This is a genomic window from candidate division WOR-3 bacterium (assembly GCA_039804165.1).
Lineage (GTDB): Bacteria > Hydrothermota > UBA3072 > UBA3072 > UBA3072 > JAFGHJ01.
Genome location: JBDRZZ010000003.1, coordinates 1 through 57671, shown reverse-complemented (window position 1 = coordinate 57671; position 57671 = coordinate 1). Strand labels below are relative to the sequence as shown.

The 57671-nt window shown below is 32.8% G+C and carries 60 protein-coding genes and 2 tRNA genes (1 of these 62 running past the window's edge); 32 read left to right on the top strand and 30 right to left on the bottom strand.

Annotation, left to right across the window (positions count from 1 at the left end; genetic code table 11):
• From ABIN61_02230 to ABIN61_02185, 10 genes are all read left to right on the top strand, one after another.
• Positions 1-737, top strand: partial view of a radical SAM protein gene (locus tag ABIN61_02230; protein ID MEO0293022.1) — the 3' portion only. The gene continues 205 nt to the left of window position 1, outside the view; the window shows 737 of its 942 coding nt (coding positions 206-942); its start codon lies beyond the left edge, outside the window; its stop codon occupies positions 735-737.
• Positions 738-801: 64 nt separating this feature from the next.
• Entirely contained in the window at positions 802-1368 is a 567-nt protein-coding gene (locus ABIN61_02225) for a Maf family protein (protein MEO0293021.1), read from the top strand.
• An 18-nt stretch (positions 1369-1386) separates the two neighbouring features.
• Positions 1387-2397, top strand: coding sequence for an S-methyl-5-thioribose-1-phosphate isomerase (mtnA, locus tag ABIN61_02220; GenBank protein ID MEO0293020.1), 1011 nt, complete (start codon positions 1387-1389; stop codon positions 2395-2397).
• Positions 2391-3434: a hypothetical protein gene (locus ABIN61_02215; GenBank protein MEO0293019.1), complete on the top strand. Its 1044-nt coding sequence runs from the start codon at positions 2391-2393 to the stop codon at positions 3432-3434. The genes mtnA and ABIN61_02215 overlap by 7 nt, the downstream gene beginning before the upstream one ends.
• Positions 3418-3759 carry a helix-hairpin-helix domain-containing protein gene (locus ABIN61_02210; protein MEO0293018.1) on the top strand — a complete coding sequence of 114 codons (342 nt, stop codon included), beginning with the start codon at positions 3418-3420 and terminating at the stop codon, positions 3757-3759. Before ABIN61_02215 ends, ABIN61_02210 begins: the two co-directional genes overlap by 17 nt.
• A gap of 2 nt (positions 3760-3761) precedes the next feature.
• On the top strand, positions 3762-4244 hold the full coding sequence (locus ABIN61_02205) for an adenosine-specific kinase (GenBank protein MEO0293017.1): 483 nt from the start codon (positions 3762-3764) through the stop codon (positions 4242-4244).
• A 13-nt stretch (positions 4245-4257) separates the two neighbouring features.
• On the top strand, positions 4258-4710 hold the full coding sequence (locus ABIN61_02200) for a hypothetical protein (GenBank protein ID MEO0293016.1): 453 nt from the start codon (positions 4258-4260) through the stop codon (positions 4708-4710).
• Positions 4711-4712: 2 nt separating this feature from the next.
• Positions 4713-5138 (top strand): arsenate reductase ArsC, encoded by a 426-nt coding sequence (locus ABIN61_02195; protein MEO0293015.1) that lies wholly within the window; start codon positions 4713-4715, stop codon positions 5136-5138.
• Positions 5093-5758 (top strand): bifunctional nicotinamidase/pyrazinamidase, encoded by a 666-nt coding sequence (gene pncA / locus ABIN61_02190; GenBank protein MEO0293014.1) that lies wholly within the window; start codon positions 5093-5095, stop codon positions 5756-5758. The genes ABIN61_02195 and pncA overlap by 46 nt, the downstream gene beginning before the upstream one ends.
• Positions 5745-6947 carry an FprA family A-type flavoprotein gene (locus ABIN61_02185; protein ID MEO0293013.1) on the top strand — a complete coding sequence of 401 codons (1203 nt, stop codon included), beginning with the start codon at positions 5745-5747 and terminating at the stop codon, positions 6945-6947. The genes pncA and ABIN61_02185 overlap by 14 nt, the downstream gene beginning before the upstream one ends.
• Here ABIN61_02185 and ABIN61_02180 read toward each other — a convergent pair.
• Positions 6944-8011 carry a M42 family metallopeptidase gene (locus ABIN61_02180; GenBank protein MEO0293012.1) on the bottom strand — a complete coding sequence of 356 codons (1068 nt, stop codon included), beginning with the start codon at positions 8009-8011 and terminating at the stop codon, positions 6944-6946. The two genes, ABIN61_02185 and ABIN61_02180, sit on opposite strands and share 4 nt — an antisense overlap.
• 203 nt (positions 8012-8214) lie before the next feature.
• Between ABIN61_02180 and rpsU the strand changes: the two genes are divergently transcribed.
• The 5 genes from rpsU to ABIN61_02155 are packed head-to-tail and all read left to right on the top strand — an operon-like array spanning position 8215 to position 12035.
• Entirely contained in the window at positions 8215-8415 is a 201-nt protein-coding gene (gene rpsU / locus ABIN61_02175) for a 30S ribosomal protein S21 (GenBank protein MEO0293011.1), read from the top strand.
• 57 nt (positions 8416-8472) lie between these two features.
• Positions 8473-8955 carry a CvpA family protein gene (locus ABIN61_02170; protein ID MEO0293010.1) on the top strand — a complete coding sequence of 161 codons (483 nt, stop codon included), beginning with the start codon at positions 8473-8475 and terminating at the stop codon, positions 8953-8955.
• Positions 8956-8962: 7 nt separating this feature from the next.
• A complete protein-coding gene (locus tag ABIN61_02165) occupies positions 8963-11077 on the top strand; it encodes a Smr/MutS family protein (protein ID MEO0293009.1) in 2115 nt (704 codons plus the stop codon).
• A complete protein-coding gene (locus ABIN61_02160) occupies positions 11074-11463 on the top strand; it encodes a DUF5683 domain-containing protein (GenBank protein ID MEO0293008.1) in 390 nt (129 codons plus the stop codon). Before ABIN61_02165 ends, ABIN61_02160 begins: the two co-directional genes overlap by 4 nt.
• Positions 11464-11468: 5 nt before the next feature.
• The gene (locus ABIN61_02155; GenBank protein MEO0293007.1) at positions 11469-12035 is read left to right on the top strand and encodes an RsmG family class I SAM-dependent methyltransferase; all 567 of its coding nucleotides are present in this window, start codon (positions 11469-11471) and stop codon (positions 12033-12035) included.
• A 35-nt stretch (positions 12036-12070) separates the two neighbouring features.
• Here ABIN61_02155 and ABIN61_02150 read toward each other — a convergent pair whose 3' ends face one another.
• Positions 12071-12964, bottom strand: coding sequence for an ROK family protein (locus ABIN61_02150; GenBank protein ID MEO0293006.1), 894 nt, complete (start codon positions 12962-12964; stop codon positions 12071-12073).
• 5 nt (positions 12965-12969) lie between these two features.
• Positions 12970-13827 (bottom strand): hypothetical protein, encoded by an 858-nt coding sequence (locus tag ABIN61_02145; protein ID MEO0293005.1) that lies wholly within the window; start codon positions 13825-13827, stop codon positions 12970-12972.
• Between the two features lie 179 nt (positions 13828-14006).
• Here ABIN61_02145 and ABIN61_02140 point away from each other — a divergent pair, with 179 nt between their 5' ends.
• Entirely contained in the window at positions 14007-17072 is a 3066-nt protein-coding gene (locus ABIN61_02140) for a UvrD-helicase domain-containing protein (GenBank protein ID MEO0293004.1), read from the top strand.
• On the top strand, positions 17065-19899 hold the full coding sequence (locus ABIN61_02135) for a PD-(D/E)XK nuclease family protein (protein MEO0293003.1): 2835 nt from the start codon (positions 17065-17067) through the stop codon (positions 19897-19899). The genes ABIN61_02140 and ABIN61_02135 overlap by 8 nt, the downstream gene beginning before the upstream one ends.
• A 4-nt stretch (positions 19900-19903) precedes the next feature.
• Here the strand turns inward: ABIN61_02135 and ABIN61_02130 are convergent, their stop codons facing one another.
• The 19 genes from ABIN61_02130 to nth all read right to left on the bottom strand — a co-directional run bounded on the left by ABIN61_02130 (position 19904) and on the right by nth (position 37861).
• Positions 19904-20758, bottom strand: coding sequence for a metallophosphoesterase (locus ABIN61_02130; GenBank protein ID MEO0293002.1), 855 nt, complete (start codon positions 20756-20758; stop codon positions 19904-19906).
• A 12-nt stretch (positions 20759-20770) separates the two neighbouring features.
• Positions 20771-23059: a carbamoyltransferase HypF gene (gene hypF, locus ABIN61_02125; GenBank protein ID MEO0293001.1), complete on the bottom strand. Its 2289-nt coding sequence runs from the start codon at positions 23057-23059 to the stop codon at positions 20771-20773.
• Positions 23060-23082: 23 nt separating this feature from the next.
• Positions 23083-23165: transfer RNA gene (locus ABIN61_02120), tRNA-Leu, on the bottom strand.
• Positions 23166-23294: 129 nt separating this feature from the next.
• Positions 23295-24155: an agmatinase gene (speB, locus tag ABIN61_02115; protein ID MEO0293000.1), complete on the bottom strand. Its 861-nt coding sequence runs from the start codon at positions 24153-24155 to the stop codon at positions 23295-23297.
• Positions 24148-24696 (bottom strand): arginine decarboxylase, pyruvoyl-dependent, encoded by a 549-nt coding sequence (locus ABIN61_02110; GenBank protein ID MEO0292999.1) that lies wholly within the window; start codon positions 24694-24696, stop codon positions 24148-24150. The genes speB and ABIN61_02110 overlap by 8 nt, the downstream gene beginning before the upstream one ends.
• Positions 24693-25736, bottom strand: coding sequence for a deoxyhypusine synthase (locus tag ABIN61_02105; GenBank protein ID MEO0292998.1), 1044 nt, complete (start codon positions 25734-25736; stop codon positions 24693-24695). The genes ABIN61_02110 and ABIN61_02105 overlap by 4 nt, the downstream gene beginning before the upstream one ends.
• A gap of 58 nt (positions 25737-25794) precedes the next feature.
• On the bottom strand, positions 25795-27519 hold the full coding sequence (locus ABIN61_02100) for a bifunctional sulfate adenylyltransferase/adenylylsulfate kinase (GenBank protein ID MEO0292997.1): 1725 nt from the start codon (positions 27517-27519) through the stop codon (positions 25795-25797).
• Positions 27503-27754: a hypothetical protein gene (locus ABIN61_02095; GenBank protein ID MEO0292996.1), complete on the bottom strand. Its 252-nt coding sequence runs from the start codon at positions 27752-27754 to the stop codon at positions 27503-27505. Before ABIN61_02095 ends, ABIN61_02100 begins: the two co-directional genes overlap by 17 nt.
• Positions 27751-30162, bottom strand: a complete 2412-nt coding sequence (gene gyrA, locus ABIN61_02090; protein ID MEO0292995.1) for a DNA gyrase subunit A — start codon at positions 30160-30162, stop codon at positions 27751-27753. The genes ABIN61_02095 and gyrA overlap by 4 nt, the downstream gene beginning before the upstream one ends.
• Complete coding sequence (locus tag ABIN61_02085) at positions 30155-31384, bottom strand: electron transfer flavoprotein subunit alpha (GenBank protein MEO0292994.1); 1230 nt, start codon at positions 31382-31384, stop codon at positions 30155-30157. The genes gyrA and ABIN61_02085 overlap by 8 nt, the downstream gene beginning before the upstream one ends.
• Before the next feature lies 1 nt (position 31385).
• The gene (locus ABIN61_02080; protein ID MEO0292993.1) at positions 31386-32174 is read right to left on the bottom strand and encodes an electron transfer flavoprotein subunit beta/FixA family protein; all 789 of its coding nucleotides are present in this window, start codon (positions 32172-32174) and stop codon (positions 31386-31388) included.
• Entirely contained in the window at positions 32175-33416 is a 1242-nt protein-coding gene (fabF, locus tag ABIN61_02075) for a beta-ketoacyl-ACP synthase II (GenBank protein MEO0292992.1), read from the bottom strand.
• Between the two features lie 7 nt (positions 33417-33423).
• On the bottom strand, positions 33424-33669 hold the full coding sequence (gene acpP / locus ABIN61_02070) for an acyl carrier protein (GenBank protein MEO0292991.1): 246 nt from the start codon (positions 33667-33669) through the stop codon (positions 33424-33426).
• A 22-nt stretch (positions 33670-33691) separates the two neighbouring features.
• Entirely contained in the window at positions 33692-34426 is a 735-nt protein-coding gene (fabG, locus tag ABIN61_02065) for a 3-oxoacyl-[acyl-carrier-protein] reductase (protein ID MEO0292990.1), read from the bottom strand.
• Positions 34416-35318, bottom strand: a complete 903-nt coding sequence (fabD, locus tag ABIN61_02060) for an ACP S-malonyltransferase (GenBank protein MEO0292989.1) — start codon at positions 35316-35318, stop codon at positions 34416-34418. Before fabD ends, fabG begins: the two co-directional genes overlap by 11 nt.
• Positions 35315-36292 (bottom strand): phosphate acyltransferase PlsX, encoded by a 978-nt coding sequence (plsX, locus tag ABIN61_02055; protein MEO0292988.1) that lies wholly within the window; start codon positions 36290-36292, stop codon positions 35315-35317. Before plsX ends, fabD begins: the two co-directional genes overlap by 4 nt.
• Positions 36292-36477, bottom strand: coding sequence for a 50S ribosomal protein L32 (gene rpmF / locus ABIN61_02050; GenBank protein ID MEO0292987.1), 186 nt, complete (start codon positions 36475-36477; stop codon positions 36292-36294). Before rpmF ends, plsX begins: the two co-directional genes overlap by 1 nt.
• Before the next feature lie 17 nt (positions 36478-36494).
• A complete protein-coding gene (locus ABIN61_02045) occupies positions 36495-36986 on the bottom strand; it encodes a DUF177 domain-containing protein (GenBank protein ID MEO0292986.1) in 492 nt (163 codons plus the stop codon).
• A 230-nt stretch (positions 36987-37216) separates the two neighbouring features.
• On the bottom strand, positions 37217-37861 hold the full coding sequence (gene nth / locus ABIN61_02040) for an endonuclease III (protein MEO0292985.1): 645 nt from the start codon (positions 37859-37861) through the stop codon (positions 37217-37219).
• 92 nt (positions 37862-37953) lie between these two features.
• Here nth and ABIN61_02035 point away from each other — a divergent pair, with 92 nt between their 5' ends.
• Genes ABIN61_02035 through ABIN61_02005 form a run of 7 tightly spaced genes read left to right on the top strand, consistent with a single transcriptional unit; the run spans position 37954 to position 43673 of the window.
• Positions 37954-38544, top strand: coding sequence for a penicillin-binding protein activator LpoB (locus ABIN61_02035; GenBank protein ID MEO0292984.1), 591 nt, complete (start codon positions 37954-37956; stop codon positions 38542-38544).
• 14 nt (positions 38545-38558) lie between these two features.
• Positions 38559-39935 carry a hypothetical protein gene (locus tag ABIN61_02030; protein ID MEO0292983.1) on the top strand — a complete coding sequence of 459 codons (1377 nt, stop codon included), beginning with the start codon at positions 38559-38561 and terminating at the stop codon, positions 39933-39935.
• Positions 39932-40942: an LPP20 family lipoprotein gene (locus ABIN61_02025; protein MEO0292982.1), complete on the top strand. Its 1011-nt coding sequence runs from the start codon at positions 39932-39934 to the stop codon at positions 40940-40942. Before ABIN61_02030 ends, ABIN61_02025 begins: the two co-directional genes overlap by 4 nt.
• Positions 40943-40999: 57 nt before the next feature.
• Positions 41000-41596, top strand: a complete 597-nt coding sequence (locus tag ABIN61_02020; protein ID MEO0292981.1) for a peptidylprolyl isomerase — start codon at positions 41000-41002, stop codon at positions 41594-41596.
• Position 41597: 1 nt separating this feature from the next.
• A complete protein-coding gene (locus tag ABIN61_02015) occupies positions 41598-42854 on the top strand; it encodes a thymidine phosphorylase (GenBank protein ID MEO0292980.1) in 1257 nt (418 codons plus the stop codon).
• Positions 42854-43261 carry a YdcF family protein gene (locus ABIN61_02010; protein MEO0292979.1) on the top strand — a complete coding sequence of 136 codons (408 nt, stop codon included), beginning with the start codon at positions 42854-42856 and terminating at the stop codon, positions 43259-43261. Before ABIN61_02015 ends, ABIN61_02010 begins: the two co-directional genes overlap by 1 nt.
• Complete coding sequence (locus ABIN61_02005; protein MEO0292978.1) at positions 43251-43673, top strand: archease; 423 nt, start codon at positions 43251-43253, stop codon at positions 43671-43673. Before ABIN61_02010 ends, ABIN61_02005 begins: the two co-directional genes overlap by 11 nt.
• Before the next feature lie 6 nt (positions 43674-43679).
• Here the strand turns inward: ABIN61_02005 and ABIN61_02000 are convergent, their stop codons facing one another.
• Positions 43680-44522, bottom strand: coding sequence for a thymidylate synthase (locus ABIN61_02000; GenBank protein ID MEO0292977.1), 843 nt, complete (start codon positions 44520-44522; stop codon positions 43680-43682).
• 16 nt (positions 44523-44538) lie between these two features.
• Positions 44539-44805, bottom strand: coding sequence for a DUF167 domain-containing protein (locus ABIN61_01995; protein MEO0292976.1), 267 nt, complete (start codon positions 44803-44805; stop codon positions 44539-44541).
• A 114-nt stretch (positions 44806-44919) separates the two neighbouring features.
• On the opposite strand from ABIN61_01995, the gene dnaA reads away from it, so the two are divergent.
• Positions 44920-46245: a chromosomal replication initiator protein DnaA gene (gene dnaA, locus ABIN61_01990; protein ID MEO0292975.1), complete on the top strand. Its 1326-nt coding sequence runs from the start codon at positions 44920-44922 to the stop codon at positions 46243-46245.
• Between the two features lie 164 nt (positions 46246-46409).
• The gene (gene dnaN / locus ABIN61_01985; GenBank protein ID MEO0292974.1) at positions 46410-47486 is read left to right on the top strand and encodes a DNA polymerase III subunit beta; all 1077 of its coding nucleotides are present in this window, start codon (positions 46410-46412) and stop codon (positions 47484-47486) included.
• A 5-nt stretch (positions 47487-47491) separates the two neighbouring features.
• On the opposite strand, the gene rpmB is transcribed toward dnaN, so the two are convergent.
• Positions 47492-47683, bottom strand: coding sequence for a 50S ribosomal protein L28 (gene rpmB / locus ABIN61_01980; GenBank protein ID MEO0292973.1), 192 nt, complete (start codon positions 47681-47683; stop codon positions 47492-47494).
• Positions 47684-47858: 175 nt separating this feature from the next.
• Here rpmB and ABIN61_01975 point away from each other — a divergent pair, with 175 nt between their 5' ends.
• Together ABIN61_01975 and ABIN61_01970 are read left to right on the top strand one after the other, a co-directional pair.
• Positions 47859-48131, top strand: coding sequence for an acylphosphatase (locus ABIN61_01975; GenBank protein MEO0292972.1), 273 nt, complete (start codon positions 47859-47861; stop codon positions 48129-48131).
• Positions 48132-48647, top strand: a complete 516-nt coding sequence (locus ABIN61_01970) for an adenine phosphoribosyltransferase (GenBank protein ID MEO0292971.1) — start codon at positions 48132-48134, stop codon at positions 48645-48647.
• A 25-nt stretch (positions 48648-48672) separates the two neighbouring features.
• Here the strand turns inward: ABIN61_01970 and ABIN61_01965 are convergent.
• From ABIN61_01965 to ABIN61_01955, 3 genes are all read right to left on the bottom strand, one after another.
• Positions 48673-48758 (bottom strand) — tRNA-Leu (locus ABIN61_01965).
• Between the two features lie 52 nt (positions 48759-48810).
• Positions 48811-49506 carry a hydroxymethylpyrimidine/phosphomethylpyrimidine kinase gene (locus tag ABIN61_01960; protein ID MEO0292970.1) on the bottom strand — a complete coding sequence of 232 codons (696 nt, stop codon included), beginning with the start codon at positions 49504-49506 and terminating at the stop codon, positions 48811-48813.
• On the bottom strand, positions 49503-50459 hold the full coding sequence (locus ABIN61_01955; GenBank protein MEO0292969.1) for a lysylphosphatidylglycerol synthase transmembrane domain-containing protein: 957 nt from the start codon (positions 50457-50459) through the stop codon (positions 49503-49505). Before ABIN61_01955 ends, ABIN61_01960 begins: the two co-directional genes overlap by 4 nt.
• Before the next feature lie 118 nt (positions 50460-50577).
• Between ABIN61_01955 and ABIN61_01950 the strand changes: the two genes are divergently transcribed.
• Positions 50578-51912: an ATP-binding protein gene (locus ABIN61_01950; protein ID MEO0292968.1), complete on the top strand. Its 1335-nt coding sequence runs from the start codon at positions 50578-50580 to the stop codon at positions 51910-51912.
• A gap of 13 nt (positions 51913-51925) precedes the next feature.
• On the opposite strand, the gene ABIN61_01945 is transcribed toward ABIN61_01950, so the two are convergent.
• Positions 51926-52444 (bottom strand): zinc ribbon domain-containing protein, encoded by a 519-nt coding sequence (locus ABIN61_01945; protein ID MEO0292967.1) that lies wholly within the window; start codon positions 52442-52444, stop codon positions 51926-51928.
• A 9-nt stretch (positions 52445-52453) separates the two neighbouring features.
• Positions 52454-53827 carry a sigma-54 dependent transcriptional regulator gene (locus ABIN61_01940; protein MEO0292966.1) on the bottom strand — a complete coding sequence of 458 codons (1374 nt, stop codon included), beginning with the start codon at positions 53825-53827 and terminating at the stop codon, positions 52454-52456.
• A 168-nt stretch (positions 53828-53995) separates the two neighbouring features.
• Between ABIN61_01940 and ABIN61_01935 the strand changes: the two genes are divergently transcribed.
• From ABIN61_01935 to ABIN61_01925, 3 genes are read left to right on the top strand one after another with little or no spacing between them, the layout of a single operon-like run.
• Positions 53996-55546, top strand: coding sequence for an ATP-binding protein (locus ABIN61_01935; protein ID MEO0292965.1), 1551 nt, complete (start codon positions 53996-53998; stop codon positions 55544-55546).
• Positions 55539-55940 carry a response regulator gene (locus ABIN61_01930; GenBank protein MEO0292964.1) on the top strand — a complete coding sequence of 134 codons (402 nt, stop codon included), beginning with the start codon at positions 55539-55541 and terminating at the stop codon, positions 55938-55940. Before ABIN61_01935 ends, ABIN61_01930 begins: the two co-directional genes overlap by 8 nt.
• A complete protein-coding gene (locus ABIN61_01925) occupies positions 55903-57393 on the top strand; it encodes a GAF domain-containing protein (protein ID MEO0292963.1) in 1491 nt (496 codons plus the stop codon). The genes ABIN61_01930 and ABIN61_01925 overlap by 38 nt, the downstream gene beginning before the upstream one ends.
• Positions 57394-57671 lie beyond the last annotated feature (278 nt).

Sequence of the window (57671 nt, the reverse complement as noted above, 5' to 3'; positions counted from 1 at the left end):
TTACTAAAGATGAAATTTTTTCCCAAATAGATTTTCTTGTGGAAAAAAGATTCCCAGATAGGAATATAGAGGCGAAAAAATTCAAGGTTCAGTTTGCAAGAGTTGGCGAACCTGCTCTTAATCCAGCTGTAATCGAAGTCCTAAAAGAACTTCCTTCTCGTTATAACGCTCCTGGACTCATACCTTGTATTTCAACAATTGCGCCTTCCAACTCTGGTGGCTTTTTCGAAAAACTTTTAGATCTAAGAAAAAGTGTTTACCGAGGAAAGGACTTTCAGCTTCAATTTTCAATTCACACCACTAATAAGAAATTGAGAGATAAATTGATACCTTTCCCCAAATGGGATTTTGAAAAGATAGCAGAATATGGAGAAATTTTTTATGAGGAGGGAAGAAGAAAAATCACTCTAAATTTCGCTCTAGCTTCTTGTGCTTCAATTGAACCTTCAATCCTTTTAAAGTATTTTGATCCAAGGAAATTTCTACTTAAAATTACACCAGTAAATCCAACTTATAAAGCGGTAAAGAACAAAATTTTCTCCTTTATGGACAAAGCAAAAGAGTTGATCCACAAACTTCAAAAAGGAGGTTACGAAGTGATAGAAAGCATTGGAGAACTTGAAGAAAATAAGATAGGAAGCAACTGTGGTCAATACATCCAGACACACCTTAGAGAAAAAGAAAAATTCCAAAATTGTTATACTTATCTTTTAACTCCAAACGAGGTCTCTTTTTAGGTTTTTTAGAATATTTAATTCTATCAGTCCTTGACAAAAAAGATTGATATTTTATCATAAAATTATGAAAATAATTTTAGCTTCATCCTCTCCAAGAAGGAGAGAAATTTTCACGCAGATTGGATTAAAAGGAGAGTTTGTTTCTCCTAAGGTAGAAGAAGTAATATTAAATTCTCCTTTAGAAACTGCTGTTTATAATGCAGTTAGAAAAGCCAAATGGGCTTATCAAAATAGAAAATCGAGAAAAGAAGAAGTCATCTTAGGATTTGATACTATTGTATTTATTGAAGGAAAAATCATGGGGAAACCCAAGGATAAAATAGAAGCGAGAAAAATGTTAAAAACTCTCTCCGGAACCTGGCACGAAGTCTATACTGGGGTTGCCGCTTTAAAAGGAGAAACAATTTTAGAGGATTACGAAGTGACAAGGGTAAAATTCCATAAACTGAACGACTTTCAGATTTCTTATTATCTTAGAAAAAATACAAACTTTGAAAAAGCAGGTTCTTATGGAATTGAAGAAGAAAATCTATCTTTCATAGATGTAATAGAAGGTAGTTTTTCAAACGTTGTAGGATTCCCAATAGAAGTTAGCTTAAATCTCTTAAGAGAAATTGAAGTTTTTATATAAAATAAGGGAGAAAAATTTATGAAATGGGCTAACACTATCAAGTGGTGCAAAGACCATGTAGAGTTAATCGACCAAAGAAAAATACCGCTAAAAGAAGAATATTTAAAGATTAGAACAGCCGAAGAAATGTATAAAGCGATTAAGGAAATGATAATAAGAGGAGCTCCTGCTATTGGAGTGGCTGCTGCGTATGGAATTGCTCTTGCCGCTTTAAAGACAAAAAATAAAGAAACACTTCAGAAAAAGATTGCTCTTATAGAGAGTGCAAGACCCACAGCCTATAACCTTTTTTACGCTGTAAAAAGGATGAAAGATCTCCTCGAAAAAAGCGAAAGAATAGAAGCTTCCTCTTTTGTTAAGGAGGCAATTGCAATTCACGAGGAAGATAAAAAACTAACAGAACTATTGGGAGAAAATGGAGCTCCGTTAATAGAAGACAAAGCCTTATATATGACAATTTGTAATGCTGGAGCTCTTGCTACAGGAGGAATTGGAACCGCTCTCGCTGTATTTTATAAGGCAAAAGAGCAAGGAAAGAAATTCACCGTTTTTGTTCCAGAAACAAGACCTTATCTTCAAGGAGCAAGACTCACTGCCTGGGAACTTCAAAAAAACGGAATTGAGGTTATTCTCATTGTAGATGGAGCAATTGGACATATATTAAAAACAGAAAATATTAAAGGGGTATTTGTGGGAGCCGATAGAATTGCAAAAAACGGAGATGTTGCAAATAAAATAGGCACCTATTCTCTGGCTATATCTGCGAAAGAAAACAATGTTCCTTTTTATGTTGTAGCTCCAAAAACCACCTTTGACATAGATCTTGTAACTGGAGAAAGAATTCCCATAGAAGAAAGGCCAGAAAAAGAAGTAACAGAAATTATGGGCTTAAGAGTGGCTCCTCATAACATAAAAGTTAGAAACCCAGCTTTTGATGTTACACCCGGAAAACTAATAAGTGGGATCGTTACAGATAAAGGAATCATTCCCCCTCCATTTAAAAAGAATATTAAAAGGATTTTATGCTGATTATATTTTTGCTTTTTGTAGAAGAAGATACCTTCTCCCCCATTCTTCCAAAACCCGAAATTAAACCAAAAATTGATTGGTTTAGAGAAATTGAACAAATATGGGTTAATATGGGCATAGATAGAGACTTGGATTATTATATTGGAAATTTTAAATATAGGGATTTAATCTTCGAGATTCAAAAAGAACGAGATTTTGCCCCCCATTATTCTATTGAAGCCTTTATTAAAACTCTCTCATTTACATTCAAAAGCAATTATATAGAATGGAATAAGATAAGAAGCTCAAAAACCAATGGATGGAAATGGTTTGGAGATGATAGAAGTTTTCTCCTTTTATGGTTAGAGAATATGAGCTTTCAAGACTCCACTTCTACAGATGGAGGTTTTAGATTTTACCAAGTAACAGGACCTTTTTACTTAGGAGGTTGGGTTTCTTACAGAGAGCGTATAGATTATGGTGTATCTTTACAATTCGGTTTTTTAAGAGGAGAGTTAGGAAAGGAAACAATGTGTATAAATTTTGTAACGGAATATGGAGAAATTAAAGGCGGTAAATTTAGAGAACGTTTCCCTATGGTATACTTCCCTTTAGAAGGATTTCTCACCCATGTTAAAAGTTTCTATGGAGTAGAAATAAATATGCTTGACCTTAAGATTATAGGAGGAAGAAAATATTCTTATGTAGATTCTTATATAGAAGAAGAGAAAACTTTAAAATGGAAAGAAGGAGAATCCTATTTTGCAAATATAGAATTCAATAGAGAAGACCTTGGAATTAAATGTTTCTACCAGAATAAAGGTTACTTTACGGGTTTCGGAGAGCTTTATGCTACCACTAATTTATGGCTTTTAGGCTCTCAATTCTCCTTAACAGGTTATCTAACCCCAAAAAAATACATTAGGGGAGGAATCTCTTTGTGGCTCAGGGCTAAATTTTCTCCTTTTATTTCTATTAAAAATTTATCATGGGCAAAAGAAGTTCCTTTCCAAGATCCTATATGCTATATTGGGATAAGATATGTTAACCACCTCTGAAAGAAGAGTCTTAATCTTCTTCATTTCTGTGCTTCTTCTCGGAAGCTTAGGAAAGTTCCTATACCCTGTTAGAGAAAAGGAGTGTGTGTATAATCCTTTCCCTATAAATATTAATACTGCAACAGAAGAAGAATTGACTTTACTCCCTTTTGTAGGAAAAGTATTAGCGAAAAGGATTGTAGAATACAGAGAGAAAAATGGAGGGTTTAAAACAAAAGAAGAAATTATGAAAGTTAAAGGATTTGGAGAAGTCAAGTTTCAAAAAATAAAAGATAAAATTTGTGTAGAGAAAGAAATCTCAAAATATCACTCAGATAGGAGGTAGAAATGGAAATAAAAATAGTAGATATTGAGACACCTGAGAATACAAACGTGATAATAGGGCAGGCTCATTTTATAAAAACTGTAGAAGATATTCATGAAGCTCTTGTATCAGCTTTCCCTATGATTAAATTTGGACTTGCTTTCTCAGAAGCTTCAGGGCCAAGACTAATTAGGCATACGGGAACAGATGAAGTTTTAGAAAACGCTGCAATAAGAAATGCTACAGCAATTGGAGCTGGACATTCTTTTGTCTTAATCTTAGGTAATGCTTTCCCTATAAATATAATGAAAGCTCTTAAATCTGTAGACGAAGTTCTTTCCATCTATGCAGCAACAGCTAACCCTCTTAAAGTTGTTGTTTGCGAGGAAGGAACACAAAGAGGAATTCTTGGAGTCCTTGACGGAGAAAAACCCCTTGGGATTGAGGGAAAAGAAGAGATAGAAGAAAGAAAAAAGTTATTAAGAAAGATTGGTTACAAACTCTAAAGAAGGAGAAAATATGAGAAAAGAAAAAGGTGTCGATATCCTTGGAATATTATATAATATTCTTCACGAGAGAAAACAGGTTGAAGATTATGGAGTTTATCTCACTGTCGGGAAAGTCTTCCGTTTTCGCAGCAAAGGAATGGTAGACTTTGGAGGAAGCGAATATAAGGAAAGTGAATTGGAGGAGATTAAACCTGTTAAAAGAAAAGAAGAAGATAAATATGGATGGTGGGATCTTCCAAAAGGAGAATATTTAATTGAATTTAATGAAGAAATAAAAGAAATCTTACCTGATGCGGAATTAGTTCTAATTCAACCTTCAGAGAGAATCATAATGAGTGGTGCCTTCCACTCAATGATGATAATTGAAAAGACAGGACCAATAAGAGTTACTCTTTACGTTGGAGAGAACGGAATAGAAATAAAGGAAAATGCAAGAATTAGCGAACTTATAGTCTTAGAGTAATAATGAAGAAAAAAATATTGTTTCTATGCACTCATAATTCAGCGCGTTCCCAAATAGCAGAAGGGCTTTTAAGGAATTTGTGTGGTGAAAAATACGAAGTTTTTAGTGCAGGAACCTCTCCTACAATAGTCAGTCCAGAAGCAATAGAAGTAATGAAGGAGATAGGAATTGATATCTCTACCCATTATTCTAAAGATATCAAGAATTTTATCGGGGAAGATTTTGAATATGTGATAACTTTATGTGGTGGAAATTCTAAGAATTGTCCCTTCTTCCCTACAAAGGGAATTTCCTTTCATAAAGAGTTCGAAGACCCTCTTTCTTTTCCCCCTGGTGAGGAAAGAATGAAAAAATTTAGAGAAGTGAGAGATAAAATAAAAGAATGGATAGAAGAATTTTTTTGCAAGGAAGAGAAAGAAAAGCTTTAATTATAATTGATATTCAGAATGACTTTTGCCCCGGCGGGGCCTTAGCGGTTCCAGAAGGAGATAAAATAATACCTAAAATAAATGAGTTAAGCAAAAGGTTTAAAAGAGTGATAGCCACTCAAGATTGGCATCCAAAAAATCACATTTCCTTCGCCTATAATCATCCAGGGAAAAAAGAATATGAAGTTATTAATTATAAAGGTATCTCTCAAGTTCTTTGGCCTATTCATTGTGTTTCTGGGACAAAAGGGGCAGAATTCCATCCGGACCTTATAACAACTAATTTTAATTTAATCATAAGAAAAGGGAATAATCCAAAAATTGATTCATATTCTGCCTTTAGAGAAAATGATAAAAAAACCATAACAGGTCTTGAAGGTTATTTAAGAGCTATCAATATAGAAGAAGTTTACCTATGTGGTCTTGCTCTTGATTACTGTGTCTTCTACTCTGCAATGGACGCAAAAGAGCTTGGTTTTACAACATACGTAATAATTGATGCTACAAAAGGAATTAATTCTCCCTTAGGAAATGTAAAAAAATGTCTAAATATAATGAAAGAAAAAGGAATAAAAATAATTGAATCAAAGAACTTAGGAGGTAAAAATGCTACCCATTGAAATAAAGCCAGGAATATATTGGATAGGTGTGGAAGACAGAACCACAGATCTTTTTGAAGGGCTCTGGCCAATAAAACGTGAAGGAGTATCTTATAACAGTTATTTAATAAAAGACGATAAGAAAGTTATAATAGATCTAACAAAATCATTAAAAGAAGAAGAATTTTTTAGTAACATTGAAAGAATTGTGGATCTGAGAGAAATTGATTATATAGTAATAAATCATCTTGAACCAGACCACACTGGAAGCATAAATTTACTGAGACGAATCTCTCCTAAGAGTGTAATTTTAGGTTCCGAAAAGACAAAAGAAATGCTAAAAGATTTTTACGGGATAATGGATAAAGTAGAATTAGTGAAAGAAGGAGATGAAATTCCTTTAGGGGGGAAAACTCTAAAATTTTTTTCTACCCCTATGATCCATTGGCCAGAAACAATTATGACTTATGAAATATCTACTAAGATTCTCTTCTCTTGTGATGCTTTTGGAAGTTATGGAACTCTTAACGGAAGCATTTTCGACGATGAATGTGAAGATTTAAGTTTTTATAAAGAAGAAGCTATTAGATATTATGCAAATATTGTAGCTAAATTCAGCAAGATGGTTCTTAAGGCAATAGAAAAACTAAAAGGAATCCCTATTGAAATTATTGCTCCTTCTCATGGAAGAATATGGAGGAAAAACCCAGAGGAAATAGTAAATTTATATAAAGAACTTGCAGAATTCTCAGAAAGTGGAGGAAAGCCTGGCATAACTCTCATTTACGGCTCTATGTATGGTAATACAGAGATTATGATGAACGGAGTTGCCCAAGGAATAATTGAAAGCGGGGTCCCCTGTAAAATATTTGATGTTTCCCACACTCATCCAAGCTATATCCTACCTTATTTATGGACTCAAAAAGGAGTAATGATAGGAACTCCAACATATGAGGGAGGACTTTTCCCCCCAATGATTAACATTCTTAAATTAGCATCTTTAAAGAATATCAAAAACAAGAAGGTTGGAATGTTCGGAAGTTACGGATGGAGTGGAGGAGCTCTAAAGGAACTAGAAAGAATAATTGAACCCCTAAACTGGCAAATAATAGATTTTTTAGAGTTTAGAGGGAAACCAAAAGAAAAAGAACTTAAAGAAGGGAAAGAACTTGGAAGGAAGTTTGGAGAACTAATTAAGAAAGAAAGTTAACTACCTGGAGTAAAGTCTATCTCATCATTTAATTTTTTTACAAATTCTCCTGCAAGCCTAATTGCATTTTCAATATCTCGGAAAGAAACAATTTCAATAGGAGTATGCATATAACGATTCGGGAAACTAATAAGACCTGTGGCAACACCACTTCTTGTAAGTTGAATCACGTTTGCATCAGTTCCAGTAGCTCTTGGAGCAGCCTCAATTTGATAGGCAATATTATTCTCCTTTGCGGTTTCAACCAACATTTTGAAAACAACAGGATTAATGTTCGCACCTCTTGAAATAACAGGTCCCTTATTAAGGCAAATTTCTCCGTATTTTTTCTTCTCTGTTGTTGGATGGTCTGTTGCAGTTGTAACATCAAAAGCAAGCCCCACATTAGGGCTAATACCGAAAGCACTCGTTTTCGCTCCTCTTAATCCAAGTTCTTCTTGGACTGAAGACACACAAAAAAGATTAACAGAAATATCGACCCCCTGGAGATATTTAAGAAGAGCTCCAGCAGCAAAAACTCCTGCTTTATTGTCCGTAGCTTTTGTAAGAACAAGATCGTTTAACAATTCCTCTACACCTAATTGGAAAGTTATAGGATCTCCTATAGATACAATGCTTTCCGCTTCTTTCTTATCTTTTGCTCCAATATCTATCCATAGATCCTTCCAATCAGGGGTTTTATCTTTTTCCTCTTTTTCCATCATATGGATTGCTTTTCTCCCAATAACTCCTCTAACCTTCCCTTTGTTTGTGTAAATATCCACCTTAAGCCCTGGTAAAAGGGAAGGATCCACCCCTCCTATAGGTCTGAAATAAATAAAACCATCATTATCAATAAAATTAACCATAAAACCAATTTCATCCGCATGACCACAGACCATCATTTTCAAATTTCCTTTACCCTTTCGAAAGGCAATTACATTCCCATGAACATCAGTTTTTACCTCATCACAATACCTCTTCACAAATTCCCTGTAAACCTTCTGGGCAGGTTCTTCAAACCCAGAAGGGCTTGGAGCTTCAAGAAGCTCATAAAAAAAATCCTTAAGTTCTTTATCCATCATCTATTTTTATAAAATATAAAAATATAAATAAAAGTCAATATAGGAATTATCTCCATTCTCTTTTAATCACATCAAAAAACACCTACATTCATTTTATAGCTTCCAAAATCTCTTTCCCCAAAACTCTTGACTTATTTAAATTATCTGTTATATTTTAATAAATTAAAAATTGCCAAAAGCATAAACAAAAGGAGGTGATTTTTTTGCCAGGATTAGGCGTGGTAGTGAGAGAAGGAGAATCTTTTGAAAGAGCGTTTAAACGCTTTAAACGCCTTTGCGAAAAAGAAAGAATAAGAAGCGAAATAAAAAAACATCAACGCTATGAAAAACCAAGCGAAAAAAGACAAAGAAAACGCAGAGAAAGAAATAAATTTAATAATAGAAAAAGGGAGTTACTCATTTAAAGAATAACTCCTATTTAAAATAATTTTTATAGTAAAAATCTAAATTAAGAGAATAAAATGAATTTATTTGATTTATTCTCTTTAATTATTATTTTTATTTTTTCTCTATGGGGAGCAACAAAGGGGTTTATTGTTGAAATCTCAGAAATAGGGGGACTAATAATTTCTTTTTTTCTTGCTTTTTATTTCCCTCTGAATTTAAGAATAGGAACAGGAAAATATATTATTAGTTTTCTTTTGTATTTTTTTACAATAATTTTCTCTTTTTCCTTATTATCAAAGATTATCCGTAAAACACCCCTTCTTATCTTTGATAAAATTTTAGGAATTTTCACTGGGGCTTTAAAAGGTGGACTAGTTGTAATAACAATATTTTTAATGCTAAGTTTTATTCCTTTTAAGGCAGAAAGTAAACTTTCCGACAGTCTCTTCTACAGACTTTCTCTTATAGTAAAAATCCCTTTAAAAAATTTCCTAAAGGAGAAAATCGATAATTTTAATTACAAAGTAGAACCCTATCCAAAAGAAAAGGGAATTTAATCATAAAATGAAAAACCTCTCGAGTGTGATAGGTTTCGAGAAACTCTTAGAAATAATCTCTAATTACGCGGAATCCAAAATAGGGAAAATAATAATCTTGAATTTAAATCCTTATATTTCTAAAGAAAAAAGAGAAACCACTTTTAAGTGGCTTAAAGAATGTAATGAAATTATCCATCTTCTCCCAAGCCTTCAATTATTAAAAAAAGAAGAAATTGAAATAAGAGAAAACATATTACCAGGAGAAGAGCTCCTTTATTATAAGAATTTGTTAGAACTTTCTGAGAAGACAAAAGAAATCCTTGAAGAAAATAAAGTTTTAGAAGAGTTAAGAAAACAGCTTATCCCCCTCCCATATCTTAAAAAAGAAATTTCTAATTTTATAGAAGAAGATGGAACCATTAAACCTTCTTCTACTCCATTATTAGAATCTCTTTATAATGAAAAAAAGGCTCTGGAAAATAAGATCGAAGAAAAAATAAATCAAATATTTAAAGAAAAAAAGGAAATCTTACAAGATAAAATTGTAACAAAAAGATTAAATAGAATGGTCATTCCTATTAAGTACGAAAGAAGAAATGAAATAGAAGGGATGATTATAGACTTCTCCAGAACACAAAATACAGCTTTTGTAGAACCAAAGGAAATAATTAATTTAAATAATAGGATTGCAGAGATAGAAAATGAAATAGAAATAGAAAATAAAAGAATTTTAAAAATGCTTACAGACAAAACAAAAGCGGAATTCCCTTCTATTTATAAAAATTTAAAAATATTAGGAGAAATAGACGCTCTTATAGCAAGGATTAAGTACGCTAAAGATTTTAAATGTATAATCCCGGAATTTACAGAAGAAAAAAAACTAAAACTTAAGGATACTTATCATCCTCTTTTATTGAGAGAAAAGAAAAAAGTAGAACCTCTTAATTTGGAATTTGGAGAGAAAGAAAAGATTCTTCTTATTAGCGGTCCTAATGCCGGAGGAAAAACCGTTCTTCTTAAAACTATTGGTATTAATGTCTTATCTTCATTAGCAGGAATACCTATCCCTGCAAAAGAAGGCACGAAATTTGGATCTTTTACAGAAGTTCTTGGGATTATAGAAGATGAACAATCTATAGAAGAGAATTTGTCTTCTTTCTCTTCTTATATTGTGAGACTAAGTAGAATCTTAGAGAAAGCAGATGAAAATACTTTAATCCTTTTAGACGAACTTGGGGGCAATACAGATCCTGTGGAAGGGAGCGCTATTTCTATTGCCATTCTTAATAAGTTAAAATCCAAAGGGAGCCTTGTTTTTGCTACCACCCACTTGAGTCCTTTAAAATTTTATGCAGAAAGAGAAAAAGGGATGCTAAACGGTGCGATGGAATACAAAAACGGGCCCACATATCGTCTGCGGATAGGAATTTCAGGCGGATCTAAAGCAATAGAGATAGCAAGAAATTTTGGTCTTCCTAATGAAATTATTGCAGAGGCAAAGAAGTTTATGAATACAGATATTCTTAAGATTGAAAACCTAATAGAAGATTTATCTATTAGAACCACTAATCTAAAAAACCAGGAAGAAGAAATTCTTAAATTAAAACAAGAGCTATTTAATTTAAAAAAAGAATACGAAACTAAAATTAAACTCGCTGAAGAAGAAAAGGAAAGAATTATAAGAGAAGCCAAAGAAAAAGCGGACGAAATTGTAAGTTCCGCAAGAGCTACTATAGAAAAGACAATAAAAGAAATAAAAGAAACAAGAGCTTCCAAGGAAGCAATAAAGAAATACAAAAAAAGTTTTGCATCTTTAATTTCAAAAGAAGAAAAAGAAGAGAAGAAAATAAAAACCTTATCTAAATTCTCTAAAATTAGCTATGATATCGATATGAATGTTCCCCTTGAAATTTCTGTACGCGGAATGACCCAAGAAGAAGCATGGAAAGCAACCGATAAATTCCTTGACAAAGCGATTCTTGCAGATTACCCTTCTGTTAGAATCCTCCATGGAAAAGGAAGCTGGATATTGCGAAATATGCTTCACAAAAAACTCAAGAAAGACAAAAGAGTAAAAAGTATAAGCACTCCTCCTCACTATGAAGGAGGAGAAGGTGTCACAATAGTTCATCTTAAATGATGGCTTATATAATATTTTTGATCTCAAAATCTACAAAAACAGCAATGTTACTCACCACTTTAATCCCTGGGGGAGGACAATTTTATACAGAAAGATATTTTAAAGGGCTAATAATAGGAGGAGCTCAAACCTATTTTTTATATAGAGAAATAAACACCCAAATAGAGTTAAACAAAATAGAGAAAGAAATAAACAAAACCATAGAATTAGAACAAAAAAGACAAAAACTCTTAGAAGAGAGAACACAACTCACTTGGTGGATTGCTCTTGTTTGGACAATCGGAATTTTAGATGCCTACATAGATGCTCAACTTTATAATTTTGAAAGCAGTTTTTCTTTAAATTGCTCTGGAACTCTTAAGGCTCAAATTTGTCTTAAATTTTAAACCTAATGTTTCACGTGAAACATTATATCGAAAAGAGTGTTAAGGAACTTGGAATTAAACCAGATAAAGAAAAAATTAACTTGCTTCTTTTCTATCTCGAAGAACTAATTAAATGGAACGAAAAAATAAACCTTGTTTCAAAAAAACTTAAAAAAGAAGAAATATTAAAAAAATTAATTCTACCCTCTCTAATTCCTTACAAGATGTTGAGAAAAGGAGAAAAAATTCTTGATTTTGGAGCAGGCGGAGGGATTGTAGGGATCCCATTAAAGATTTTTCTACCAGAGACTATCTTCCATTTTTTAGAAGCCAAACAAAAGAGAGTCGTCTTTCTTGAATACATTGCTTCCATATTGAAAATAGATATAAAAGTGATAAAAAAATTTGTAAAAGAAAAAGAAGAACTTGAAGAATCATACGATTGGGTTTTAGTTCGTGGAGTAAATCCGGAGAGAGTCCCAAAAAATATAGGAAGGAAGATAATTTATTACGGGAAATATAAAGGAAATAAGCTTATCTGCGAAAACGAGTTAAGGGTTAAAGAAAACATTGTATCTATCCTTTCTTCTTAATGTTTCACGTGAAACATTAAGAAGAAAGGAAGAGGTTATTCTTTTTCTTTCCTTTTTGCAAGGGCAATAGCTCCTAAAACCCCAGCTCGATCCCCAAGTTCTGAAAGAACAATATATTTTTCAATTTTTTTTGTGATTTCTGGAACTCTAATATAGTTATTGAGAAGATCCTTAACCTTTTTTTGAATTAATTTTAAGAGATTTCTTTTTTTCATAACCCCTCCTCCAAGAATAACTCGCTGAGGTGACAAAACACAAATATAATTAACTATAGCATAGGAAATATATGTGGCTTCTAATTCCCATGCCGGATGGGATTCTTCTAACTCTTCCCCAGGCTTTCCCCATCGATCTTTTATAGCAGGTCCTGAAGCTAATCCTTCAAGACAATCTTTATGAAAAGGACACATTCCTTTGTATGGATCTTTCTTATGATTGTGCGGAATATAGATGTGTCCCATCTCGGGATGCAACAAACCATGAAGAAGATTCCCTTGACTCATTCCTCCTCCTCCAATCCCTGTTCCGATCGTGAGATAGATAAAGTCAGAAAGCCCTTTTGCTGCCCCCCATTCATACTCTCCAAGAGCGGCAACATTAACATCTGTGTCTAACCCTACTGGAATCTTAAATACTTCTTTAATCTTACCATAAATATCTACATTCTGCCATTCAGCTTTTGGAGCAGTAGTTATATAACCATAAGTGGGAGAATTAGGATTCAAATCAAGAGGCCCAAAAGAACCAATACCTATTGCAGTTAACCGTTGTTTTTCATTTTGTTTTTTAAAATATTCTATTATTTTATTAATCGTCTCCTTCGGATCTTTTGTAGAAAACCGAATCTCGTCTCTTAAATCTTCTGGCCCTGTCCCTACCGCACAAACAAATTTAGTCCCCCCTCCTTCTATTCCACCATAAAGAACCATCTCTTCTATCTAATCTTCTGAAATTCAACCTCTCTTTGCATATTCAATATTTGCTTTGGGAAATTCGGCAAAGTCATTTCCATTATCACATCTTCATTCACTTGAGCATATTCAACCTCGTGATCTTCTAAAGAAACCCAAAAACTTCCCCAAGAGCAGGTTCTCCCCTTAACACTCAAACCCTCTAATTTTGTCTCTATTGGGTTCGAGAGAGCTTTAAACTCTATTAAGGCACAAACCTCTCCATTCTTCTTCGCGACACCACTCCAGCTCCCTTTTAGATTTTTAATCTTTAACAACGCAAAATTTTGAATATCAATTTTCTTATTCTCTAAGTCACTGGAGAAGAAAGGCTTATTGTATTCAGCATTATCAATGCTTACATAAGCAACTTCAATCCAAGGAGCATCCCAAATTAGGGTTTTAACATAAGTTTTTTCTTCTTCTGGAAAATCTTTATAGAAATCCTCGTTTAATATTTTGCCAGATAGGGGATATAAAAAGTCTTCTAAATAATCCAGGCTTTTGCCTTCGGGAAACTCGCTTGATGTTTCCTTTGAAGAAACCATTTTTACGTCTTCCCATCTACATAGAACCTCTCCCTTTTCCACGTAGCGAGTGAATTTTCCTGAAAGCTGGATTGTGCTTACTATATTCCCTTCCATATCCCTATTATATAAAGTTGAGGTTATTTTATATCTCTGAGGGACCTTCTCATCAAATTTAAGTTTTGGTTGCTTTATAAGTAAATCTTCTATACTCTTTTTTTCCTCGATTTTCTTTTGGCAGGAAAAACTTAGAGAGAGAAAAAGCGTTGCTAAGACAATTTGAATAATAAAAAATAATCCTCGCCTTTTACGCATTTTTACACCCCCTTTTTGGTTATGAATAAATTTTATGTTAAAAAAGTCTTTCTGTCAAGAACTTTTTCTATAAAAAAATAAGTTTCTAATGCATTGACAAAATTTTCTATAACCTTATAATTAAAAAGGTTCAAGAATAGAATTTTTATAAAAATAATTTTTTAATTTTTGTCTTAAAAATGGATAAAAGAACACAATTAATACGTATTCTCTCTTCGGCTGGTGGAGGCAAAACCTATCTCCTTTCCTTAAGGTATAAAAATTTGCTGAACGAACAAAAAGAAAATCTAAAAAGAACCCTCGCCATAACATTTACTAATAAGGCAGCCACAGAGATGAAAGAAAGAATTTTAAACCTCCTTAAAGAAGAAGCTTTATTAGGTAATAAGCACTCTTCTGTTTTAGTAGACTATATCCTTAATAACTACAGCGATTTTCATGTTAGAACTATTGACTCTTTTATTAATAGCTTAGTTAAAGCTTTCTCTGTTGAACTTGGGATAAACCCAGAAGGAGAACTTTTAATGGATTCTGATCATTATAAGGATCTTGCAGTGTCTTACCTTATTCATTCAATAGAGGAAAATGAAGCTTTAAGGGCTATATTGACTAATTTCATTATAAACAGAATCGAATTTGGGGGGAAAATTAATTGGGATTTTCATAAAATTATTAGGGAAGGAATGGATAAAATTGAAAACTACGAGAGAATTGAAGATATATCTTTTAAAGAGGAAAAGGGACATCTTTCCAAACTTGATGAAAGGATAATTATTTATTTTAAAAAAGTAATAAAACTTGCGGAAGAGATCCTTAAACATCCTCTCTCCTCTAAAACCATAAATCAAAAATTTTTAAAAATTCTGGAAAAAGTCACAAATAATAGAGAGATTGATTCCTTACTTGAAAGCTCTTATTTAAGGAAGGATTTTAAACTCAAAGAGGAGTCTTATGAACTTTATTCTCTTCTTTTAGAGATAAGAAGATCTGCCTTTAAGTTTTATGAATTAAGACTAATGAGAGATTATAGCTATCAGGCTGAAGTCTATAAAGCATACAAGGAATTCTTGGAAGATATTAAAGAAAGGCAAAGAGTGAGATTTATTGAGGACATAAATAAAGAGCTAAAAGTTCTTTTTAAGGATCTTAGTGTCCCTTTTATTTTCTATAGAATTGGAGAAAATTTTCTTCATTATCTCATTGATGAATTCCAAGACACAAGTAAAGATCAATGGCAAAATCTTCTCCCTTTAATAGAAAACGCTCTTTCAGAGGGAGGTTCTTTTTTCTATGTAGGGGATCCAAAACAAGCCATCTATCAGTGGAGAGGCGGAGATGTAAAGCTTTTTGATGAAGCCTTAGGGGCATTTAGACCGGTAGGTGAAAAAGAGAAAGATTCCCAATATATTGATAAAAACTATAGAAGTGCCCCTGTAATAGTTGAGTTCTTAGGAGAGGTTTTTTCAAGTCTTCCAGAGAAAATCAAAGAAGATATGGGAGAAAAAAGAAAGTTTTATTTAGAGGCCGTAAGGCAATCTTTCCCCAAAGAAAAGAAAGGAAAACTTCCCAAAGGATTTGTATTAATTAAAAGAGTTTATTCTAAAGAAAAAAATATAGAAAGTATTTTCTCTTCATTAAATCAAGAATTAGAAAAAACAATAGAAGATATTTTAAAAAGAGGATATAAAGAAGGTGATATTACAATTTTGGTAAGGAAAAACGCGGATGGAAAGAAAATTACAGAATGGTTGTGTGGGAAAGGTTATCCTGTCATCTCTAACGAAACTCTTTATCTTATTAGTAATCCAGTTATCAAAGGATTATTATCCGTTCTTAGCTTCCTTAATCACCCTCTTAATAATTCTTCTTTCCTCGGATTTCTTTTAAGTCCCTTTTTCTCTAAAAAAACAAACTTAGAAGAGAAAAATATAATCCAATTTGTAGAAGAAATTCCTATTGGAGTCCCTTACTATATTCAATTTAGAAAGGCTTTCCCAAAAATATGGTCAGAATATATTGATGTTCTTTTTAGAAGCGTTGGATTCTTACCAATCTATGACCTTGTAACTGATATAATCCGCATTTTTGAAATTCCTCTTTATTGCCCAAAGGAAATAATTTTCCTTGAAGCCTTTCTTGAGTTTATTCACCAACTTGAAGAGAAATCCATAACATCCATAGAAGGATTCTTTAAAGAATGGGATAGAGCAAATAACTCAGCCTTTCCTCCCTCTATTCTATTACCAGAAGCTACAGAAGCCATAAAAATAATGACAATTCATTCTGCAAAAGGGCTTGAGTTCCCAATTGTGATTCTACCCTTTACTTCAATTCCCCAAAATAAAGATAAGAATGAAGTTGTTATAGAATATAAAGGAATTAAACGAATTATTAGAATCAAAAACGAGATCTTTCCTGAATATAATAAAGAATTAAAAGAAAGAATCAAAAGAAAAATTAAAGAAAAAAAAGAAAATTGGGTCTTTGAGGAAATTAATAATCTTTATGTAGGACTCTCTAGAGCAAAAGATGAACTATATGTCTTTTTAAGTGAAACCCCAAGAGGTTATTCTTCCCTCTGGAAAGAAGCTTTGGAAGGGTATTTAACCGAAGATTTATACAAAAAGGGAGAAGCTGAAAGAAAAATTTCTTTGAAAGAAGAAAGAGAATCAATTTTTAAGGACTTAGAGTTAAAAATGGAGTTAAGAGCCAAAGAAAGTGTGGAGCACTTCGCTCATAGATTAATCTTAAAGAAGAAAGATATTCATTATCTATTAGACGAGGAAAAGAAAAAAGCAATAAAGAAAGGAGAACTTATTCATAAAATTCTTTTTTACATAGTGGACTTAAATGACTTAAAAGAAATTGACTTCATAATTAATCGGTCTCTAAATGAATTCAATATAAAAGAAGAAAATTTTTTTCTCAAAAAAGAATTAAAATCCATTATAAAAAATTTATTTGAGAAAGAGGAAATAAAAAAATGGTTTTTACCAGGACTTAAAGTATGGAGAGAAAAAGAAGTAATTTCCCAAGAAGGAGAATTATATAGACTCGATAGGGTTATAGTTAAAGAAAAGGAAGTTGATATTATTGACTTTAAGACCGGAGAAGAAGAGACTTATCCTGAATGGGAGAAACAATTAAATAAATACAAAAGAGCTCTATTTAATTTTTTCCCAGGAAAAGAATTAAAAACCTACATAATTAATATTAACTCTAAGGAGATTCTTGAATTTGGGTAAGTTTCTAATAATTCCATTCTATGAAAATTTCATTAAATGTTTGGGAGATTATCTATATGAAGAAAATAATAATGATCTCTCCTCTTTATGTGTAGTATTCCCAGGTATAAGACCTTCCCATTTTCTTCTCGATTATTTAAAAAGAAAAATAAAGAAAGCATTCCTTCCTCCTACTCGTTTTTCAATAGAAGAATGGATGCAATATCTTTTCAGCCTTAAAAGGGAAGAAAAGATCCCTGGGGAATTTGATCTTATCTATCTTTTATATAAAGCAATTATAGAAAGCAGCATAGAAGAAAGAAATCCTCTTATTAAAATGACAAGGTCTATAAGCAATTATATCTATTGGGGGAGAAGTTTACTTAATGCCTTAGAAGAAATGGAAATCCAGAAGGTTTCAGAAAAGGAAATAAAACCATTAGCGACTTATGAAGAGAGCTTTTTGGATTGGGCAAAGGAATTTTGGAAATACTTTAAAATTATTAAAAGTAATTTTTATAAGCTTTTAAGAAACAATAACTTAACTTTTAGAGGAGAAGTCTTTCGCTGGGTTTCGGAAAATATTGAGACTCTATCCGAATTAATTCCTTTTAAAAAAGTTATATTCGCAGGATTTTATGCTATAACAAAATCTGAAGAAGAAATGATGAAATTTCTATTTTTACAGAATAAGGCAGATATAATAATTCAATCGGAAGAAATAAAAGAAGAAATACCAATTTCTTCTCCTTCCTATTTTCACTCTAAGTGGATAAAAGCTTGGGGAATCAATCCAATAGAATTAAAAAACGAAAGGAAAAAAGAACCCGAGATATTTTTCCATAAATGTTTCGACACTCACACAGAAGTTATGGCAGCTTGTGAGATTTTTTCTAACTTCAAGGGAAAAGATAAAAATGTAGCAATAGTTCTTCCAAATTCTAATTCTCTTATTCCTCTTATCTCTGAATTAGTTCAACCTTCCTCTTCCATATTCAATATTACGATGGGATACCCTTTAAAAAGAACGGCTCTCTTTGCTCTTCTGAAAATTGTTTTCTCATTGCAAAAGACAAAAAAGAAAGAAAAAGGGGAAAATCTTTATTATATTAAGGACTATCTTAATTTAATTCAACATCCATGGATTAAAACAATCATAAGTAAAAATGGAGAGGAGGTTCTTAGTGTTCTAATCAACTATCTCAAGAATAAATTGACTATAGAAAATAGAGAAAAATTAAAAAATTTCTTTACTCTAGAAGAAATAAAAAATTTGATTGTCTTTGAAGAGGTTAAAAAATATTTAGATGACGAAAGCAAAATAAAAGAAACTATGGCTGATCTTGAAAAAATACATTTTCTTTCAATTGAAGCATTCTCTAACATTTATTCTGTGAAAGAAATTTCCATAAATTTACTCAATCTAATCTCTTTTCTTTACATTAGATCGAGTATAAAGAAACATCCTCTTAATGACCAGTATATAGGAACTCTATATGAGAAGCTCAACGAAATAAAAAATTCCATATTCTCCGAGATTAATTTCAAAAATAGTTATGATGCTACCACATTTTTTGAAAATTATCTCCTTCCTTTAAAGATTCCATTTAAAGGAGAGCCTCTTAAGGGAGTTCAGATTATGGGAATGCTTGAAACAAGAAACCTTAATTTTGATCAAATAATAATTCTTGATGTGAATGAGGGTATTTTACCAGAAGTAAACAAATATGATCCAATCCTTCCCCCTGGATTTAGAAAAATTGTGGGGCTACCCGATTATAGAGAAAGTGAATCCATTTATGCTCATAATTTTTTTAGATTAATTGCCTGGGGCAAAGAGGTTCACCTAATTTATAAAGAAGGAAAACTTAGAGATGTAGATAGAAATATTAAATCAAGATTTATAGAAAAACTCGTTTGGGAGAAAGAAAAAGAGAAAAAAACAATAAATCATTTTAACAGAATCTTTAAGTTACACCCTTTAGAAACCAAAAAAATTAGAAACATTGAGAAGAATGAGAAAATTTTAAAAAAGCTAAAGAATATAGAATACTCTCCTACAAATGTTGATGTTTATCTTAGATGTCCTCTTCAGTTTTATTATAGATTTATTCTTGAACTTGAGGAAGCTCTTGAAGTGGAAGAAGAGATAGAAAAAAATGTTATTGGAAAGTTCATTCATAGCTTTTTAAGAGAGTATTATACAAAATTTCTCGGGCAAAAGCTTTCTCTTAATGCAAAAGATTTCATAACTAATTTAGAGCAAAAGATAAAAGGAACTTTTAAGGAAGGAGGAGGACAAATCCTCTTGGGCGATATTATAAAAAGCACTTTAAAGAAATTCTTAGAATACGAAATAGAACGTTCTACTCTCTCTAATATATATATAAGAGAATTAGAAAAAAAGATAAAAGGGAATTTAAATCTAAAAGGAGAAACTTTTAGATTAGAAGGGAGAATTGACAGAGTTGAAGAAATAGAGGATAGATTATACATAATAGATTACAAAACAGGAGAATCAAAGAAAATAAAGCGACTTAAAGAGAATGAACTAATTGAAAATATGAAAGATATTAGAAAAAATATAGAAAGTTTTCAGTTACCAATTTATGTTTATCTTTATTCAAAATTTAGCAAAATTCCAATCGAAAAAATTCAAGCCAAAATATTAAACATAAGAAAACCAAGAGAAGAAATTCTCTTTTTCTCAGAAGATATGAATTTTTATCTCAAAGCCTTACAAATAACTCTTTGTGAAATTACAAACCCTAAGATTCCATTTTATCCAGTTCCTCAAGAACACTGTAACTTTTGCCCATATAAATTAATTTGTAGTGAAGGCTCTTAATTAATCAGACTTCTTCTTTCCTAATCTCTAACCCAAGACCCCCAAAAGTAATTACCACATAAATCAATTTCTTCCCTTGTCCGGGTTGAATGCAAGTAGTTCTTCCAAGTTTAGCTTTCCATATCCCAGAAATCTCTGGAGACTCATGAATATGACCATGTAAGCTAAGAATAGGTTGTTTTTTCTTTAAAAACTCATATATTGCAATAGAACCTACCTTTAGATTGTTATGACAAACATCTAATCCGAGGTTTGCTGGGGGCATATGAATCACATAAATTGTCTTAAGAGGATCATCTCCTTTAGGTAAGTTCTCCAACTCTTCTTCTAAAGAAGGAATCTCTTTAGCATATCTAAACCAATCTTCCGAACTCATTTCTCTAAAATCTTCTTCTGTAGAAAAAATGGCTCCACCATGTTGAGGGGGAAACTCAAACGACTTCGTATCCATTCTGCATCTATCTTTAAGCCTAAAGGGATAGTCAGATACAAGGTTCATCCCTATAAAATCGTATCCTTTAATTTTTATTTTCTTAGAATTAATATTCAAAGCAAAGTTAAATTCATCACATATCTTATCAAATAAATAATCTAAAGATTTTAAATCATAATTCCCTGGAAGAGCAAGATAATAGATATTCTTTCTGTTTAAGAATCCAATATAACTTCTTAAAAATCTATTAATAAACTCTTTTTGCTTCTCTTTTGATACACCGGGATAAAGATCCCCTCCATTAACTATTACATCCACATCTTCTCGAAGGGCAATTTCTCTTAAGTTGTTATATTTCCTTTCATCCCCATGTAAATCTGTCGCGTATAAAATTTTTAAATCAATATTAGTTTCATTCTCAAACATATATAAAAATTTTCAAGAAAAAAGTTTCATCCCAATTATTGCCTGCCCTGAAGAAATTCCGCCGTCATTTGGGGGTATTTCCCGGTGATTAAAAACTTCAAATCCTTCTCTCTTTAATTCTTTAGTTACTCTTCCTCTTAAGACCGTGTTTTGAAAAACTCCACCAGAAAGACATACTTTATTTATGCCAGTTTCTTCTCTAAGTAAAATAGAAACCTTCAAAATCATTTTTACTAAACTTTGATGGAATCTTGAAGAAATTAAATTTGGGGATATTTTTCTAATAATGTCTTCTACAATCCCCCTTATAATGGGCAATGGATCTATTATATAAAAATTCCCTTCTTTTTCTATATTGATTGCATATTCGTTTTCCTCTTCCTCATTAGCAATCATCTCAAGCTCAATTGCTGCCTGCCCTTGATAAGTGATAAAATCTCTTATCCCTATTATTGCCGAAACAGCGTCAAACAATCTTCCAATAGAAGAAGTCTCAGGGGTATTTAATTTTCTATCGATCATCTTTTTTATAAATCTGCACTTTTCTCTATCAAGCTTTTTTACAAATTCTATATTTAAATTGAAGAAATCATCACCAAAAGTTTTATATAAATAAGTAACTCCCATCCTCCAAGGTTCTTTTATTGCAAATTCTCCACCCGGAAGAGGGATATATTTCAAATGAGCTCTCCTTTCATAAGAAGTAAAATCTGCTATCAAAAATTCTCCCCCCCAAATTTTTCCATCTGTTCCATATCCTGTCCCATCCCAAGCAATTCCAATTACTTTTTCTTGGACTTTATTATCTAAAAGGCAAGAAGCAATATGAGCGTGGTGATGTTGAACCTCTATTATGGGTTTTTTGTTTTCTTCTGCCCATTTTCTACCAAATTTTGTAGCTTCATAATTAGGATGAAGATCCACAACTGCCACATCCGGTTGAAGATCAAAAAAATCAATAAAATGATTAATACCTCTTTCAAATGCTTTTATTGTTTCAACATTATCTGTCTCTCCTACATAATGACTTATAAAAATTTCATCTCCTCTTGAAATAGAAAAGGTATTATGCTTATGTGCTCCAAAACCAATAATTCTTTTTTTGCTTTCAAAAGGGCTTTTAATAGGAGCTGGAGCATAACCTCTTGAGCGTCGTATTATAAGAGGTTCCTTCTCAATCACCTTACAAATTGAATCATCTACCTGAATCCATATATCCCTATTATGGATAAGAAAATAATCTGCAATATCTCTAAGCCTTTTAATTGCTTCCTCGTTATCAAAAGCTATTGGTTCATCTTCCTTATTACCTGAGGTCATTACAAGAACTTCCATAAGAGGAGACTTTTGAAAAAGAATAAAATGCAAAGGAGTGTAGGGGAGCATAAAACCAAGAAAATTATTTAAGGGAGCTATTTCTTCTGGCAATAAAGAGTTTTCTTTCTTTTTAAGGAGAACAATAGGAGCCTCAGGACTCTCTAATAGCTCTTTTTCTATATTAGAAACAAAAGCAAATTTTTCTATAATGCAGATATCTTTTGCCATTAGAGCAAAAGGTTTATATGGTCTTCTTTTTCTCTCCCTCAAAATCTTAATCGCTTTTTTATCTTTAGCATTACATGCAAGATGAAATCCTCCAAGCCCTTTAATTGCCACAATTTTACCTTCTCTCAAAAGTTCTATTGTTTTAGAGATAGGGTCTTCTTTTATTTCTTCTCCATTAGACATAAGAAGCTTAAGAGAGGGTCCACAATCCCCACAGGCATTTGGTTGAGCGTGAAATCTTCTATCCTCAGGGTCATTGTATTCCTCTTCACATCTTTCACACATTTTGAATTTATTCATGGTTGTATTTTTTCTATCATAGGGAAGACTTTTTGTTATTGTAAAACGAGGTCCACAGTTTGTGCAATTTATAAAAGGATATAAATACCTTCTATCCTTGGGATCAAGAATTTCTCTTTCGCAATCATTACAAATAGCAATATCAGGGGAAACCAAAGTGATTTTTTCTTCCTCTTCTTTACTCTCTATTATTTCAAAGTCTAAGTATTTTTTTAATGGAAGTTCTTCAAAGCTAACGCTATCTATTCTTGAAAGAGGAGGAGGATTTCTTCTAAGATCTTTCAAGAAAGCATTAAGCTCTTCTGAGGAAGCTTCCAAATCTAACACAACTCCTTTAGTATTATTAAAAATAATCCCTTTTATATTATGCTTTTTTGCAAGCCTATATACAGCAGGGCGAAAGCCAACCCCTTGGACAATACCTCTAATTTCTATTTTTCTCCTAATCTTTTTCATTTTTGCGAGAAATCAATTTAAAATGCGGAAGAGGGGATTCGAACCCCTACGGTAAAAAACCACTGGACCCTGAATCCAGCGCGTCTACCAGTTCCGCCACTTCCGCAAAAAAATTATCTTTATTGAAAAATATATCCATCCAATTTTAAACTGTCAAGAGAAAGGAGCTCTTAAAGAATTTCTTAAAACCCTTTAATAAGAAATTAAGAATCAGCTTTTTAGAAGTAAGACTTCCTTAAACTTTACAGAACTTATAGCTCAGAAGTTTATATATTAACTTTGCTGCAACGAAATCAGAAGCTTTATTTTGATTAGGACAAAGTTCAACCACATCAAAACCCACAATATTTTTATTCCCACATACCTCTTTTAAAAACTTCATCACAGTATACCAGTCTAATCCTCCAGGTTCTGGTGTTCCTGTAGAAGGCAAGACAGAAGGATCAAAAACATCCAAGTCTATAGAAATATAAACATTTCTTGTAAGCTTTCCAATTACTTCTTTCATCCAGTTAGTAGTGTTGTGGATATCCTCTGCAAAAAAAATTTTATCTTTATTTACTTTATCTATTTCGGAGGAACTCATACTTCTTACCCCTACCAAAACAAACTTATCTGTTATCTCTTTTATTCTTGCTATTACACACGCATGACTATACTTATTACCAAGATACGATTCTCTTGCGTCAGAATGTGCATCCAAATAAAGAATCGTAAGATTTTCATAGACTTCATTGTGCGCTTTTATTGAAGGGAGAGCCACTGTATGCTCTCCCCCAAGAACTACTACAAATTTTTTATCCTTCAAAAGTTCTTTCACCTTATTATATACACTATTTATCATCTCCTGAGAGTCTAAAGTAATGATTTCCTCTGCGGTAAATATTCCCTGTTTATAAACTTCTGAATCAGTCTCTATATCATAAAGTTCCATATTCATAGAGGCTTCAATTATTGCTTTTGGGCCTTTATCAGACCCTTTCACCCAAGAACTCGTCTTATCAAAAGGGACTGGTAAGACAACAATTTTTGCTTTCTCGTAATCCAAGTATCTTTCTTTTAGACCGCCAAAGTTATATAGAACTGTTTTAATCATCTACAATGAAGACCGCAGCAGCAAGAACTGTGGTCCAAAGCCCATCTTTATTCCCTTCAGCAGATTGGCAGATATTCCAAGTTTTGAAAATATGCCCACTTGCCTTATAAACTTGTTTTCTTTCGTCCCAAGCCTGATCAGGATCAAAAGGAATACCAAGAGTTGAAGCAAGCATTGAAGCAGCAAGATCCTCTGCATATTCACCACTCTTCTTCGCTGTCTCTCCAAAAGCGTGATGTTCTGCTAGGTATCCATAATTATTTTTATCTTTTGGTATCGCAACTCCAATAGCGGAAGAAATTAGTCTGTTTGGCTCATTTGTAGCATTTCTTGCCATAACAACAAAAGTTATTTCTCCGGGTTTTAATTTTTTGAGTCCCTCTTCTCTTGACAATCTTCTACAGTTGGGTGGTAAAATACTGGAAACATTTACTAAATTACATTTTTCTATTCCTGCGTTTCTCAAAGCTAACTCAAAAGATGCAAGTTTATCTTTATGAACACCTACCCCTTTAGTATAAAACACCTCCTTTGGCGTCATTTTTTTACCTTCCCCTCCTTTTTGTCAAGTAAATTATTTAGTCTTTTCTCTTTTCTATTTTCCCAACTCCCTTTATGATAAGCATAACTTACCAATAAAGGGAAAGCAATTGTAGCTTCAGAAAAAACCATTTGTTCAAAATCGTCATCCACCTTTCCCCAAGAATGGGCCTCTTTTAGAGTTGAACCTGAAAGCCCTCCATCTCTCTCATCAGCCACTGTGATTTGAATCGCATATTTATGCATATTGACTTTTTCCCCAAGAATGTCACTAGCAACAGTAACATCTTGGGCAAAGTTCTTCGGCACACCTCCACCAATCATAAGTAGTCCTGTATCCTTAGAATGCACTTTTATCTTTGTGAGTTCTAAGAAATCTTTTGCAGAATCAATAGAAACCTTTGGTTTATTCCCTCTTTTCCATTGGTGATAGACAAGCCCAAAACCAGCACTTGAGTCAGAAAAAGCGGGGACAAAAATTGGTAGAGCTTTTTGATAAGCTATTCTAACAACAGAATCTTGCCCTATGTTCCTTTCCTCTAAATACTGTCCCATAAATTTAATAAACTCTCTTGAAGAATAAGGAAGAGGTTCTAAGGCATCAGCTATCTTAGCTATTGTCATATCACAAACTCTAAGTTCCTCTTCATCTATATATGTATCATATATTCTGTCAATCATTAATTTTAACAATTCCTCATCATCTACCCTAGGTGTGCCTTGATAGTGTCTAAAACCAAGCGCTTCAAAGAAATCCTGATCTACTATAATTGCACCACTTGACACTATAAGATCAACCATGTTATTCTCTATCATATCATAAACAACCTTGCGGAGTCCGGCGCTGAAAAGAGAACCAGCAAGGCACAATATTATTGTGCAATCCTCGTCCAAAAGCATTTTGTCGTAAATCTTAGCAGCTCTTGCCAGATTCCTTGCTTGAAAAGCCATCTTCTCAAATTGCTCAATAATAGGAATTGTATTAAATTCCTTTATATCTATGTGCTCTACCTTTTTGCTCAAGTAATCTTTCTTTTTCATCTTGAATTTTTAATATATAAAAATTTTTTAAAACGTCAAGAGCTTATTTTTTCTTACGTCATCTTTTAAGAAAACCTACCCTTTCAAGATAATCTACAATTTCCTTGGCATTTTCTTCAGGAGTTTTATTCACAGTTTCAAGAACAACATCAGGATTCTCTGGTCTTTCGTATGGATCATCTACTCCTGTAAAATTCTTTATTTCTCCTCTAAGAGCTTTTATATACAACCCTTTAGAATCCCTACTTTCGCATACTTCAAGAGGAGTGTCAACAAAAACCATTATAAAGTTATCTCTTCCTATCATATTCCTAACCTCATTTCTTACATCTCTATAAGGGCTAACAGCTGCACAAACAGCAACACCTCTATGTCGGACAATTTCCGAAGCTACAAAACCAATTCTTAATATATTTGTATTTCTATCTTCTCTTGAAAAACCAAGACCTTTAGAAAGGTGAGTCCTAACAATATCTCCATCAAGTAAAGTCGCTTCTCTTCCATATTCTGCAAGTAATTCAACAAGAATGCTTGCTATTGTAGATTTCCCTGAAGAAGGTAGACCAGTAAACCAAACACAAAATCCTCTTTTATGTTTTGGAGGATACCTCTCTTTTAAAATCTCCGCAATTTCTGGACGGACAGCCCATGGAGGAAGTTCTTCTCCTTTTAAAAGAGCATCTCTTATCTCTGTCCCTGAAATTGCTATAAAATTTTTTTTCTGAGGGATATTACTTAATTCTTGATAACTATCTTCCTCAGGAAGATAAACTATTTCATCAAAGGAAATTGCCTCTACTCCTATTTCAAAGCTGTATTTTTTAACAAATTCCTGGGCTTCATTAGGTTTATAGAAATAATCACCATTACTTCTTTTTCCGGGGCTTGCGTGATCTCTCCCGACAATGAAATAATTTGCTCCATAATTTCTTCTTATTATTGCATGCCATAAAGCCTCTCTTGGCCCTGCAAATCTCATTGCAAGTGGAATTAAAGCAAGAACTGTTTTATTCTTATCATAATATTTCTCAAAAACTTTTTTATAAGTTCTCACTCGAGTATAATAATCTACATCTCCAGGCTTTGTCAAACCAACCACAGGATGAAGCAACAAAGCTCCTTTAACTCTTTCCGCTGCCATCTTTGTTATTTCTTCATGCCCCCGATGCATTGGATTCCTTGTGTGAAACGCCACTACATTCTTATAACCCATCTTAGAAAGTCTCTCTCTTACTTCTCTGGGTGTAAGACGTAGTTCTCTAAAATCATAGTGTTTTGGTAAATTGATAATCTTTAATGGGCCAGAAACATAGTTTTTGCCCCAACCACGCATTTCTGCAATTGTAGGATGACTAACATCTGTGGTTCCATAAATCTCATTTGCCTCTTCGGTAGGTTTAGCCGGGTATATTTCCTCAACCTTCATAATTCCTATCAAGTCATTTTTGGTATCTCTAAGAGCTATTTCTTTCCCCAAGAGACCTTCTTCAAAATTTGAAACAGGAAGAGTAATGGGGATAGGGAAAATCATTCCATTTTTCAATCTCATTTCTCTAATTACCATACAATAATCCTCTTCACCCATAAATCTACAAAGAGGGGAAAAAGCTCCTATTGCAAGAAGTTCAAGGTCACAAAGAGAACGAGGAGAGAGTTGAATGGAGTATAAGGTTTTTGCTTTATTAAGAAGTTCCTCTCTTTCTTCTCCGAAAGTTGTCAAATCTACAAGTTTACCCCCATAAGGAGGAATTAAAAGCTCTTCTTTTTCAAGTTCTTTTTTCATTTAACTTTAATTCTTCAAGTTCAAAAGAATCTCCAGAAACAGTAAGTTTATAAAAAACCCCTTTCGTACTTTCAAAAATGAAAATTTTTCTTCTCTTTTTAGAAAAAACCTCTTCTTCTAATTTTATTTCTATCACTCTATAAATTTTTATTATGCCAGAATTAGTAAATATCTCTCGTGGACTTTCATCTTTTTGACCACCTGAATAAAAATCTATATGTAAAACTTTTATCACTCTGAAACTAATGCAACGTCTGTTACCCGATCTTCCCCTTTAATAGAGACAACCTTAACTCCCCTACTTCCGCGACGTTGCTTGCTAATCTCTTTAGATTGAACTCTTATAATTTTGCCTGTTTCAGTTACAATGATTAAATCTTCTTCTCCTTTTAAACCCACCATCCTTTGTAACTTCCTCCCTTTTGTTAATTTTATACCCATAACTCCTTTACCACCTCTATTAGTTTCTCTAAACTCTGAAATATCCACTCTCTTACCATATCCATCATCCGAAACAAAGAAAAGATATTTTGTCTCCTTAGTAGCTATAACACAAGAAACAACGCTTTCTCCCTCCTTAATACTCATCCCAGTTACCCCTTGAGCCACTCTTCCCATTTCTCTTATTAGGCTTTCATCAAACTTGATTACTTGCCCATCACTTGAAGCGAGTAAAATCTTGTTACCCTCTCTTACTCTTTCTGCGGTTAATAACTCATCCCCTTCTCTTAATCTTTGGGCTATTATTCCTCCTGAGTGAGCATTAGCAAACTCAGATAGCTTCACTTTCTTTATAACTCCATTTTTTGTAACAAGAACTACATTCTCTCCTTCTCCTGCATCCTTAAGACTTACAACAGCCATTGGTATCTCAGTAGGTTCAAGATTTAACATCCTCGCAAGAGAAACACCTCGTGAGAGCCGCGCTGCTTCAGGAATTTCATACGCTTTTAGAGGATAACATCTCCCTACATTAGTGAAAAGTAGCAACTCAGCATGGGTTGACTCAACCAAAATAGAAGTCACATAATCTGAATCTCCTACAGATGCCCCTATTATTCCAACCCCTCCCCTTCCTTGCTGCCTATAGGTGTATAAAGGCATCCTTTTTACAAAACCTTTATGTGTAAAAGTAATTACAACATCTTCTTCTTTTACAAAATCTCTTTCAGAATGCTCCTCTGCAGCTCCTATTATCTCAGTCCTCCTTGGATCTCCAAATTCTTCTTTTACTTTTTTGAGTTCTTCAATTATCTCTAAATCTAATCTTTTAGGAGAAGCCAAAATACTCTTTAGTTTTTCAATTAATTTTATTTTTTCTTCATATTCTTCTAATAGTTTATCTCTTTCAAGAGAAGTTAAGCGGGCAAGTCTCATATCTAAGATGGCTTCCGCCTGCTCTCCACTAAACTCAAACATTCTCATTAAATTTTCTTTTGCCTTTTCTCTATCCTTGGATTTCTTTATCGTTTCAATAATTTCATCTATTTTATCAAGAGCCTTTAAAAGACCCTCAAGAATGTGCGCTCTCTTTTCTGCCTTATCAAGATCAAATTCACATCTCCTTCTAACAACAGTTCTCCTATGCTCTATATAAAGTTGAATCATTTGTTTCAAGCTTAACTTCTTAGGAACACCGTTAACTATTGCAAGTAGAATTATCCCAAAAGTTTTTCTTAAATCAGAGTATTTTAAAAGCCTCCTTAAAACGGTCTTAGAATCAGCGTTTTTCTTTAAGAGTAAAACAACTCTAATCCCATTCTGGTCTGACTCATCTCGCAATCCTGCAATTCCATCAATTTTTCCCTTGTTAACAGCTTCAGCAATTTGCTCTAGTAAAGTTTCCTTATTTATTTGGTAAGGAATTTCTGTTATTATTATTTTTTCCCTTCCGTGAGATTCTAATTCAACATGAAACTTTGCCTGAACCAAAATCTTCCCTTCACCTGTTTTATAAGCTTTCTTTAGCCCTTCCTCCCCAACTATTACACCCCTTGTAGGGAAATCAGGCCCTTTGATCCATTTCATTAAATCTGCTACTTCAAGTTCAGGATTCTCAATAAGGGCAATAACTCCATCACAAACTTCTCCTAAATTATGAGGAGGAATATTTGTAGCCATCCCAACAGCTATTCCACTAGAACCATTCACTAATAAATTTGGGAAAGCCGAAGGGAGAACAGTAGGCTCTAAAAGAGAAGCATCAAAATTTGGAACAAAGTCCACAGTGTTTTTATCAATATCTTCAAGCATCAGTTCTGCTATTTTCGAGAGTCTAGCTTCTGTATAACGATAAGCTGCAGCATTATCTCCATCAATGGAACCAAAATTACCTTGCCCATCAATTAGAGGATAACGAAGAGAAAAATCCTGGGCCATTCGGACAAGAGCGTCATACACAGCCATATCTCCATGAGGATGATATTTCCCAAGAACTTCTCCAACCACTGTAGCTGATTTTTTAAAAGGAGAAGTAGAAGAGAGACCAAGGTTTCTCATTGCGTATAAAATTCTCCTATGGACAGGTTTTAACCCATCTCTCACATCAGGGAGGGCTCTCCCTACAATAACACTCATTGAATAGTCAAGATATGATTTTTCTAACTCTTCTATAATGGAACTCTCTTTAATTCTTTCAGCCACTTAAAGCCTCTTTAAGCTTTTCTTTGAAAACAGGGAGAACTTCAAAAAGGTCTCCTACAATCCCAATATCTGCGATTTTAAAAATAGGAGCCTCCGGGTCTTTGTTTATCGCCACAATAAAGTCTGAGCCCCGCATCCCTTCAAGATGTTGAATTGCTCCACTAATCCCCACAGCAATGTACATTTTAGGGCCAACTGTTTTCCCTGTTTGTCCAACCTGATGAGAGTATGGTATCCAACCCTCATCCACTGTTGGTCTCGAAGCCCCAACTGCTCCTCCTAAAAGATCTGCAAGTTCAAAGAGTAGCTTAAAATTCTCCTTGCATCCAAGACCTCTACCCCCAGAAATAATTATATCGGCATCTTCTACCGAAATATTAGAAGTAGTATCTTCAATCCATTCTTCAAACATGGTAGGACTTTTTAATTTTTCTTCAGAAATTTTTTCTTCAATAATTTCTCCTTTCCTTTCGGGATCAGGAGAAAGAGGTTTAAACACTTTAGGTCGAACCGTAGCCATTTGAGGTCTTTTTTCAGGAGTTAAAATCCTCGCCATAATAGAACCACCAAAGGCGGGACGAGTTTGAATTAAATTCCCTTCCGAATCAACATCAAGCCCAGTACAATCCGCTGTTAACCCTGTGTGAATAATGGAGGCAACTCTTGAAAGAAGAGATCTCCCTTGGGTTGTTGAAGGGGCAAGAAATATAGAAGGTTTATATTTCTCAATAACATCCACTAAAACATTTGTGTAAGACTCTGCCAAAAAATGAAACAGAGAGGGATGAGATACAACAATTACTACATCTGCACCTCCTCTTATTAGTTCTTGAGGTTTGTTAAATGGATTTTCCCCAACAAGAAGTGCATAAAGTTTTACTCCAAGCTTATCTGCAAGCTCTCTCCCTTTCCCTAATAATTCAAAAGCAGCACTTTCAAGTTGATCTCTTCTCTGCTCTGCAAAAATCATAACATCGCGATATTCTTCTTTTTCTTTAAATTCAGAAGCTTCACGTTCTATTTGGATCGCACTGGTAGGGCAAGGTTTTACGCATTCTCCACAGAGAGTACATTTCTCAAGCTCAATTATTCCAAGTTTTTTAACTTCTTTCCCGTTTTCTAATAAATGAGGGTCTTCTATAATCCTAACAGCACCATATTTACAAACCTTAAAACAAATTCCACAACCAGTGCATTTCTCTTTAGTAATTTTTATCCCCATCTTAAATTAGTCCCATTTCCTTTTGTTTCTTTATTATTTCAGAAACTGCTTCTTCTATCTGGTTAGAATAAAAAATCTTTCCACCTTTCGAAAGTAGAGGGGTAAAAATTTCAACCACCTTAGTAGGAGAACCTTTTGTCCCTATCTTTTCTTCTTCTGCTCCAATATCTTCAGGAGTCCATCTCTTAATTACAGCATTTTTTGCTTTTATTCTCCCTCTTAAAGTGGGTAATCTCGGCTCGTTTATTTCTTTTACTACAGTAATTAAAATAGGCAAAGAGGAAGAAACAATCTCATACCCCCCCTCAACTAGTCTCTCTGCTCTAATTCTCTCCTTTGAAATCTCGTTTATTTTTCTTACAAAAGTTATTTGTGGAATTTTCAGTTGAGCTGCAATCCCTGGCCCAACTTGAGCTGTATCTCCATCAATTGCTTGCTTCCCACAAATTATGAGATCAAAATTCCCTATTTTTTCACAAGCTTTCGCAAGAGTATAAGAAGTCGCCCAAGTATCAGCCCCTGCAAAAAGAGGGGAGGTTAACAAGATCCCCTCATCAACTCCCATTCCTATCACTTCTCTTAATGCTTCTTCAGCCTGAGGAGGTCCCATTGAAATTGCAATAACTTCCCCTCCCATTTTTTCTTTTATCCTTAACCCTTCCTCCACAGCATATAGATCAAAAGGATTTACCATAAGTTCCACGCCTTCGCGGACAACTGTTCCAGTTTTCTCGTCCATTTTTGCCTGTTCTGGATCTGGAACCTGCTTAATGCAAACGATTATTCTCATTTATGACTCCTCAACTTTCTTAAAAGCAAGCGTTACATTATGCCCTCCAAAACCAAAAGAATTAGAAAGGGCATATTTAATCTCTTTTTTAAAAGCTTTATTTGGAGTGTAATCAAGATCACACTCCTCATCAGGAAATTCATAATTAATTGTAGGGGTGATAATCCCTTCCTTTAAACTAAGAATGGTAGCAATTGCTTCTATGGCTGAAGCTGCTCCAAGTAAGTGCCCTACCATCGATTTAGTGGAAGAAATTTTTATTTCATAAGCCCTTTCTCCAAAAACTCTTTTTATAGCTTTCGTTTCTGTTTTATCATTTAACAAAGTTGAAGTCCCATGAGCATTTATATAATCAATCTCTTCTTTTCTAATTCCTCCATCCTCAAGAGCCCTCTCCATAGCCATTGCTTGAGGACCTCCAGTCTCATCAGGAGCAGTAATATGGAAAGCATCATCAGTAGCCCCATAGCCTACAATTTCTGCATATATAGAGGCACCCCTTTTCTTCGCATGTTCAAAATTCTCAAGAACTAAAGTTCCTGCTCCTTCAGACATAACAAAACCATCTCTATTCTTATCAAATGGTCTTGAGGCTCTTTCGGGGTCATCATTTCTTGTAGAAAGACTCCTTGCTGCAGAAAAACCCGCCAAAGCAAGAGGACCAATCGGGGCTTCACTTCCCCCTGTGATCACTACATCCATCTCTCCAGAGCGAACCTTTCTAAAAGCCTCTCCAATTGCATGCCCAGAAGATGCACAAGCAGAAACAACCCCATAATTCACACCTTTAAAACCAAATTTCATTGCAATCAACCCAGCTGCCATATTTATTATTAAAGCAGGGATAAAGAAAGGGCTTATTCTATCTGGACCTTTCTCTATTAACTTCTTATGCTCTTCCTCCCATATATTTTCTCCCCCAATACCAGAGCCATAAATAACTCCAACCCTATTTTTATCTAAATCCTCAAGAACCAAACCACTATTTTCAATCGCTTCAATCGCAGTATATAGAGCATATTGAGTAAAAAGATCAAACCTTCTAATTTCTTTTGGATCCAACTTTCCTTCGGGGTTGAAATCTTTCACTTCCCCTGCAATTTGACATTTAAAAGGAGAGGGATCAAACTTAGTGATCCTTGAAATACCACTTCTTCCCTCCTTAAGGGAGTCCCAAAATTTTTGTATTCCAATCCCCACAGGGGAGATAACCCCTAACCCTGTTACAGCAACACGATGCATTTATTCTTTACTCTTTTCCTTCGCCAATATGAGCTTTCAAATACTCAATTGCTTTCCCTACCGTCTCCAATTTTTCAGCATCTTCATCAGGAATACTTATATTAAAAGCTTCCTCAAAAGAAAGAACCAATTCTACAGTATCAAGGGAATCTGCACCTAAGTCATCTATAAAACGTGCATCAGGCGTTACTTCAGATTCATCAACTCCTAACTGTTCTACTATTATCTTTTTTACTTTTTCTTCTAAATTCATAAAATCCTCCTTTCTTTAAAATTTAAGTTAGAAGTCCTCCATCGACCTGAATTACTTGCCCTGTAATGTAAGAAGCTTCCTCGCTTACAAGGAAAGAAACCAAATTACTTACATCCCAAACCTCACCAAATCTCCCAAGAGGTATTCGGGAAAGATAATCTTTTTTTATCTCTTCGGGGAGTCTATTTGTCATTTCCGTTTTTATGAATCCTGGTGCTATTGCATTCACAGTTATATTTCTTGAGCCAACCTCTCGAGCAATTGATTTTGTAAAACCAATTATCCCAGCTTTCGAAGCAGCATAATTAGCCTGACCAGCATTACCCATAATACCTATAACCGAAGAAATTGAAATAATCCTACCCCATCTTAAATTCATCATTCCTCTTAGGACTGCTTTTGTACAGTTGAAAACACCCTTTAAATTAACCCTCAAAACATCATCCCAATCACTTTCTTTCATTCTAATAAGTAAGTTATCACGAGTTATGCCTGCATTATTAATAAGAATATTAATCACTCCAAAGGAAGTATTTATTTCAGAAACTGCAGAATTTACAGCTTCAAAATCAGAGATATCTATTTTCTTAAAAATTGCTTTACACTTATACTTTTCTATTTCTTCTATAGTGGAGGGATTTTCTTGAATATCAAATATCACGCAACTTATCCCTAAAGAAGCAAGCTTCAAAGCTATCGCTTGCCCAATTCCGAAACTTCCTCCTGTAATCAATGCTATTTTCTCTTTATTGTTCAATAAACCTCCTTATTTCTTCTGGAGAAGAAATACTCATTATTTCAACTTTGTCAAGAGTTTCTCTTATCATTTTAGCTAGGACACTCTTACATCCAATCTCTATAAATCGCTCAACCCCATCTTTTTGCATATTAAGAAGAGTGTTAACCCAGAGAACAGGTTTCTCTATTTGGTCTCCAAGAGTCTCTAATATTTCCTCTGGTTCTGTGACCTTATTAGCTGTTACGTTAGAATAAACTGGAACAGAGGGTCTTCTTATTTCTGTTCGAGAAAGGACTTTCTTAAAAGGGAGAGAAATTTCTTTCATTAAAGGTGAATGAAAAGCTCCTCTTACATTAAGAGGAATAACTTTTGCTCCTTTCTCTTTTAACCTTTTCTCGGCTTCTCTAACAGCTTCAATCTCTCCTGTAATAACTGTTTGAAAAGGGGTGTTAAAATTTGCTGTTCTTACGATCCCTGGGACTTCTTTAATAACATTCTCTATTTCCCTAGCTTCCAATCCAATCACTGCACTCATTGTCCCAGTCTTTGCGGATCTCATTAATTCTCCTCTAAAGCGAACAAGATGGAGGGCTGTAGGAAAATCAAAAGTCCCTGCAACAAGATGAGCTGTATACTCACCAAGACTATGTCCTGCGGTGCAGGAATATTCAAGCTTGTCTTTTATAAGGCAAAAGATAACATAAGAATTCAAAAGAATTGCAACCTGAGCATTTTTTGTATCATCTAACTCTTCTTTAGGACCTTCAAAAGAGATTTTTTTTAAAGAGAAACCCAATAACTTATCAGCTTCGTCATAAAGTTCTCTTGCATAAGGAAACTCTATATATAAATCTGATCCCATTCCAACTCTCTGGATTCCCTGGCCAGGAAAAACCAAAGCTGTTTTCATCGCCCTAAGCTTTCTTGAATTAAAGAATTGATCTTTAAGTCGTAAAACTTGTATCCCTTAATTATTGCATTTTTAATCGCTTTTTCGTTAGATCTTCCATGACATATGATGGTTATTCCATTAATTCCCAATAAAATTGCCCCTCCATATTCCTCGTAATTTACCTTTTTCATTAACTTCTTGAATGTAGGGCGAAGCATAATTCCACCTAAACAGGCAATCAAATTCTTGGCAGAGGCTTTTTTTATCTCAGAAACAATAAAATCAACAAGGGATTCTCCAAATTTTAATATTGCATTTCCAGTAAAACCATCGCAAACCACAACGTCTATTTCCCCCTCTAAAATATCATAACCTTCAACATTACCAATGAAATTTATATTAGCTTCGGAAAGTAATTCATTTGCTTCCTGAATTCTCCTCCCTCCTTTTGTTTCCTCTTTCCCCATTGATAGAAGTCCTATCTTAGGGCTCTTTAAATTATAGACCTTCTCAAGATATATAGAACCCATAATTCCAAAATCCCTAAGATTTTCTGGATCTACCATAGAATTTGCTCCAACATCCAGAACAAGAACCTTCCCTTTTTTAGTAGGGAAGAAAGTAGCCAAGGCAGGCCTATCTAAACCTTTAAGACGCCCAAGAGAGAGAATTGAAAAAGCAACCCCTGCACCTGTATTACCAGCAGAAAGAGTGATATCAGCCTTGCCTTCCTTCTGAAGCTCTACCGCTTTTGCCAAAGAAGAATCCTTCTTCTTTCTGTATGCTTCCATTGGAAGTTCCCCAGGCTCTACAACCTGAGAGGTATGAATTACTGAGAAAGAAGAAGGAATTGAAAACTTTTTTATTATTTCTTTATTCCCCACAAGCTGGACTTCTATTAAATCCCCTAACTCTTCATAAGCAAGAATCGCACCTTCTATAATTTTACGGGGTGCATAATCCCCCCCCATAGCATCAATTGCGATTCTCATTAAGCTTCTTCAGCACCCTTTAAGACTAAACGCCCTTTGTAATATCCACAATTAGGACAAACTCGGTGGGGTCTTGTAAGAGAATGACAGTGAGAGCATTCCACTAAATTCAATTCTTCTACTTTCCAGTGGGTTCTCCTCTTTCTTCCCCGAGTTCGTGAAGATCTTTTCTTAGGAACAGGCATAATAACCTCCAGGTTTTTTAAATCAAGAAATAGTCATGTTTTTCTTTATAATGAATACATCTCTCAAAATTGAGATCTACGCCACAGATAGGACATAATCCTAAACAATCCTCTTTACAAAGCGGTTTCATTGGAATTGAGAGGATAATCTCATCATGAACAAAAGGCCCTAAGTTTATGAAATTGTTAACTACAAGAAGTTCTCTCTCTACTTCATCAAGCTCATTTCTTAACTCTCGCTCTAAAATACTTTCCGTCTTTTCTTTAAATTCTAATAAAAAGTTCTGCTCCTCAAACCGAGAAAACTCTCTCAAACATCTTGAGCACGTAAGAGAAAGACCATATTTCATAAGCCCTTTAACCTCATAAGAATTTCCGATTTTCATTATTTCAAGGCTTATTCCCACATTACTAATAAGCTCCTCAATAAAAAACCTTTCTTTTTCAATATTCATACCTAACTTGATCCCACCCCTAGGGAGAGAACCAACGTTTATTTGAATATCCATAGTTTTAATATATTACAAGAAAACCTCTATTTGTCAACCTCTAAAACACACCCAAAACAAAAAACAAAAAGAAAATGTGGAAAACCTGTAGAAAATTCATAAAAACAAAATTAAGATATTGATTACAAATGACTTAAATTATCCCATTTATCCACAATAATTTATGGTTAAGATCTTTATTTTTAAATAGTTAGCTTCTTTTAAGTTCTTTATTTTTGTGGAAAAGGTGTTTATAGTGTTTGCTTCTCACATAGTTTATTTAGGGAGCAGCTATTGCATAGGGGTTTTCTTGGGAAGCATATATTTTGGCCAAGAGTTACGAGGAGATCGTTATAAATTATCCACCACTCCTTTGGTAATTTCTCTCGCAAGGCGAATTCTGTCTCCTTGGGTGTTTTAGTCTTAATATATCCAAATCTATTTGAAATGCGATGAACGTGAGTATCTACGCAAATTCCTGGTTTCCCAAAACCAAGAGTTATTACAAGATTTGCTGTTTTTCTTCCTACCCCTGGAAGTTTTAGTAATTCTTCTATAGAATCTGGAACTTTCCCTTTATACTTCTCCAAGAGGATCTTAACAATATATGGAATCCTTTTGGCTTTCGTGCGATAAAAAGCCACAGGATAAATTAATTTTTCTATTTCTGAAACTTTCAGTTTACTCATAGAATAAGGAGTCCCAGCTCTTTCAAACAATCTCCTTGAAGCCTCTCTTGTAATAGAATCTTTAGTTCTCGAGCTTAAGAAGGTTGAAATGAGCACCTTGAATGGATCTTTATTTTTCTCTGCTATTTCTGTCACAATAGGAGAATTCCATTTCTTATATTCTTTTTTTAGAATCCTTAGCATTTTTACTAAAGTTTTTGTATCCATAGGTTGATTATATGAATATAAAAGACAAAAGCAATAGGAATTACTTGACTTTCAAAAAATATTTTGTTATAATAAACAAAAAGGAGGAAGAAATGAGAAAAATTTCTTTATTTTTCTTGTTTTTAATAATTTTTTGTAGCCCAACAAGAACAGTAAAAAGAATTTCCCCAGAAGAAGTTACGGATCTTTCGGGAAGATGGAATGACACGGATTCAAGATTGGTGGCAGAAGAAATGATATCCGATATGTTATCTAGACCTTGGCTTATTGATTTTGAGCAAGAAAAAGAAAGAGAACCAGTTGTTATTGTAGGGACAATTAGAAATATGAGTACAGAGCATATAGACGTGGATCTATTTATAAAAGACATAGAAAGAGAGCTAATTAATTCCGGGAGAGTGAAATTTGTAGCCTCTAAAAGAGAAAGAGAGGAAATAAGAGAAGAAAGGATGGACCAACAGATGTATGCTTCAATGGAAACCGCAAAAAGACTTGCTGAAGAAGTTGGAGCAGACTTCTTTCTCATTGGCTCAGTAAAAAGTGTAGAAGATTTACTTGAAGGGAAAAAAGCTATTTTGTATTCTGTGGATCTTGAGTTAATTGATGTAGAGAAGAACATCAAGGTATGGATTGGGAATAAAAAAATAAAGAAGTTCATCGAACAGCGTGGTTACAAGTGGTGATTGATATTTTTTAAATGGTTTTTACCATTTGGTTTAGTATTCTTATTTTATTCTTTTCTTCCTGCGCTACTCTTAAAACCCAACTTAAGCATTACAAAGGGATTGAGGATGACTTTACCACCCGTTTTTATAATGAAGCGGTAAAAAAAATTGAAGAAGCTAAAGAAAAAGGAGAATATAAAGAAAAAGACAAAGTTTTATTCTATCTTGATATTGGCACAGCTCTCCATTTTGCAAAGAGATATTGGGAAAGCAACAAATATTTAGATAAAGCAGAAGTTGCAATAGAGGAGAATTTTACAAAATCTATATCAAAAATGGCGCTTTCGTTTTTACTTAATGATAATATTCTTGATTATCCTGGGGAAGATTATGAAGACATTTTTGTGAATGTGATGAAGTGTCTAAATTATCTTCACCTAAAAAAGTTAGATGAGGCATTAGTAGAGATAAGAAGGGTAAATCTAAAATTAAATAAAATAGAAGATAAGTATAGAGAATTGGGAGAAAAATTAGGAGAGAATGAGGAATTTGAGGAAGGCAAGATAAAAATAAGATTCTATAAAGGAGAAGTAGATCTTAGACATTCTATTATTGGAAGTTATCTGTCTATGCTTGGATATCTTTGGATGGGTAAGTGGGACGATGTTGAAATTGACAAAAGAAAAATTATTGAAGCTTCTAAAGGAAGATTAATCCCATTTTTAGAAAAGGTCACTAAAAATGAAGAAGAGAAAATCCCTGTTTATTTCCTTTGTTTTGTAGGGAAAGGCCCTATTAAAGAACAAGAAACCCTTTTGCTTGATCTCAATCCTTATCTTCACCTTGGTAAAATTGTTCTTCCCGGGAAAAGAAATTCAGAAATTACTTCTTTCCCTTATGAGGGAGAAAGCGAAATCCATATAAAATTTGCCGTTCCAAAAATAAAGAGGAGAGAGACAAGAATTAAAGCTGTAAGAATTTTTATAGATGGTGAATCTCAAGGAGAAATGGAATTAATCGAAGATTTTCTTGATATTGCGGAAAAAATCTTCGAGATAAAAAAGCCTATCATTTATCTTAGATCTGCAATAAGATCGCTCTTAAAGGCTTTAATAGATGCTAAAGCTAAAAAAGAAATCTCGGAAGAGAAAGAAGATAGAAAAGTTCTCTCAGGATTTTTGAAATTGATTGTGGATACGACAATAGACATCTCAGAAACCGCCGACTTAAGATGTTGGAGAACAATGCCGGGAGCTGCTTATGCATGGAAAATAGAACTTACCCCAGGAAAACATGAGGTAATCTTTGAATATATAGATGCACATAATAGAATTGTGGATTCAGAAAAATATACTGTTTTTATAAATAAAAATGAGTTAAATTTGATTGAAGGGGTGTGTTATAGATGAAAAATTTTTATTTTATATTTTTTTTGTTCTTCTTAGGATGCGTCTCTAAGCCAAAAATAAAAGAACTTCCAGAATGGATTGAAAATCCTCACATTTTATATCCAGAAAGTTTTTATCTTGCTGCTGTGGGAAGTGGGAGTTCTTTAGAAGAAGCAAAAGAAAGAGCAATAACTTCCCTCTCAAGTATTTTCTCTGTAGAGGTAAACCTAAATAGAAAGATTCTTGAGATATATACCGAGAAAAAGAAGGAAAAAGAAATAGATTGGGAACATTCAGTTAATCTAGTAAATAGGAGTGTTCTTAAAAGTGAAAACAAGTTAATAAATGTAAGAACACCCAAGACTTATTTTGATGAAGAAACAACAACTTTTTACGTTCTTTCTATAATAGATAAAGCTGAAACCGAGGTTCTTTACCGTAAAGAAATAGAAAAAAATGATGAGGCTATAATAAGAGTTTATAGAGAAGCAAAAAACACCAAAAATAAAATTACGAAACTTATCTATTTTAAAAGATGTGTAGAATTAATAAAAATTGGGGAAGCTCTTCGTTCCATACATAGAGTTCTTTCCCTTGAAAATACCCCTATTTTACCGATTTCAAAAGAAGAGCTTCAGATAGAACTAGAAATTTTAAAAAATGCTTTAGTGGCAAAAATAGAAACATCTGGGGGCAAAAAAGAGGAGCTTTATTCTTTTTTAAAAGAAATTTTGAATCAAACAGGTTTTAGTGTTGGAGAAGTAAATCCTGATATAATAATTAAAGGAAAACTTGAAATAAAAGATCTTGATTTCCCAAGAGAAGGAGAATTTATTTTATGGGAATTAACAATAGATGTGAGAGACTCTTCAACGGGTAATATAATGAACACCTTCATAGTTAGTGGGAGAGAAGGGCATATTATAAGAGAGGGAGCAATAAGAAGAGCACTAAATAGGGTAAAAGAGGAACTTAATACCAATTTTTACAAAACTTTTACTGGTTTCTTAATAAATACTTCTGAATAGAACTTGACAAAGATTATAAGTTATTTACTCATTAAAAAGAAAAGAAAGGAGGTCTTGATGAAAAATTTTCCTCTAATTGGAACTTTGCTTTTATTTAGCTCCTCACTTTACGGCATAAACCAGGCAGAAAAAGCAAAGAAATCTGAATTTATCGTTGTTATTCAGACAGACTTTGGAGAAATACAATTCGGTTTATTTAAAGAAGAAGCTCCTATAAATGTAGAGAATATAATCAAACTGGTAAAAAATAATTTTTATAATGGAACGACTTTCCACAGAGTAATTCCTAAGTTTGTAATTCAAGGAGGTGATCCCAATACAAAAGATAAAGACCCTTCTAACGATGGATATGGAGGCCCTGGATATTATGTTAAAGATGAAATATCCAAAAACCTAAAACACTTACCCGGAACCGTAGCTCTTGCAAAAGCCAGAGATGACCAGAATGGTTCCCAATTTTACATATGTTTAGACACCCTAAAATATCTAGACGGGAAATATACAATTATTGGTCAAGTTATAAAAGGAATGGATGTTGTAGAAAAAATCGCTAAGGTTAAGTGTGATAAAAGGGATCGCCCTATTGAGGATGTGATAATGCGAAAGGTTTATATGAAGGAAAAAGAGGAGGTAGAAAAAGAAGAAAAAAATTAAAATGAGAGAAATAATAAGAAAAAAAAGGGATGGGCTTAAGTTAAGCAAATCTGAAATAGAAAGATTTATAAAAGGGGTTACAGAAAAGACCCTTCCTTTATATCAGGTAAGTGCACTTTTAATGGCGATCTATTATAAAGGTATGGACTTAGAAGAAACAAAGAATCTTACATATTTCATGTTAAACTCTGGGAAAAAACTTGATTTATCCGACATCAAAGGACCAAAGATTGACAAACATTCTACTGGTGGAGTTGGAGACAAAATAAGCTTAATTTTAGCTCCTCTTGCTGCAGAACTTGGAATAATTGTTCCTATGATTACTGGAAGAGGTCTTGGACATACAGGTGGAACTTCTGATAAAATGGAATCAATCCCAGGATACAGAACTTCTCTTAGCCTTGAAGAATTTAAGGCAGTATTAAAAAAAATCGGTTGTTCCATTATCTCTCAGACCGAAGAGATTGCACCTGCAGACAAAGAATTATACGCTTTAAGAGATTCTACAGAAACAGTTGAATCAATCCCTCTTATCACCTCCAGCATCCTTTCAAAAAAATTAGCAGAAGATCTTGATGGACTTGTAATAGATCTTAAGGTAGGGGAAGGAGCTTTTATGAAAGATTTTTCCTCAGCAAAAAGATTAGGAGAAGTGATGAAAAAAGTTGGTGAAGAATTAGGTACAAAAATGAAGATCGTTTTCACTGATCAATCCTCTCCAATTGGGAGAAATATTGGGAATTCTATAGAAGTAATAGAGGCAGTGGAAATATTAAAGGGTAACCTGGAAGATTTCCCTGATACAGTAGAAATTACAATTTCTCTTACAGAAGAGATGTGTAAAATTGGAGGAATAAAAAAAGATGTCTTAGGGACCCTTAAAAGTGGGATTGTTTTTAAAAGGTTTAAGGAAATGGTTTCTCTTCATGGAGGGGATTTATCTTCTCTTATTACCTACGATAAACCAATTGTAGTTATAGCAAAAAAAGAAGGATTTATTGAAAAAGTTGATGCTTATAAAATTGGTATTGCGGCTTTACTTGCTGGCAGCGGAAGAGAAAAAAAAGAAGATAAGGTGGATCCTAAAGCGGGAATAAGACTTTTAAAAGTAGAAGGGGAAAGAGTAAAAAAGGGCGAACCTCTTGCTCTAATTTTTACCTCAAGATTTTCTTCCAAAATTGAAGAAGAGATTCAGGCAGCTTATTTAATTGGAAATAAAACGAAAGAAAGGAAAAGTAGAATATTAGATAAATGGTAATGAGTAAAAGAGCTATTATAGTCCTTGGTTCCAAGGAAAAAGAAATTACGGAAAAAAGAGTAAAATTTGTAGAATCAAAGGTAAAGAAATTTAATAATTTAAGGATTATATTTTCTGGGACAAAACAAGAAGTGGAATGGATGAAAAAGTATTCTAAATTAAATGCAATTTATGAAAATAAGTCCGAGACAACTCTAGATAATCTTCTAAATTCAAAAAATTTAATCGGAGACGCAGAGAAAGTTTGGATAGTAACGGATAAAAGTCATGAATTCCGGACAAAGTTCCTTGCAAGAAAGGTTTTTAAAAAAATTCCTTTTGAAGTTATTGGAGTTGAAGTCCCTTTCTACTTTAAAATAAAAAAATTATGGTATGAAATTTCAAGGCTTATAAAGCATGCTCTCTAACAAAAATTACGAAGTAATAGAACATACAGCAGATCTTGGAATAAAAGTTAAGGGAAACTCCTTACCTATCCTCTTTAAAAACGCTATCCTTGCAACCAGTGAACTACTTTCTGGAAAAATAAAAGTTAATCCTATTATAGAAAAAAATTTAACAATTAAGGAAAAAAATAGAAGAACAGCTCTTGTTTCTATTTTGCAAGAAATCATTTTTCTTTTTGAAAGCGAGCTTTTTTTATCAACAGAGTGTTCGGTAAATATAAAAAAACACACTTATAAAATTAAATTAAAGGGAGAAAACATTTCTCCTTCTCAAATAGAAAGCGGAACAGAGATAAAAGCTGTTACTTATCATCAACTTGAAATAAAAAAAATAAAAAATAGATACGAGGCAACAATTATTTTTGATATTTAATAAATTTTATTTACTTTCTATATTTTTTATTTTCTCCAATATTAACGGCCTAGCACTTTCCATCATTTCTCTAAAATCTTCATATCTCATTGTTCTTTCTTCAAAACTTCTCTTTGTAAGAGCTCCTAAGAAACGGGCCTCAAATTCTTTAAAATACGCTCCATAAAGGTGATAGCTATCAGCAATATGGCAATACCTACCCAAATTTATCTCTTTACCAGAAAGCTCCGAAATCCTATTTGCAATCCGTCTTTGCAGCTCCACAAGGGCAAAAATATTCATAAAAGCAGCTTTATAAGCATCATTTGAACGAAATCTTACATTCATATTTAGAAAAAATTTGCCTTCTTCTTCTGTAATTCTACACCATATACTTTGCAAGCAGGGAGGATCATAACACTCATTATCCTCCCAAACCTTCCACGTAATTGCTTGGGCTCTCCTTGTATAAGGCTTATTAGCCAACTTTTGGCAAATAATCTCAACTTGATCAAAAGGTTTTATAGAAGGAACTTCATAACCAAATAATCTCTTATGATATGTATATTCCCATCTCGTATCCTCAGGATCCTCGGGATTCCGAACAAGATGGTCTTTAATCCCTTCACAAACTTCCATCACATACTCTTGTAAAAACTCAACACCTGCAGGGAAATCTTTATGTAACATAGGCTCTTTTAGAGGTTCTAAGATTGTTATAACCATTGTCGCATCTTTACTTGGAGGATCCCCAGGCTTATCATATTCAGTTTTTATATCTTTCCCATTCTTATATAAAGAAATAAGAGAATTTTCCCAAGCTCTTGGTATACAATCACCTTCTACAGAAAGCACAGGTATCCCTTTCATAAGTTTTTTCTCCTCCTTATGAGTTATTCCTCATCAATTTCTCCAAAATTTTTATAAATTTATCCTTCTCTAGGTCAAATTCAATTGTTTTATTTTCCGAGAAGAATCCATTCACTATCTTAACCCTGATACCAGTAACATCCCTTATATATTTTTCTAACTCAATATTAGCTTTCCCCTTCCGAGGAGGACTTTTAATCCATATCTTAAAAGTTCCGTCTGCCATTTTTACAATTTTATTTTTGGAAGAAGATGGCCTTACTTTTATCTTCAACTGAGGCATAAAAAAATATCTTTTTATTTTCTTTTATGTCAAGAGGAAAAAATACTCCAAAAAAATTAATTTTCCCTCTTGACATAATCTAATTTTTTACAAATAATACTTAATATATTCACTATGGAACCAAGAAATCAAAAAGAATTTAATTGGAAAGAAATAAAAGAAAAACTCCAGAAAGAAGTGAACGAATCGGCTTTTAAAGCTTGGTTCGCTAATATGGAGTTAGAAGCTTTATACGATAAAGATGTTTATTTTAATATACCAAATACTTTTACCCAAAATTGGATAAAAGAGCACTTTATGGACGATTTAAATGCAATAATAAAAGAAGTCACAGGGAAGACCTATAATATTCATTTCCTTGTAAATAAAAATATGCCCCAAGAAAAACCTCAAGAGGAACTTCAACCTAGAATTCAAAAACCTCTTTTGCACGATAAATACACTTTCGAAAACTTCGTGGTGGGAGATAACAATAGGTTAGCATATGCAGCAGCAATAGCTGTTTCAAATGCTCCTGGTAGGGAATACAATCCTCTCTTTATATATGGAGGCGTCGGTTTAGGAAAAACTCATCTCCTTCAAGCAACTGGTAACAGAGTATACTCAAGGTATCCAAATCTTAAAATCCTTTATACTCAAGCAGAAGAATTTCTCAATGAGATGATAAAATCAATTCAGGAATATTCTACAGTTCAATTTAAACAAAAATATAGAGAAATAGATTTACTATTGATTGACGATGTGCATTTTCTTGCAGGAAAAGAAAGATTACAAGAAGAATTTTTCCATACATTTAATGCTTTATTTGAAGCAAAAAAACAGATTGTCATAACCTCTGATAGACCTCCAAGGGAAATTTCGGGTCTTGAGGAAAGAGTGATCTCTCGATTCCAATGGGGATTAATGGTAGATTTACAACCCCCAGATTTTGAAACTCGTTTAGCTATCCTACGATCTAAAATACAAAGTAATAATATTCAAATTGACGATAGTGTAATAAATTATATAGCATCAAATATAAAAACTAATATTAGAGAATTGGAAGGTTGTTTAATAAAGTTGTTAGCTTATGCTTCCATATATAAAACAGATATCACAATAGATCTTGCCAAAAAAGTTTTACGTGATTTTATCAAAGAAAAAGATAAAAAAGTAACGCTTGAAAAAATAATTAGTTCTGTAGCGGAATTTTATAATATAGATATAGAAGAATTAAAAGGGAATAAAAGATCTAAAAATGTTGCGTTTGCTCGTCAAATTGCAATTTATCTCTCAAGAAACCTAACTAATTTATCACTGAAAGAAATAGGAGATAATTTTGGAAAAAGAGATCATTCCACAATTCTACATTCTATTAACAAAATAGATTATTTAATTAAAAAAGATAATAAAATAAAAGACAACATTTCCACAATAAAAAATAAATTAATGGAAACTTAAAAAGAAAACAAGATTATTAACAAGTTATCTACATAAAGATATGGAAAAATATAAATTGGAAATTAAATAAAGAAAGGGAGAGATATATTTATTCACTTTATCCACAAGGTATATAACAATGACTAAAATAAAAAATAAGTTATAAGTAGTAAGAAGGAGGAAAAATGTTGTTCTCAATAAATGCTCAAGATTTTATTAGAGAGTTCAAAGCTATAATTCAAATTATTCCTACTCATACAACATTTCCAATTCTCTCTAATGTAAAAATAAAAGTAGAAAAAAATAAAATAAATATTTTTGCTACAGACCTTGATACTTCTGTTATATATAAAATGGATTCTTATACAGAAGAGAGTAGTGTTATTGTTGTTCCTGCAAGAACATTATTTTCAATTGTAGAAAAAATAGAAGGTGAAATAAAATTTTATAAAGAAGAAAACAGGATTAAAATAGAATACGAAAAAGGTTATTCTTATCTTCCTATTACACCAGAAGAAGATTACCCTTCTGAGCCAGAAATAGCGAGTCTAAACACTTATTCTGTTAATCCGGATGAAATTAATGAAGTTATTGATCAACTTATCTTTATTGTTCCGGAGGACCCAGCTAAAAGAAGATATAGTGGAATGTTATGGGATTATGAGAATAAGAATTTAAGATTTGTAGCTACAGACAGTTTTAGTCTTGGATATAAAGATATAAAAATAGATCTTGGAGAAGAGCCTTTTAAGATAGTTGTTCCTCCTAAAATTTTAAAACAACTTCCTTTATTTAGTTCTAAAGAAATGAAAATAGGAGTAGATGAAAGTAGAGTTTATTTTTTGGGGGATAGATTTACATTAGTTTCTAATCTAATAAAGATTGATTTTCCTGATTATAAATCTGTTATCTCTATAGAGAAAAAAAATATTTTAATTGTGGATAAAGAATCTTTTCTTTCTTCCCTTAGAAGAGTTTCTGTTTTTTCTAATGATAGATTTAAGAGTGTTCATTTAGATTTAGGAGATGATTTATATATAGAAAGTTTTTCTGAAATAGGAGAATGTAAAGAAGAAATAAAAGGAGAATATAAAGGTGATAAGATGAGAATAACACTTTCTTCTAATTATTTAATAAATTTTTTGAGAAAAATTAAATCTCAAAAGGCATTTTTAAACTTTAAAGATGAAGATAACCCTGTTGGTATTGAAGGAGAAGATAAAGAGATATTTTATTTATCTATGCCTATAACCACAGAATAAATATCTTAAACAACCTTTTTAACTTTATTAGCCTTAAGGCATTTTGTGCATACATAAACTCTTTTAATCTCTTTATCTATCTCTATTTTTATTTTTTGTAAATTTGGTTTAATTTTTCTTTTTGTTTTCCGTTTAGAATGACTTACTAAATTACCAAAACTTGTGGTTTTCCCACAGATAGCACATCTTTTCCCCATTCTCTTTCACTCCTTTTTAGGTTTATATTAAATAAAATATTATTTTTGTCAATATTTTTGATTTTAAATTATTTTAAACCATAGATCAAAATAAAGTTTGTCTGCCTTAAGGATGTTATCTGCCCAAGGAAACATTCCTCTTGACTTATAATAACTAATAAATATAAATAAAAATATGCAGAGATTACATATATGGGTAAGTGGAATTGTTCAAGGGGTTGGTTTTAGATATTTTACTATTAGGCAAGCAAGAGAGATAGGGATCTCAGGATGGGTTAGAAACTTACCAGATGGTAGGGTAGAGATCGTTGCAGAAGGAGAAAGTTGGAGGCTTAAGGAATTCTTAGAGAATATAAAAGTAGGCCCTTCACACGCTACAGTAACAAAAGTAGAAGTTAGAGAAGAGGAGTATAAAAAGGAATTTGAAGGATTTGAAGTGAGGTTTTAAATGGAAAAATTAAAAAATTATATTAGATCTATCCCAGATTTTCCTAAGAAAGGAATCCTTTTTAGAGATATTACAACACTTATTAAAAACAAAGAAGCTTTCAAAGAAGCAATTGATAAAATGGCATCTTTGATAAAGGATAAAGAAGTTTCTCTTATTCTTGGTATAGAATCCAGAGGTTTTATATTTGCAGCTCCTTTAGCTTATAAACTTGGAATTCCGCTTAATATTATAAGGAAACCAGGAAAATTACCTGCTTCTACTTTATGTGAATCTTATTCTCTTGAATATGGAGAGAATAAGATTGAGATTCATAAGGACGCAGTGAAAGAAGGGGATAGGGTTATTATATGTGATGATTTACTTGCAACAGGAGGAACTGCTTTAGCTGGAGCTCGGTTGGTGGAAAGGCTTGGAGGAAAAATAGCCACTTTCCTTTTCCTTATAGAATTAACAGATCTTAAAGGAAGAGAGAAGTTAAAAGATTATTCTGTTGAAACTGTAATAAAATTTTGAATCTATAAGAATTCTCTCTAAAAACTGCCGGAGGAGGGATTTGAACCCACAAGTCCTTTAAAGGACAACGGATTTTGAGTCCGTCGCGTCTGCCAATTCCGCCACTCCGGCCCTTCTCTGAAATATATTAAACGAATTTTATAAGTCAAGAGTTAGATTCTTTCTATAGGAGACTTTTTGCATAGTTCTCAATAGCCCTTTTAGCTTTTTTAGCTGCTTCAAAAGGTTTAATCCCCAAAATTAATTGGGATAGAAGAAAAGAAGAATAGAAACACCCTGAACCATGAAAAGAGAATCTCATTTTAGAGCCCTTTATCATTTTTATTCTTTTCCCATCGTAAAACAGGTCATCTCTTCCGTTAACTCCTGTAATTACTACATATTTTGCTCCAAGAGAGTGTATTTTTTTTGCAATTACCTCTGGGTCTTTTTCAGAAGTTAATAATTCTGCTTCTTTAAGATTTGGAGTTATGAAGGTAACTTTAGGAATAATTTTTTTCTTCATTTCTTTTATACCTCTTCCTGAAATTAAAGGATATCCTGAAGAGGAATTAATAATAGGATCAAGAACTATTAACCTGGGTTTTTTTTCTTTTAAGAAATCCGAAATTATGTTTACAACCTTTTCATTATAAAGCATTCCAATTTTAATCCCTTCAATTTCTCCCAAAATTTTTAAACAATCTTTTATATATTTTGTTGAAATAGGGAATACATTAAAAACTTTTCTTGAACTCTGGACTGTTAAAGCTGTTGGAATCGCTAAACAAGCTATCCCAAAAGAATTGAAAATTGAAAGGTCTCTCAAAATGCCAGCTTCTCCAGTGGGATCAAAACCTGCGATGCTTAAAGCTTTCATTTTACTCTTTTTATGGTGAGCCTTTTGCTCTCCCGAGGTAAAATAATAAATACAATTCCCCCAACACAACTTGTTAAAACAAAACTGGCGAAGAAAACAAGAGATATTGAAAAGGCTTCACTTTTACGAATAAAAGAGGAAAGAAAAAAAACATAAGCGCCTTCTCTTAGACCCAGGCCATTTAAAGTTATAGGGACAAGAGAGATTATAGTAATCAAAGGTAAATAAGCAATTAGAGCGGAAAAAGGTAGTTGAACTGATAACCCTTTTGCGATAAAGTAATTTATTAGAGTTATAATTATCTGAACTATGACCGAATAAATAGTCCCAATTAAAATCGTCTTTTTTTTATTTTTGTATATCTTAAGAGCTCTATAAAATTCTTTTATGGATTTTCCAAGATTAAATACTTTTATAGAAAGAATTTTCTTCTTTAACCACTCTACTTTCATAGAAACGAAAAGATAATATAAAAAAATAGTAAAAAAAATAAGACCAAGATAAAGAAGAGCGAGCTTCACAAATTTTATTTTCCCTGAAAATATACCAAAGACTCCTATTACTAATATCCCAATCATTCCGAGCATTCTTTCCATTATGGAAGCTCCGAAAGCTTTTTCAAAATTTTCTTTTCCTCCAGCATAAGCAGAACGAACTAAATCCATTCCAACAGCACTCGGTAAGAAATTATTGAAGAAAAAAGAAATAAGAAGATATAAATAACTTCTTCCTTCGGAAATGTATATTTCTTGGGCCCTAAGAAGAGAATTCCATCTTAAAGAAAAAGAAAGATAAAAAATAAAAAAAAGAAAAAAGGTTATTACAAGATAAAAGATCTTTAAGTTTTTTATATTTTGAACTACTTCGCCTATAGGAACCTTTGCCTTAAAGAGATAGTAGAATAACCCAAAAGCTATTAGAAGTTTAATAAATTCTATAACAAATTTTTTCATTTATTTAAAATATTTATCTCTGCTAAAATGTCAAGCAAGGGTTTCACTTCTTTAGAATTATTGCAATTTTCTATTTTTGGTCTTGATTTTTTTATTTTATTGTCCTATACTATAAAATATGAGGTCTAATAAGGTTGATTTGAGAATAGAAGAGATAAAGAAAATATTAGATAAGTTAGAAGTTCCCTTCGCTATGTTAAACAAAACTGGAGAAGTTATTTTTGCTAATGAGTATTTTAAGGAGAAAAGATACTCTCTAAAGGATATTCTATCTCCTTTTGACTTAGAGAATGTTAAGGAAGAAATAGAGAAGGAAGTGAAGATTGGAAAGAAGAGAGTTAAAGTTAGGATTAGAGTTCTCCAAATAGAAAATTCTCAAAAAGTTTTTTTATTAGAAGTTTATTCTTTGGATAAAGATTTTGGGGAAATTATCTCTTCCTGGTATAAAACCATAGATGCTGTAAAGGAGATGTTATATGTGGTGGATAATAACTATAATTTGGTGAAGTTAAATAGTGCTGTGGCTGAGTTAAGTAAGAGTCATCCTAAAGAATTAATAGGCGAAAAATGCTATAAAGCCGTTTTTAGGAAAGAAGAGATCTGTGAAGATTGTTTTCTCCCAGTTGTGATGGAGAGAGAAGGGAAGATTCAGTATATAAGGAATGAATGGGGGAAGACATTTCTTGTTACAGGAGTAAAGATAAGAGAAGGGGAATATCTTTTTGTAATGGAAGACGTGACGAAAGTAAAACAACTTGAAAGAAATATTGCGGAAATTAAAAAGTTTAATTCAATAGGTTCTTTAATATCTTATATAAGACATTCTGTAGGGAATGGAATTAATGCTATTAAATGTTCTTTGCAAGTCCTTGAACAGATGTATGAAGAACTTGATGATTTTAAGAGGAAAGAATATTTAAGTAAGTGTCTTGGGGAAGTAAATAAAATAGAATCGCTTCTTGCTACTTTAAAGGAATTTTCAAGATATGAAGGTATTGGTTCTTTTGTTTTGGATTTGACTGAGGTTGTTTTAGAATGCGAGAAGAATTTTAGGGAGTTTTGTAGGAATAATGGAGTGGAGTTTAAGAGTAAATGCGAGAAAAAAGAATTTTTAGTGAAAGGAGATGCCCCTTTAATTGTTGTGGCTCTTACAGAAATTATTGACAATGCAATAGAAGCTATGGAAAAATCTTCAAAAAAAATACTCTCTTTTAAATATTACCTTAAAGAAGATGAAGCTGTTTTGGAGATTTCAGATACAGGGATTGGTATTCCAGAGGAGAATCTTTCAAAAATTGGAGAGCCTTTTTTTACAACAAAAAAAGAAAGAGCAGGGCTTGGCCTTTATCAAGCTACCAAAATAATAAAAATGCAGGGAGGAGATATTGAATTTAGTAGCAAGGTTGGGAAGGGAACAGTTGTTAAAGTATTTTTTAGGGAATACTCTGGTTAAACCATAAAAAGGGTTAAAAGCTCTTAAGAAATAGCTCTCTCAGTCTTCCATATAATTGAGTGAAAAAAATAATTGCTTCTTTTGTTTTCATTTGAGGGCTCCAAATATACTTTCCAAACCCATTTTGAGCTAAAACATAAAATCCTAAAGAAAATTGCCCAATTGAGATGTATCCAATTGAGAGCTGTCCAATACCCAGAAGGATAGAAATTGCGAATTGGGCTATTGCTGTAGTGCTTAAAATAAACTGCCCCAATCCAAATAGAATTCCTATCCCAAATTGAGCAAAAGTAATTAACCCTATAGCGAATTGCCCAATTGCTATTATCCCTTTTGCAACTCTTATTTTGTTTTGTGTATCTCTTCCAAAAGCAATGTGAATTAGAGGATAACCAAAAAGCGTTTTATCTGTTTTCCATTCAAAACCTTGTCTTTTCCATTCTAATTTTGGAAGAGAAGCTCCACAATAAGGACAAATTCTGGATTCTTTACTTAGTTCTTTCTGGCATTCTCTACAGAAAATTATTCCCATTCATTATCTCTATTCCCTTGGGTAATAAACTTTTGGATTTATGTTATATTTATTTAGTTTTAGATATATATTTTGTCTTGTCATTCCTGCTATCTTTGCCGCTTCTGTTACAACGCCTTCTGTGTATTTTAGGAGATTCCTTAAATATTTTTTCTCAAAGACTTCTTTTGCTTCTTCATATTTTAAGATATTGGAAGGTTCTAATTCTTCGCTTTTACTTGTTTTCTCTGGTAAATGTTCAGGGAGGATAATTTCTCCTGGACAAAGAATAACTGCTCTTTCTATTGCATTTTCAAGCTCTCTAACATTTCCTGGCCAGGAATATCTCATTAGGACTTCCATCGCCTCATCAGAGACTCCTTTTATTTGTTTTCTGTTTTTCTCTGAATATTTTCTTAAGAATTCTTTTGTTAACAAAGGAATATCAATTTTCCTCTCTCGTAAAGGAGGCATAGAAATTTTTACAACATTCAAGCGATAATATAAGTCTTTTCTAAATTTTCCTTCTTCTACAGCTTCTTCTATAACTCTATTTGTTGCAGCAAGAATTCTTACATCAGCTTTTCTTTCTTCTGTAGAACCTACAGGATAAAAAGTTTTGTCTTCTAAGACTCTTAATAATTTTGACTGAAAGGCGGGTGAGGTTTCTACAATTTCATCTAAAAAGATTGTTCCTTTATGAGCAATTTCAAAAAGACCCTTCTTTTTCTTATCTGCTCCTGTGAAAGCTCCTCTTTCGTATCCGAATAACTCACTCTCAAGAAGAGACTCTGGAAGAGCACTACAATTTATTGCGACAAATCTATGCTCTTTTCTTGGAGAGTTAAAATGAATAGCCTTTGCTACTAATTCTTTACCTGTTCCTGATTCGCCTTGAATTAAAACTGTTGCTTCAGAAGAAGCTATTCTCTCTATTAACTCAAAAATTTCTTGCATTTCTTTGCTTTTTCCTATAAGCCCTGAGAAACTAAACTTTTCCTCTGCTGTCTTTTTTAAAGATTGATAACTTATTATCAATTCTTTTTGTTCTATTGCTCTTTTAATTATTTCTAAAATTGCTTTTGTAGAAGCAGGTTTTTCTATAAAGTAAAAAGCCCCCATCCTCATAGCCTTTACTGCAAGATCAATGGAGGCATGCCCTGTTATCATTATAACAGGGAAGCTGGAATCAATGTTCCTTATTATTTTTAATATTTCTATTCCATCCATATCGGGGAGAACAAGGTCCACTAAGACTACGTCAAAATCTATTTCTTTAAACCGATCTATACCCTCTTTCCCTGTTGTTGCAGTGGAAACAACAAGATCTTCTTTTTTTAATCCTTGTGCCAAAACCCCTAAGAATTTTTCGTCGTCATCTATTACAAGGACTTTATAAGACATAATACCTCCTTCCTAAAATATTTATAATTATATAAAAATATCTAAAGTTTGTCAAGTATATTCTACATATGTTTATTAGAATTGCTTTAAATAATTATGAGAATGGTATATATATATTTGAAGGATAAATAGTTAAAATTTGGAACAGAATTTTTATATTATTTTAACATGAAGATTAAGTTTAGGAAGGCTAATGATTTAGATGTATTTTTGGTTTTTCGTTGGCTTATTTTCCTTTCTATAATTCTTATGGCGATTTATGCTACGGAAGAGGTTGAAAGAATAGGTCTTATCTATAAAATAGCTTTTTCTTATTTTATGTTCAATCTTTTTTTAAGAATATGGAGACTCGATATTTTAATTAATCAAATGGTTCTTTTCCTTTTGTTCTTTTTTGATATTATTATTGTTTCTATTGTTTTTTATTATACAGGAAGTATTAGTTCAGATTATTTTATTTTTTATTTCCTTACCATAATGATGGCTTCAATTTCCTCAGGAATTGTTTATTCAATACCAATTACTATTGTAAGCGTAGGAGTTTATGTATGGCTTCTTAAAGAAAGATCTCAGATTGATTTTCAGGATCCTTTGTTTTTATTAAAGATAGTGTTTCTCCTTTTAACAGCTTTTATAAGTAGTTTATGGAATAAGATTATGAAAGAAAGAATTGAAGAGGTAAAAACAAGCGAAGAGAAAGAAAAAGAGGAGATAGAGGTTTTCTATAAAGAGATTATCAGTTCCATTAATTCCGGCATTATTATTTTTGAGGATGATAATAACAAAATGTTAGTAAGATTGATTAATCCTAAGGCAAAGGAGCTTATAAGAAAAGATAAGAAAGTCTTCTCCATTATTGAAGAATGTGTGAAAGAAGCGCAGATTTCTTTAGAAAATAAACATTTAGTAAAAGTAGAAAATGGTAAATATTGGGGGATTAATCTTACGATTCTTAGAGATTCCTCTGGAAAAGGTAAAGGAGCTATAGTTGTATTTAATGATATAACAGATAGGAAGAGGTTAGAGAAAGAGATGGAAAGATCTGAAAGGATAAATCGCCTTGGGAGACTAACTCTTCAAATAGCCCATGATTTAAGAAATCCTCTTGGGAGTATTAGTGGGTTAGCCCAGTTGCTTTCAATTTCTTCTAAGGAGGAAAAAGACAGAGAATATGCAAAAGAAATTCTTAAAGCTTCTAATATAATAAATGGATTAATAGGGGACATGCTTGAGTTTTCAAGGGATCAAGTGTTAGAGAAAAGAACATTCGATTTTTTGTCCTTTATAGAGGAAATTATAGAAGATTTGAAAAGGTCAGAAAATGTGAAGGGGAAAAAGGCAAAAATTTCTCTTATTTTTGAAAAAGGAGATTATAAAATTGAAGCAGATAGAGAAAAACTTAGAAGGGTTTTTGTGAATCTCATTAATAATGCTTGCGATGCAATAAGTGAAGGTGGTGAGATAAATGTTGAAATGAGAGAAAATAGCAAAAGTATTATTACAAAAGTGATAGACAATGGAGTAGGTATTCCAGAGGAAAAGAAAGATGAAATTTTTGAACCTTTTATAACAACAAAGCCAAATGGAACAGGGCTTGGCCTTTCAATTGTTCAAAGAATTGTTTCAGCGCATAAAGGAAAGATTTTTGTAGACAGTAAAGTAGGTGAGGGCTCTATCTTTACTGTTGAGCTACCAAAGAAAGGAGGTGAAAATGCCTAAGGTTTTGGTGGCTGATGATGCTCCTTCCATTTTATATTTATTCAAGGAATTTTTTAAGCTGAAGGGATTTGAAGTTGACACTGCAGAAAATGGGCTTGAAGTTTTAAAGAAAATTAACAAAAACAAATATCATCTTCTTATTCTTGATATTAAAATGGGAGGAAAACATGGATTGGAGATTCTTCAAAGAATTGTAGAACTTGGATATAAATTTCCTGTGATTATGTGTTCAGCTTATGAACATTTAAAAGAGGATGTTGAACTTATTGCTAAGGGGAAAATAGATTTTGATTTTATAACAAAACCTCCAGATCTTGAACTTTTATGGAGTAAGGTGGTTAGACTTTTAGAGAAAAATGCAATTAAACAAGAAGTTAGACCTCCTGAAGAATAATGAATCTCTTGATGAGCTTTTGAAGAAGATTCTTGATCTCTCTCAGGAAGTTCTTCATAGTAAAGCTGCTACTTTATTTCTTGTGGATCGAACAAATAATGAGCTTGTTTTTAAGATTGTCAATGGCCCTACTTCGAAGGATTTGGAAGGGAAAAGAATTAAAATTGGAGAAGGTATTGCAGGGAAAGTGGCTAAAGAAGGGAGAACTTTAATTGTAAATAGAGCAAAAGATTCAGGGTATGCAAATAAGTTTGATAAACAAACTGGCTTTACTACAGAATCTCTTCTTGCAACACCTCTTATTGTTGACGGAGAAATTATTGGAGTAATAGAAATGGTGAATAGTAAGAGGGGTTTTTATACTGAAGAAAGCAAAAAAATAATTGAAAAATTTGCAGAACAAGTTTCTTCAGAACTTAAATTAGCTCTTCTTGGAGAACGACTTTTAAAAACGCAAGATTTTTTGGGTTCTATTATAAACTCTTTCCCAGGAGGCTTAATAATTTTAGATGAGGAAGGATTCATAAGGAAGGTAAATCCACAAGCAAAAAGAATCTTTAAAATTAAGGATGTAAAAGGGAAGAAACTTGAAGAGATTTTACCTTATCCTCGGATCATTAATAATATTAAAAAGATTAAGGGAAAAGGGAGTTTTGAGGCTCTTATTAGAAGGGATAATAAGGATTTTCATTATGATTTTGAGATCTCGACCGCAAAAGAAATAACTCCCTCTGGGGTAGAGAAAAAATATTTAGTTATAAATATTATTGATATTACAGAGAAGATAGAGCTTAATAGACTAAGGTATTTGCAGGAAGTTAATGCAAATTTCATTTCCGGATTATCTCACTCATTAAGGACACCCCTTACACCAATTTTAGGTCTATCAAGTATTTTGAAAGACCAACCTCTTGGAGAAAATCATAGGAAAATGCTTGAAGTAATCTATCAGTCAGCTGTAGAAATGAAAGAAATTGTGGAAAAGCTTTTAGATATTGCAGAGATAGGGACAAGGAAAGTCATGAAACCCTTTAAAGAAATAGATATTATTTCACTTTTAGAAAGAATAATCTTAAAGATTGATTCTCCTTATTTTGATTTTATTCCAGAGAAAGAAAAGATATTAATTTATGGTGATTATAATTGGTTAGAGAAATGTTTAGCTCAATTACTTATTTTGGAGATGAAAAATAGAAAAGAGAAAAGATTAAGACTTGAGGTAAGAGAAGAAAAGAATTATGTATATTTAAATTTTAAAGGGGCCAAGGCATTAATAAAAGATTTTTCTCTCCTAAAAAATATTCCTATTATACATTTTAATGATTCTCTTAAAGTGGAATCAGAAATAAATTGTTTAGAGGTTCCTCTTATAAAGTTGATTTTGAATTATCATAATGTGAAGATTATAATGAATGAAAAGGCATCTTTATTTTCTTTAAGATTTAAAAAGTAGGATAAACAAATCTCTTTCGCTTAAATAGAAAAGACCTTCCAAGGCAGGTGGTGGACACTTTGAGATATTTTAACATTCACAAGGTCTAATTCCAGATCAAGAGTCACATCCATTTTCTTCTCCAGGAGTTTATCAAGATCCGCCACAAACCAGTGGACAAGTTGAGGAGATTTGTTTCTCTCAATAAGTATCTCTAAAGTGTTTTATCCTTCTTGTTTGAGTTCTTTCTCATCGTATTAAAGAAAAATAGATAATTATTGACTTTATGAAAGAAATGC

What these genes read in the sequence shown, in the direction of transcription:
- ABIN61_02010 (MEO0292979.1), top strand. Translation starts at nt 42,854, where the DNA reads ATGAGTAAAAGAGCTATTATAGTCCTTGGTTCCAAGGAAAAAGAAATT.
- plsX (MEO0292988.1), bottom strand. Translation starts at nt 36,292, where the DNA reads ATGAGAATCGCAATTGATGCTATGGGGGGGGATTATGCACCCCGTAAA.
- ABIN61_01925 (MEO0292963.1), top strand. Translation starts at nt 55,903, where the DNA reads ATGCAATTAAACAAGAAGTTAGACCTCCTGAAGAATAATGAATCTCTT.
- mtnA (MEO0293020.1), top strand. Translation starts at nt 1,387, where the DNA reads ATGAAATGGGCTAACACTATCAAGTGGTGCAAAGACCATGTAGAGTTA.
- fabF (MEO0292992.1), bottom strand. Translation starts at nt 33,416, where the DNA reads ATGCATCGTGTTGCTGTAACAGGGTTAGGGGTTATCTCCCCTGTGGGG.
- dnaA (MEO0292975.1), top strand. Translation starts at nt 44,920, where the DNA reads ATGGAACCAAGAAATCAAAAAGAATTTAATTGGAAAGAAATAAAAGAA.
- ABIN61_01970 (MEO0292971.1), top strand. Translation starts at nt 48,132, where the DNA reads ATGGAAAAATTAAAAAATTATATTAGATCTATCCCAGATTTTCCTAAG.
- ABIN61_02015 (MEO0292980.1), top strand. Translation starts at nt 41,598, where the DNA reads ATGAGAGAAATAATAAGAAAAAAAAGGGATGGGCTTAAGTTAAGCAAA.
- ABIN61_01975 (MEO0292972.1), top strand. Translation starts at nt 47,859, where the DNA reads ATGCAGAGATTACATATATGGGTAAGTGGAATTGTTCAAGGGGTTGGT.
- ABIN61_02150 (MEO0293006.1), bottom strand. Translation starts at nt 12,964, where the DNA reads ATGGTTCTTTATGGTGGAATAGAAGGAGGGGGGACTAAATTTGTTTGT.
- ABIN61_02185 (MEO0293013.1), top strand. Translation starts at nt 5,745, where the DNA reads ATGCTACCCATTGAAATAAAGCCAGGAATATATTGGATAGGTGTGGAA.
- ABIN61_02165 (MEO0293009.1), top strand. Translation starts at nt 8,963, where the DNA reads ATGAAAAACCTCTCGAGTGTGATAGGTTTCGAGAAACTCTTAGAAATA.
- ABIN61_02080 (MEO0292993.1), bottom strand. Translation starts at nt 32,174, where the DNA reads ATGAGAATAATCGTTTGCATTAAGCAGGTTCCAGATCCAGAACAGGCA.
- ABIN61_02180 (MEO0293012.1), bottom strand. Translation starts at nt 8,011, where the DNA reads ATGATGGATAAAGAACTTAAGGATTTTTTTTATGAGCTTCTTGAAGCT.
- ABIN61_01930 (MEO0292964.1), top strand. Translation starts at nt 55,539, where the DNA reads ATGCCTAAGGTTTTGGTGGCTGATGATGCTCCTTCCATTTTATATTTA.
- ABIN61_01940 (MEO0292966.1), bottom strand. Translation starts at nt 53,827, where the DNA reads ATGTCTTATAAAGTCCTTGTAATAGATGACGACGAAAAATTCTTAGGG.
- ABIN61_02110 (MEO0292999.1), bottom strand. Translation starts at nt 24,696, where the DNA reads ATGACGCCAAAGGAGGTGTTTTATACTAAAGGGGTAGGTGTTCATAAA.
- ABIN61_02160 (MEO0293008.1), top strand. Translation starts at nt 11,074, where the DNA reads ATGATGGCTTATATAATATTTTTGATCTCAAAATCTACAAAAACAGCA.
- ABIN61_02130 (MEO0293002.1), bottom strand. Translation starts at nt 20,758, where the DNA reads ATGTTTGAGAATGAAACTAATATTGATTTAAAAATTTTATACGCGACA.
- fabD (MEO0292989.1), bottom strand. Translation starts at nt 35,318, where the DNA reads ATGAAAACAGCTTTGGTTTTTCCTGGCCAGGGAATCCAGAGAGTTGGA.
- ABIN61_02215 (MEO0293019.1), top strand. Translation starts at nt 2,391, where the DNA reads ATGCTGATTATATTTTTGCTTTTTGTAGAAGAAGATACCTTCTCCCCC.
- ABIN61_02035 (MEO0292984.1), top strand. Translation starts at nt 37,954, where the DNA reads ATGAGAAAAATTTCTTTATTTTTCTTGTTTTTAATAATTTTTTGTAGC.
- ABIN61_01995 (MEO0292976.1), bottom strand. Translation starts at nt 44,805, where the DNA reads ATGCCTCAGTTGAAGATAAAAGTAAGGCCATCTTCTTCCAAAAATAAA.
- hypF (MEO0293001.1), bottom strand. Translation starts at nt 23,059, where the DNA reads ATGAAAAAGATTAGGAGAAAAATAGAAATTAGAGGTATTGTCCAAGGG.
- ABIN61_01950 (MEO0292968.1), top strand. Translation starts at nt 50,578, where the DNA reads ATGAGGTCTAATAAGGTTGATTTGAGAATAGAAGAGATAAAGAAAATA.
- ABIN61_02225 (MEO0293021.1), top strand. Translation starts at nt 802, where the DNA reads ATGAAAATAATTTTAGCTTCATCCTCTCCAAGAAGGAGAGAAATTTTC.
- ABIN61_02000 (MEO0292977.1), bottom strand. Translation starts at nt 44,522, where the DNA reads ATGAAAGGGATACCTGTGCTTTCTGTAGAAGGTGATTGTATACCAAGA.
- ABIN61_02005 (MEO0292978.1), top strand. Translation starts at nt 43,251, where the DNA reads ATGCTCTCTAACAAAAATTACGAAGTAATAGAACATACAGCAGATCTT.
- ABIN61_02085 (MEO0292994.1), bottom strand. Translation starts at nt 31,384, where the DNA reads ATGGGGATAAAAATTACTAAAGAGAAATGCACTGGTTGTGGAATTTGT.
- ABIN61_02170 (MEO0293010.1), top strand. Translation starts at nt 8,473, where the DNA reads ATGAATTTATTTGATTTATTCTCTTTAATTATTATTTTTATTTTTTCT.
- ABIN61_02210 (MEO0293018.1), top strand. Translation starts at nt 3,418, where the DNA reads ATGTTAACCACCTCTGAAAGAAGAGTCTTAATCTTCTTCATTTCTGTG.
- nth (MEO0292985.1), bottom strand. Translation starts at nt 37,861, where the DNA reads ATGGATACAAAAACTTTAGTAAAAATGCTAAGGATTCTAAAAAAAGAA.
- rpmB (MEO0292973.1), bottom strand. Translation starts at nt 47,683, where the DNA reads ATGGGGAAAAGATGTGCTATCTGTGGGAAAACCACAAGTTTTGGTAAT.
- pncA (MEO0293014.1), top strand. Translation starts at nt 5,093, where the DNA reads ATGGATAGAAGAATTTTTTTGCAAGGAAGAGAAAGAAAAGCTTTAATT.
- ABIN61_02045 (MEO0292986.1), bottom strand. Translation starts at nt 36,986, where the DNA reads ATGGATATTCAAATAAACGTTGGTTCTCTCCCTAGGGGTGGGATCAAG.
- ABIN61_02155 (MEO0293007.1), top strand. Translation starts at nt 11,469, where the DNA reads ATGTTTCACGTGAAACATTATATCGAAAAGAGTGTTAAGGAACTTGGA.
- ABIN61_02205 (MEO0293017.1), top strand. Translation starts at nt 3,762, where the DNA reads ATGGAAATAAAAATAGTAGATATTGAGACACCTGAGAATACAAACGTG.
- acpP (MEO0292991.1), bottom strand. Translation starts at nt 33,669, where the DNA reads ATGAATTTAGAAGAAAAAGTAAAAAAGATAATAGTAGAACAGTTAGGA.
- ABIN61_02030 (MEO0292983.1), top strand. Translation starts at nt 38,559, where the DNA reads ATGGTTTTTACCATTTGGTTTAGTATTCTTATTTTATTCTTTTCTTCC.
- ABIN61_02025 (MEO0292982.1), top strand. Translation starts at nt 39,932, where the DNA reads ATGAAAAATTTTTATTTTATATTTTTTTTGTTCTTCTTAGGATGCGTC.
- ABIN61_02195 (MEO0293015.1), top strand. Translation starts at nt 4,713, where the DNA reads ATGAAGAAAAAAATATTGTTTCTATGCACTCATAATTCAGCGCGTTCC.
- ABIN61_02105 (MEO0292998.1), bottom strand. Translation starts at nt 25,736, where the DNA reads ATGAAAAAGAAAGATTACTTGAGCAAAAAGGTAGAGCACATAGATATA.
- ABIN61_01960 (MEO0292970.1), bottom strand. Translation starts at nt 49,506, where the DNA reads ATGAAAGCTTTAAGCATCGCAGGTTTTGATCCCACTGGAGAAGCTGGC.
- dnaN (MEO0292974.1), top strand. Translation starts at nt 46,410, where the DNA reads ATGTTGTTCTCAATAAATGCTCAAGATTTTATTAGAGAGTTCAAAGCT.
- rpmF (MEO0292987.1), bottom strand. Translation starts at nt 36,477, where the DNA reads ATGCCTGTTCCTAAGAAAAGATCTTCACGAACTCGGGGAAGAAAGAGG.
- ABIN61_02200 (MEO0293016.1), top strand. Translation starts at nt 4,258, where the DNA reads ATGAGAAAAGAAAAAGGTGTCGATATCCTTGGAATATTATATAATATT.
- ABIN61_01955 (MEO0292969.1), bottom strand. Translation starts at nt 50,459, where the DNA reads ATGAAAAAATTTGTTATAGAATTTATTAAACTTCTAATAGCTTTTGGG.
- speB (MEO0293000.1), bottom strand. Translation starts at nt 24,155, where the DNA reads ATGATTAAAACAGTTCTATATAACTTTGGCGGTCTAAAAGAAAGATAC.
- ABIN61_02100 (MEO0292997.1), bottom strand. Translation starts at nt 27,519, where the DNA reads ATGAAAAAAGAACTTGAAAAAGAAGAGCTTTTAATTCCTCCTTATGGG.
- ABIN61_02020 (MEO0292981.1), top strand. Translation starts at nt 41,000, where the DNA reads ATGAAAAATTTTCCTCTAATTGGAACTTTGCTTTTATTTAGCTCCTCA.
- ABIN61_01945 (MEO0292967.1), bottom strand. Translation starts at nt 52,444, where the DNA reads ATGGGAATAATTTTCTGTAGAGAATGCCAGAAAGAACTAAGTAAAGAA.
- ABIN61_02145 (MEO0293005.1), bottom strand. Translation starts at nt 13,827, where the DNA reads ATGCGTAAAAGGCGAGGATTATTTTTTATTATTCAAATTGTCTTAGCA.
- ABIN61_01935 (MEO0292965.1), top strand. Translation starts at nt 53,996, where the DNA reads ATGAAGATTAAGTTTAGGAAGGCTAATGATTTAGATGTATTTTTGGTT.
- ABIN61_02140 (MEO0293004.1), top strand. Translation starts at nt 14,007, where the DNA reads ATGGATAAAAGAACACAATTAATACGTATTCTCTCTTCGGCTGGTGGA.